Origin of the sequence: Robertmurraya sp. FSL R5-0851 (assembly GCF_038002965.1) — a bacterium.
Lineage (GTDB): Bacteria > Bacillota > Bacilli > Bacillales > Cytobacillaceae > Robertmurraya_A > Robertmurraya_A beringensis.
The window spans coordinates 473,872-531,354 of the sequence record NZ_JBBOOE010000001.1 but is presented as its reverse complement, the minus strand read 5'-3'; the positions used below and the strand labels follow the sequence as shown (position 1 = coordinate 531,354).

Annotated in this window: 60 protein-coding genes and 3 pseudogenes (2 of these 63 cut by a window edge); 18 read left to right on the top strand and 45 right to left on the bottom strand. The window is 36.5% G+C overall.

The window, feature by feature from the left end; all coding sequences use genetic code 11:
- Positions 1-849, bottom strand: the 5' portion of a protein-coding gene (locus MKX65_RS02765; RefSeq protein ID WP_340901828.1) for an IS4 family transposase. It extends 399 nt beyond the left edge of the window; 849 of the gene's 1,248 nt are visible here — the first part of the coding sequence; its start codon is at positions 847-849; its stop codon lies off the left edge, out of view.
- Positions 850-1,883: 1,034 nt separating this feature from the next.
- Positions 1,884-2,429, bottom strand: a complete 546-nt coding sequence (locus MKX65_RS02760; protein WP_340902190.1) for a GNAT family N-acetyltransferase — start codon at positions 2,427-2,429, stop codon at positions 1,884-1,886.
- Positions 2,430-2,920: 491 nt separating this feature from the next.
- On the opposite strand from MKX65_RS02760, the gene MKX65_RS02755 reads away from it, so the two are divergent.
- A complete protein-coding gene (locus MKX65_RS02755) occupies positions 2,921-3,157 on the top strand; it encodes a hypothetical protein (RefSeq protein WP_340902189.1) in 237 nt (78 codons plus the stop codon).
- Positions 3,158-3,347: 190 nt separating this feature from the next.
- Here the strand turns inward: MKX65_RS02755 and MKX65_RS02750 are convergent, their stop codons facing one another.
- From MKX65_RS02750 to MKX65_RS02730, 5 genes are all read right to left on the bottom strand, one after another.
- Positions 3,348-4,550, bottom strand: a complete 1,203-nt coding sequence (locus tag MKX65_RS02750) for an MFS transporter (protein ID WP_340902188.1) — start codon at positions 4,548-4,550, stop codon at positions 3,348-3,350.
- 146 nt (positions 4,551-4,696) lie between these two features.
- Positions 4,697-5,296 carry a cyclophilin-like fold protein gene (locus tag MKX65_RS02745; RefSeq protein ID WP_340902185.1) on the bottom strand — a complete coding sequence of 200 codons (600 nt, stop codon included), beginning with the start codon at positions 5,294-5,296 and terminating at the stop codon, positions 4,697-4,699.
- A 91-nt stretch (positions 5,297-5,387) separates the two neighbouring features.
- Positions 5,388-6,239: an aldo/keto reductase gene (locus MKX65_RS02740; protein ID WP_340902183.1), complete on the bottom strand. Its 852-nt coding sequence runs from the start codon at positions 6,237-6,239 to the stop codon at positions 5,388-5,390.
- 110 nt (positions 6,240-6,349) lie between these two features.
- The gene (locus MKX65_RS02735; protein ID WP_340902182.1) at positions 6,350-7,216 is read right to left on the bottom strand and encodes an aldo/keto reductase; all 867 of its coding nucleotides are present in this window, start codon (positions 7,214-7,216) and stop codon (positions 6,350-6,352) included.
- A 22-nt stretch (positions 7,217-7,238) separates the two neighbouring features.
- Positions 7,239-7,481: a hypothetical protein gene (locus MKX65_RS02730; RefSeq protein WP_340902180.1), complete on the bottom strand. Its 243-nt coding sequence runs from the start codon at positions 7,479-7,481 to the stop codon at positions 7,239-7,241.
- 126 nt (positions 7,482-7,607) lie between these two features.
- Here MKX65_RS02730 and MKX65_RS02725 point away from each other — a divergent pair, with 126 nt between their 5' ends.
- On the top strand, positions 7,608-8,486 hold the full coding sequence (locus MKX65_RS02725; RefSeq protein ID WP_340902178.1) for a LysR family transcriptional regulator: 879 nt from the start codon (positions 7,608-7,610) through the stop codon (positions 8,484-8,486).
- Positions 8,487-8,903: 417 nt separating this feature from the next.
- Here the strand turns inward: MKX65_RS02725 and MKX65_RS02720 are convergent, their stop codons facing one another.
- The 6 genes from MKX65_RS02720 to MKX65_RS02695 form a co-directional block, all read right to left on the bottom strand.
- Positions 8,904-9,422 (bottom strand): NUDIX hydrolase, encoded by a 519-nt coding sequence (locus MKX65_RS02720; protein ID WP_340902176.1) that lies wholly within the window; start codon positions 9,420-9,422, stop codon positions 8,904-8,906.
- Between the two features lie 40 nt (positions 9,423-9,462).
- Positions 9,463-9,927 carry an NUDIX domain-containing protein gene (locus MKX65_RS02715; RefSeq protein WP_340902175.1) on the bottom strand — a complete coding sequence of 155 codons (465 nt, stop codon included), beginning with the start codon at positions 9,925-9,927 and terminating at the stop codon, positions 9,463-9,465.
- 161 nt (positions 9,928-10,088) lie between these two features.
- Positions 10,089-10,829, bottom strand: a complete 741-nt coding sequence (nfsA, locus tag MKX65_RS02710; RefSeq protein ID WP_340902173.1) for an oxygen-insensitive NADPH nitroreductase — start codon at positions 10,827-10,829, stop codon at positions 10,089-10,091.
- A gap of 105 nt (positions 10,830-10,934) precedes the next feature.
- A complete protein-coding gene (locus tag MKX65_RS02705) occupies positions 10,935-11,522 on the bottom strand; it encodes a TetR/AcrR family transcriptional regulator (protein ID WP_340902171.1) in 588 nt (195 codons plus the stop codon).
- Between the two features lie 116 nt (positions 11,523-11,638).
- The gene (locus tag MKX65_RS02700; RefSeq protein WP_340902169.1) at positions 11,639-11,986 is read right to left on the bottom strand and encodes a hypothetical protein; all 348 of its coding nucleotides are present in this window, start codon (positions 11,984-11,986) and stop codon (positions 11,639-11,641) included.
- Positions 11,987-12,147: 161 nt separating this feature from the next.
- Positions 12,148-12,657, bottom strand: a complete 510-nt coding sequence (locus MKX65_RS02695; protein WP_340902167.1) for a hypothetical protein — start codon at positions 12,655-12,657, stop codon at positions 12,148-12,150.
- Between the two features lie 192 nt (positions 12,658-12,849).
- On the opposite strand from MKX65_RS02695, the gene MKX65_RS02690 reads away from it, so the two are divergent.
- A complete protein-coding gene (locus MKX65_RS02690) occupies positions 12,850-13,251 on the top strand; it encodes a hypothetical protein (RefSeq protein WP_340902165.1) in 402 nt (133 codons plus the stop codon).
- Between the two features lie 61 nt (positions 13,252-13,312).
- On the opposite strand, the gene MKX65_RS02685 is transcribed toward MKX65_RS02690, so the two are convergent.
- Complete coding sequence (locus MKX65_RS02685; RefSeq protein ID WP_340902163.1) at positions 13,313-13,858, bottom strand: helix-turn-helix domain-containing protein; 546 nt, start codon at positions 13,856-13,858, stop codon at positions 13,313-13,315.
- A 144-nt stretch (positions 13,859-14,002) separates the two neighbouring features.
- Between MKX65_RS02685 and MKX65_RS02680 the strand changes: the two genes are divergently transcribed.
- Entirely contained in the window at positions 14,003-14,611 is a 609-nt protein-coding gene (locus MKX65_RS02680) for a LysE family translocator (RefSeq protein WP_340902161.1), read from the top strand.
- Positions 14,612-14,666: 55 nt separating this feature from the next.
- Here the strand turns inward: MKX65_RS02680 and MKX65_RS02675 are convergent, their stop codons facing one another.
- The 3 genes from MKX65_RS02675 to MKX65_RS02665 all read right to left on the bottom strand — a co-directional run bounded on the left by MKX65_RS02675 (position 14,667) and on the right by MKX65_RS02665 (position 16,615).
- Positions 14,667-15,539: an AraC family transcriptional regulator gene (locus MKX65_RS02675; RefSeq protein WP_340902159.1), complete on the bottom strand. Its 873-nt coding sequence runs from the start codon at positions 15,537-15,539 to the stop codon at positions 14,667-14,669.
- A 479-nt stretch (positions 15,540-16,018) separates the two neighbouring features.
- A complete protein-coding gene (locus tag MKX65_RS02670) occupies positions 16,019-16,177 on the bottom strand; it encodes a hypothetical protein (RefSeq protein ID WP_340902158.1) in 159 nt (52 codons plus the stop codon).
- Positions 16,178-16,240: 63 nt separating this feature from the next.
- Positions 16,241-16,615, bottom strand: coding sequence for an SEC-C metal-binding domain-containing protein (locus tag MKX65_RS02665; RefSeq protein WP_340902157.1), 375 nt, complete (start codon positions 16,613-16,615; stop codon positions 16,241-16,243).
- A gap of 140 nt (positions 16,616-16,755) precedes the next feature.
- On the opposite strand from MKX65_RS02665, the gene MKX65_RS02660 reads away from it, so the two are divergent.
- A complete protein-coding gene (locus tag MKX65_RS02660) occupies positions 16,756-16,956 on the top strand; it encodes a hypothetical protein (RefSeq protein ID WP_340902155.1) in 201 nt (66 codons plus the stop codon).
- Positions 16,957-17,673: 717 nt separating this feature from the next.
- Here the strand turns inward: MKX65_RS02660 and deoC are convergent.
- From deoC to MKX65_RS02645, 3 genes are read right to left on the bottom strand one after another with little or no spacing between them, the layout of a single operon-like run.
- Entirely contained in the window at positions 17,674-18,345 is a 672-nt protein-coding gene (deoC, locus tag MKX65_RS02655) for a deoxyribose-phosphate aldolase (RefSeq protein ID WP_340902154.1), read from the bottom strand.
- A 32-nt stretch (positions 18,346-18,377) separates the two neighbouring features.
- Positions 18,378-18,773 carry a cytidine deaminase gene (cdd, locus tag MKX65_RS02650; protein WP_340902153.1) on the bottom strand — a complete coding sequence of 132 codons (396 nt, stop codon included), beginning with the start codon at positions 18,771-18,773 and terminating at the stop codon, positions 18,378-18,380.
- Positions 18,774-18,809: 36 nt separating this feature from the next.
- Positions 18,810-18,983: a XapX domain-containing protein gene (locus MKX65_RS02645; RefSeq protein ID WP_340902151.1), complete on the bottom strand. Its 174-nt coding sequence runs from the start codon at positions 18,981-18,983 to the stop codon at positions 18,810-18,812.
- 1,126 nt (positions 18,984-20,109) lie between these two features.
- On the opposite strand from MKX65_RS02645, the gene MKX65_RS02640 reads away from it, so the two are divergent.
- The 4 genes and pseudogenes from MKX65_RS02640 to MKX65_RS02625 all read left to right on the top strand — a co-directional run bounded on the left by MKX65_RS02640 (position 20,110) and on the right by MKX65_RS02625 (position 24,046).
- Positions 20,110-21,165: an iron-siderophore ABC transporter substrate-binding protein gene (locus tag MKX65_RS02640; RefSeq protein WP_340902148.1), complete on the top strand. Its 1,056-nt coding sequence runs from the start codon at positions 20,110-20,112 to the stop codon at positions 21,163-21,165.
- A gap of 1 nt (position 21,166) precedes the next feature.
- Positions 21,167-22,201 (top strand): FecCD family ABC transporter permease, encoded by a 1,035-nt coding sequence (locus tag MKX65_RS02635; RefSeq protein WP_340902146.1) that lies wholly within the window; start codon positions 21,167-21,169, stop codon positions 22,199-22,201.
- A pseudogene (locus MKX65_RS02630) lies at positions 22,198-23,228 on the top strand (FecCD family ABC transporter permease). The gene MKX65_RS02635 and the pseudogene MKX65_RS02630 overlap by 4 nt, the downstream one beginning before the upstream one ends.
- Positions 23,228-24,046: an ABC transporter ATP-binding protein gene (locus tag MKX65_RS02625; protein ID WP_340902144.1), complete on the top strand. Its 819-nt coding sequence runs from the start codon at positions 23,228-23,230 to the stop codon at positions 24,044-24,046. Before MKX65_RS02630 ends, MKX65_RS02625 begins: the two are co-directional and overlap by 1 nt.
- Before the next feature lie 429 nt (positions 24,047-24,475).
- On the opposite strand, the gene MKX65_RS02620 is transcribed toward MKX65_RS02625, so the two are convergent.
- Complete coding sequence (locus MKX65_RS02620; protein WP_160548268.1) at positions 24,476-25,147, bottom strand: GNAT family N-acetyltransferase; 672 nt, start codon at positions 25,145-25,147, stop codon at positions 24,476-24,478.
- An 18-nt stretch (positions 25,148-25,165) separates the two neighbouring features.
- Positions 25,166-25,837, bottom strand: coding sequence for a GNAT family N-acetyltransferase (locus MKX65_RS02615; protein ID WP_340902143.1), 672 nt, complete (start codon positions 25,835-25,837; stop codon positions 25,166-25,168).
- Between the two features lie 268 nt (positions 25,838-26,105).
- On the opposite strand from MKX65_RS02615, the gene MKX65_RS02610 reads away from it, so the two are divergent.
- From MKX65_RS02610 to MKX65_RS02600, 3 genes are read left to right on the top strand one after another with little or no spacing between them, the layout of a single operon-like run.
- Positions 26,106-27,587, top strand: a complete 1,482-nt coding sequence (locus MKX65_RS02610) for a spore germination protein (RefSeq protein WP_160548266.1) — start codon at positions 26,106-26,108, stop codon at positions 27,585-27,587.
- Positions 27,588-27,594: 7 nt separating this feature from the next.
- Positions 27,595-28,716, top strand: coding sequence for a GerAB/ArcD/ProY family transporter (locus MKX65_RS02605; RefSeq protein WP_340902140.1), 1,122 nt, complete (start codon positions 27,595-27,597; stop codon positions 28,714-28,716).
- Positions 28,713-29,804: a Ger(x)C family spore germination protein gene (locus tag MKX65_RS02600; protein WP_340902138.1), complete on the top strand. Its 1,092-nt coding sequence runs from the start codon at positions 28,713-28,715 to the stop codon at positions 29,802-29,804. The genes MKX65_RS02605 and MKX65_RS02600 overlap by 4 nt, the downstream gene beginning before the upstream one ends.
- Before the next feature lie 62 nt (positions 29,805-29,866).
- Here MKX65_RS02600 and MKX65_RS02595 read toward each other — a convergent pair whose 3' ends face one another.
- Complete coding sequence (locus tag MKX65_RS02595) at positions 29,867-30,232, bottom strand: winged helix-turn-helix transcriptional regulator (RefSeq protein WP_119706756.1); 366 nt, start codon at positions 30,230-30,232, stop codon at positions 29,867-29,869.
- Between the two features lie 148 nt (positions 30,233-30,380).
- Between MKX65_RS02595 and MKX65_RS02590 the strand changes: the two genes are divergently transcribed.
- Positions 30,381-31,373 (top strand): NADPH:quinone oxidoreductase family protein, encoded by a 993-nt coding sequence (locus tag MKX65_RS02590; protein WP_340902137.1) that lies wholly within the window; start codon positions 30,381-30,383, stop codon positions 31,371-31,373.
- A 112-nt stretch (positions 31,374-31,485) separates the two neighbouring features.
- Here the strand turns inward: MKX65_RS02590 and MKX65_RS02585 are convergent, their stop codons facing one another.
- The 3 genes from MKX65_RS02585 to zwf form a co-directional block, all read right to left on the bottom strand.
- Complete coding sequence (locus MKX65_RS02585; RefSeq protein ID WP_340902135.1) at positions 31,486-32,493, bottom strand: DUF3231 family protein; 1,008 nt, start codon at positions 32,491-32,493, stop codon at positions 31,486-31,488.
- Between the two features lie 424 nt (positions 32,494-32,917).
- Positions 32,918-33,811, bottom strand: a complete 894-nt coding sequence (gnd, locus tag MKX65_RS02580) for a phosphogluconate dehydrogenase (NAD(+)-dependent, decarboxylating) (RefSeq protein WP_340902133.1) — start codon at positions 33,809-33,811, stop codon at positions 32,918-32,920.
- A gap of 46 nt (positions 33,812-33,857) precedes the next feature.
- The gene (gene zwf, locus MKX65_RS02575; RefSeq protein ID WP_340902132.1) at positions 33,858-35,315 is read right to left on the bottom strand and encodes a glucose-6-phosphate dehydrogenase; all 1,458 of its coding nucleotides are present in this window, start codon (positions 35,313-35,315) and stop codon (positions 33,858-33,860) included.
- A gap of 830 nt (positions 35,316-36,145) precedes the next feature.
- Between zwf and hxlA the strand changes: the two genes are divergently transcribed.
- The 3 genes from hxlA (at position 36,146) to MKX65_RS02560 (ending at position 38,176) form a co-directional block, all read left to right on the top strand.
- Positions 36,146-36,778 carry a 3-hexulose-6-phosphate synthase gene (gene hxlA / locus MKX65_RS02570; RefSeq protein WP_119706753.1) on the top strand — a complete coding sequence of 211 codons (633 nt, stop codon included), beginning with the start codon at positions 36,146-36,148 and terminating at the stop codon, positions 36,776-36,778.
- Positions 36,779-36,786: 8 nt separating this feature from the next.
- Positions 36,787-37,344, top strand: a complete 558-nt coding sequence (gene hxlB / locus MKX65_RS02565) for a 6-phospho-3-hexuloisomerase (protein WP_340902126.1) — start codon at positions 36,787-36,789, stop codon at positions 37,342-37,344.
- Positions 37,345-37,456: 112 nt separating this feature from the next.
- On the top strand, positions 37,457-38,176 hold the full coding sequence (locus MKX65_RS02560) for a 3-ketoacyl-ACP reductase (RefSeq protein WP_340902124.1): 720 nt from the start codon (positions 37,457-37,459) through the stop codon (positions 38,174-38,176).
- Positions 38,177-38,407: 231 nt separating this feature from the next.
- Here the strand turns inward: MKX65_RS02560 and MKX65_RS02555 are convergent, their stop codons facing one another.
- Positions 38,408-39,388 (bottom strand): SDR family oxidoreductase, encoded by a 981-nt coding sequence (locus MKX65_RS02555; protein ID WP_445677940.1) that lies wholly within the window; start codon positions 39,386-39,388, stop codon positions 38,408-38,410.
- Between the two features lie 892 nt (positions 39,389-40,280).
- On the opposite strand from MKX65_RS02555, the gene MKX65_RS02550 reads away from it, so the two are divergent.
- Positions 40,281-40,745, top strand: a complete 465-nt coding sequence (locus MKX65_RS02550) for a GlcG/HbpS family heme-binding protein (protein ID WP_340902122.1) — start codon at positions 40,281-40,283, stop codon at positions 40,743-40,745.
- A 323-nt stretch (positions 40,746-41,068) separates the two neighbouring features.
- Positions 41,069-41,338 (top strand): DUF4368 domain-containing protein, encoded by a 270-nt coding sequence (locus MKX65_RS02545; protein WP_340902120.1) that lies wholly within the window; start codon positions 41,069-41,071, stop codon positions 41,336-41,338.
- Between the two features lie 48 nt (positions 41,339-41,386).
- Here the strand turns inward: MKX65_RS02545 and MKX65_RS02540 are convergent, their stop codons facing one another.
- The 18 genes and pseudogenes from MKX65_RS02540 to MKX65_RS02455 all read right to left on the bottom strand — a co-directional run.
- On the bottom strand, positions 41,387-41,596 hold the full coding sequence (locus MKX65_RS02540; protein ID WP_340902119.1) for a hypothetical protein: 210 nt from the start codon (positions 41,594-41,596) through the stop codon (positions 41,387-41,389).
- A gap of 147 nt (positions 41,597-41,743) precedes the next feature.
- Positions 41,744-43,006, bottom strand: a complete 1,263-nt coding sequence (locus MKX65_RS02535; RefSeq protein WP_340902117.1) for a DUF3854 domain-containing protein — start codon at positions 43,004-43,006, stop codon at positions 41,744-41,746.
- A 32-nt stretch (positions 43,007-43,038) separates the two neighbouring features.
- Entirely contained in the window at positions 43,039-43,332 is a 294-nt protein-coding gene (locus tag MKX65_RS02530) for a DUF4258 domain-containing protein (RefSeq protein ID WP_340902116.1), read from the bottom strand.
- Positions 43,333-43,528: 196 nt separating this feature from the next.
- Positions 43,529-43,951: a hypothetical protein gene (locus MKX65_RS02525; RefSeq protein WP_340902115.1), complete on the bottom strand. Its 423-nt coding sequence runs from the start codon at positions 43,949-43,951 to the stop codon at positions 43,529-43,531.
- A gap of 73 nt (positions 43,952-44,024) precedes the next feature.
- Positions 44,025-45,062, bottom strand: a complete 1,038-nt coding sequence (locus tag MKX65_RS02520; RefSeq protein WP_340902114.1) for a hypothetical protein — start codon at positions 45,060-45,062, stop codon at positions 44,025-44,027.
- Positions 45,034-45,279 (bottom strand): helix-turn-helix domain-containing protein, encoded by a 246-nt coding sequence (locus MKX65_RS02515; protein ID WP_340902112.1) that lies wholly within the window; start codon positions 45,277-45,279, stop codon positions 45,034-45,036. Before MKX65_RS02515 ends, MKX65_RS02520 begins: the two co-directional genes overlap by 29 nt.
- A gap of 579 nt (positions 45,280-45,858) precedes the next feature.
- Positions 45,859-45,993, bottom strand: a complete 135-nt coding sequence (locus tag MKX65_RS02510; RefSeq protein WP_340902110.1) for a hypothetical protein — start codon at positions 45,991-45,993, stop codon at positions 45,859-45,861.
- Positions 45,994-46,350: 357 nt separating this feature from the next.
- On the bottom strand, positions 46,351-47,478 hold the full coding sequence (locus MKX65_RS02505; RefSeq protein WP_445677939.1) for a reverse transcriptase domain-containing protein: 1,128 nt from the start codon (positions 47,476-47,478) through the stop codon (positions 46,351-46,353).
- Between the two features lie 96 nt (positions 47,479-47,574).
- Positions 47,575-48,588: a site-specific integrase gene (locus MKX65_RS02500; RefSeq protein WP_340902108.1), complete on the bottom strand. Its 1,014-nt coding sequence runs from the start codon at positions 48,586-48,588 to the stop codon at positions 47,575-47,577.
- Positions 48,575-49,561, bottom strand: a complete 987-nt coding sequence (locus MKX65_RS02495; RefSeq protein WP_340902106.1) for a tyrosine-type recombinase/integrase — start codon at positions 49,559-49,561, stop codon at positions 48,575-48,577. The genes MKX65_RS02500 and MKX65_RS02495 overlap by 14 nt, the downstream gene beginning before the upstream one ends.
- The gene (locus MKX65_RS02490) at positions 49,554-50,789 is read right to left on the bottom strand and encodes a site-specific integrase (protein WP_340902104.1); all 1,236 of its coding nucleotides are present in this window, start codon (positions 50,787-50,789) and stop codon (positions 49,554-49,556) included. The genes MKX65_RS02495 and MKX65_RS02490 overlap by 8 nt, the downstream gene beginning before the upstream one ends.
- Before the next feature lie 162 nt (positions 50,790-50,951).
- Positions 50,952-51,626: pseudogene (locus MKX65_RS02485) on the bottom strand (reverse transcriptase domain-containing protein); the annotation flags it as partial.
- A 1,123-nt stretch (positions 51,627-52,749) separates the two neighbouring features.
- Positions 52,750-53,385 (bottom strand): putative bacteriocin export ABC transporter, encoded by a 636-nt coding sequence (locus tag MKX65_RS02480; protein ID WP_340902102.1) that lies wholly within the window; start codon positions 53,383-53,385, stop codon positions 52,750-52,752.
- Between the two features lies 1 nt (position 53,386).
- Positions 53,387-55,384, bottom strand: coding sequence for a hypothetical protein (locus MKX65_RS02475; protein WP_340902100.1), 1,998 nt, complete (start codon positions 55,382-55,384; stop codon positions 53,387-53,389).
- A gap of 76 nt (positions 55,385-55,460) precedes the next feature.
- The gene (locus MKX65_RS02470) at positions 55,461-55,820 is read right to left on the bottom strand and encodes a hypothetical protein (protein ID WP_340902099.1); all 360 of its coding nucleotides are present in this window, start codon (positions 55,818-55,820) and stop codon (positions 55,461-55,463) included.
- A gap of 169 nt (positions 55,821-55,989) precedes the next feature.
- Complete coding sequence (locus MKX65_RS02465; RefSeq protein WP_340902097.1) at positions 55,990-56,442, bottom strand: AAA family ATPase; 453 nt, start codon at positions 56,440-56,442, stop codon at positions 55,990-55,992.
- Positions 56,439-56,696, bottom strand: a pseudogene (locus tag MKX65_RS02460) (hypothetical protein); the annotation flags it as partial. The gene MKX65_RS02465 and the pseudogene MKX65_RS02460, both read right to left, overlap by 4 nt.
- Before the next feature lie 71 nt (positions 56,697-56,767).
- Positions 56,768-57,483: the 3' portion of a hypothetical protein gene (locus MKX65_RS02455; RefSeq protein ID WP_340902096.1), read on the bottom strand. 715 nt of this gene lie beyond the right edge of the window; only the last 716 of its 1,431 coding nucleotides appear in the window; the start codon falls outside the window, past its right edge — the gene reads right to left on this strand; it ends in the stop codon at positions 56,768-56,770.

Below are 57,483 nucleotides of genomic sequence, written 5' to 3'. Positions count from 1 at the left end.
TACTTCTTCGGCTTTTAAATCCCAACGATTGGTTACGACACGGTACTCTTTCCCCTCTTCATCTGTGAATTCAACAAGACGAAGGGGCTGTTCCATGGATCTGAAGCTACTCCCCATGACGACTAAGGCATCTAGCTTAACCCTACTGTCATCAGGAACTTCATAGGATTTTATCATGTTCGCCTTATGCCCAGCTTGGATACGCATGGCGAATGGAATCCGGTTTTCCACCCAATGGTCCATTTTTTTGTAATCCACATAGCCACGGTCCATCACATGGGTCGCATGAGGATCTATCACGAGCTCAAGCATGACTTCACGATCATCCACATTACCTGTAGAAGGAATGACCATGTCTGGATAAGCTGTGCCGGGGTCCGTTACGACAATCCGAGTATGTAGCTTCACGCAATTACTATGTTTTGTAAAATACGTCCAGTTTCCTAGTGTGGGCCCAAGAAGCAGGGAAGAAGAATCTACGAGATGAAGACGACCCAAAGAAGGGATCCCTTTTCCTTTACTTGTTAGCTTATTCAATTGGGTAACAGCGGCAAGAAATAACTGCCGTGGTAGGATTGAAGGTAAAGCATTGACTCGACGACATAGTTGAGAAGCACTAATACTGGTAAGGCCAAACAGTTCCTCTGTACCTTCCATGGCACGAATACGCTCTTCTGTTTCCTCGTAGGATTTCCAATTTCCCAGTTGCATGGTGACACAAATCCTCATTAAATTAGCGGTGGTCAGTTTTTTTACGCCGTTGTCTAAGAACGAACCCTTAAATGTTTCAAAAGGCAAGAATGATAGGCATTTACTAAATACGGTCTGATTTGATATAATGTTATCCATGAAAGTCTCCTTTAGTAGCAGTCACGGATAACGTGGGTTCAACTTCTAGTTTAGGAGACTTTTTTGCTTTCGTCCATAAAAATAGCCCCCTATTAATCAATTAATAGGGGGTAATTTTTTGCCTGTGGATACATATGCAATGCTAGTGGAATCTCTCCGTCTATTTGAGCTATTTTCAGTGCAATTTCTTAATTAAGCGAATATTCTCCGCTTAATGATCAAACCCTGCCCGATACCCTCATCTGGGTTCTTTTTTCAAAGACCCATGACCATGAGCTAAAGAAATCTCCTAATGCGACTAATAATTCAAACATGACTCAAAACATCTCCCTTATTTATTTGTTTACGTCACAAGTGAAACAAAGGTTAGCATTCCTATTGAGGTAATTCAATTTCTTATACAAAATCCTTCGATTTTTCCATTAAGAGAATGCTGCCCCTCTAGTTCCAAAAGAAGGTTTCAACTAATTCCTCTACTAAACTGCTCTTTTTCTACCAATAAGGAAATCCAACAAAAAGAAGCATAAATCCTATGGAATTAATGCCTCCGAAGTTATATAAATCAACTCATCCCTATTGACTATTTTACAAGTCATCCAATGTTTTTTGGGCCTTTTTGAAGTAAGCTGCCATTATTGCTTAATAAGATAACAAAAAAGCGTTAATCCGTTATGGATTAACAGCCCTGTTTGCTTATGTGATGTATTTACAATACGCTCTTTTAATACCTCCTGTACAAACCATGCTTCCAACAACTCCAACAAGTATACTAGAAGTTATGATTTTTAACGCATAATATATACCTGTACCAGTAATACAATCAAGTATAATAAACTTTTTAATTGTCGAACCTCTAATTGTATAGAAAACTACATTATGATTCTTCATGGCTGATCACACCCTATTTTTTTCATAAAGATATGAGTGATCTGGTTTGTCTTATTCCACAAAACTGCTCATTTTGTACAGTAACTTCAACAAAAATGGCTTTAATCCTTCTTGGAACAAAGCATATTATCGGATGTGGAATGAGCTTACACATCCAAGCTGTTGATGATAGCTAATATTTGATGATCTGTCCATTTGCCGTTAATTCTTAGATTCTCTTTAGCTATACCTTCTTTTTTAAATCCTACTTTTTCTAATACTCGAATAGATGCTAGATTGTCAGGCATAGCTCCTGCTTCAATTCTATGTAGTTTTAATTCTCTAAAAGCAAAGTCTACAACAAGTTGAAGAGCTTCTGTTGTATAGCCCTTTCCGTTATATTCCTTATCTAAAGTAAATCCCGTATAACAGCTTTGGAGGTCTCCCCTTGCAATTTGAGTTAATGAAATGTCTCCGATCAGTTTATCGGTGGCCTTTAAAAAGATTCCAAAAGCATATAATTGCCCTTCATCTGTCTTTTTTAATACCCGTTCAATGCGTATTCTTTGATGATCTTCTGTATAAAAGGCTTCTGGGAGTAATGGGCTAACTCGTTGAAAAAATTCACGATTTCTAGTTTGTAAGTTTGCTAACTCGCTGGCATCAGAAGTTTTAAAAAATCGAAGATAAATTTGTTCCCCTACTAGCTTCATAAAACCCCTCCAAAATCTTTTACTACCATTTTATTCTGATTGGGCAAAAGTATGTTGTTCTTATTCAACAAGCTACCCCTTTTCTACAATAAGGAAATTCAACAAAAAGAGGCGTCAATCCTTCTTGGATAAATGCCCCCGTTTCTTTAAGTACATTTCTTCACAATTTAAATAACCCACCCTTACTGGTGTATTTTAATTCAGTGAAAATTTTTGAAACCCCTTCCGTTTTCATTCGTAAATAACTGAAAAGGAGCGAGAACAATGATTAAAAATAAAAATTGGACTGTGCTATTTATTTTACTCTCAACATCTTTCTTCTTAGGTGGGGTATCATTAAGACCGCTATTTGAATATTCACCAATCTTTGGTTCAACTCTAGGTTTTCTATTTTTAATAATAGCATTATGTTTTTCATTAAATAGGTACCAAAAATAGTAAGTTTAACTTGAACTATCCTGCCACGTTAATCTGGTAATGAGGTGATTATTATGAACAGAACATTCCAGTTAGTTCAAAAAGTTACAGGGTTTGTTTTACTAATACTAATTATCTTCTCTTTACTAATGGAGAAATTTAGTGTCAGTTTAATCTTTTGTTATATAGGTATCTCTATTTACAATGGGGTACGTGCATTTGAATACTTAAATGCAAACCAGTTAAAAAAAGCACTTCTTTACTCAATTCTTTCGATTGGATTCTTCTTAATTTTTATATTTAGTCTTTAAATAGTTCTAATAGCTTTGTGAACAATAAGCTTGAACACAATAAATGATGTATTTCATCTTGTACAAAACTGCCCCTTTAGTTCAAGTAAAAAAGACTACTAAAATTAGCAGCCTATCTTAAAGGAAAGCCCCACAATGTGGACAAACGGCTTAAGAACCCTGTGCACTATGGTGTTAGTTTGGATGGACCTTACATTGTTTCGGTTCTTTCAACTGTGAAATTTCCATTCCCCATTTGTTTTACAGGACTATACATGTAGTATCTTATTAAAATAAATGCCAAGCATAATAATAACGATAAAAAGCCTACTAATAAGAAATATTGTGTACCTAATTGCGATATAAATAATCCACCTGCTGCGGTACCCACTGCGATCCCCAAGTTTCCTGATGTTAGAAATAGTCCATTAGAAAACTCTGGAGCTTCGGGCGCTGATGACACAACCCAATATTGAAGAATATTACCTCCTGCTCCAGCTACAATTCCCCATAAGAAAGTAGAGATAAACATAGGTACCGTCAACTGTCCAAACAGGAATAACATGATGTAAACAGCTCCCAAGGCAAAAGGAAAAGCTAATACCGTTTTAATAGCATTATTAGTAAGCAACTTTCCTGCCACGATGTTTCCTATAATATTGGCTCCACCGTATATGAATAACATGATTGTAATGATACTCGGAGACAAATTCATTCCCGTTTTCAGATACTCAGAAAAATAACTGTACACCCCAGTTATGGCTGAATTAATGAAAATGGCTGCCAGAATGGAGTGCCAAACCATTGGTCTTTTTAATACGGATAGTTGTGCTCCGTAAGAAAGTCTTTCCTTAACGGGCATAGATGGTACAAATACTAATATTGCAATGAATGCTACAGCGTTTACAACAGCATTGAATACCATCGCCATTGGGAAAGAAATGGAACTAGCAATAAACGTAGCGATCGGTGTACCGATAACCATACCGGCAGATACTCCTATAAATACTTTAGCAATAGCTTTTGGAGATTCCTCATTGCTTACCGAGGCAGCAGCAACTGTGAAAGCTAAAGAAAAAAACGCCGGATGAAAAAAGGCTGGAACTGCGCGAGCAATTAATGCAATGGTAAAGTTGTCTGTAAATATGGAAACGATGTTCCCTAGAACAAATACGCCAAGTACGAGTAACATGATCTTCTTCCGATTAAACCCCGAAAGTAATAAAGGAATAATTGGGGCTGAAATGGCGACGACGAGGGCAAAAAGACTCACCAACCATCCTGCCTTTGATACACTGACATTAAAGTGTTCAGCAACGAATGGCAGGATTCCCATCATTCCCAGTTCAGTATTAATAAGTCCGAAAGCACCGATCGCTAATATAAATATTAGCAAGTTGTTTTGTTTAGCCACAAAATATACCTCCTTTGTACTCCCACAACAAAAAATCATCACCGAACGATTAATCAACAGCCGTTTGTGAGTCGGCAACGATTGGTAAAACCAGGCTAGAAATGTAGTGGATTTGGATTAACTTTTTATTGATATTTTTTGTCCCGTTAATCCTTTACTATTTCAATTGTCACCGATGCGTTGTCTGGGATTGCACGAAGCTCGTCTATACTCGCGTTAATTCGTCCCAGTGGAACTTTTCCAGGCCAGTAACCAATATAACCATAATAGAGCGCAATCCATTGACCAGGCTCGTAATAACCAACTTCAGGAATCTCTGGCTCGTCGCCACGAGGCGCACCTTTCATTGAAAGCGGGTTTGATAGTCTAACAACTTTTTCATCATATCCAGGATAATTATTAACTTCTAAGGTAAGCGGCAATCGAGACATAAGGTCATTTGCCGTTGGATTGTCGTATAAATCGACGGTAAACGCATTTTCACCGATACGTATCGTTATTTTATTGTCGGACGGCGTTCTCGAATTACTATTCATGGAGCTTTCTTCTTGTGTATTGCTCCTAGTTTCCGTTGGTTGGTTGTTCGTCGATGTGTTCGAATTACTATCCGTAGATCTTTCTTCTTGTGTATCACTCTTAGTTTCCCCTGATAGGCTAGCAGTTGAGTTTTCTGTACCACTACAAGCGACTAAACCAATTAAAAACAAACACATGCCTAACAATAGTATCGTTTTACTTAATTTCATGTTCATTTCTCCTAAAAAGTAACTTTTAATCGAATCTCAACAGATCGTATTACAAATGACTCAAAACATTTTTACCTATCAATAGTGCTGTTTACCACAAAGCCAACGATTCCTTTGACGTAGGTTTACGAAATACTGTATCAATCTTACCAAGTTCATCAGTGGTGAGATTGATTTGTGCAGATTTAATATTTTCCAGCATGTGTGCAGAATTACTTGATTTAGGGATCGAAATGGTATTGCCATCTCGAATACTCCATGCGATTAATATTTGTTGGATAGTTGCTTGATGATTGGAGGCTACTTCTTCTAGAATGTTTTGTTGTTGGAGATTAAATCGTCCAAATTTCCCTTTAACCACTGGGGAGTAAGCCATTAATGGCATGTGTTGCTGTTTCATGTAAGGAATCAAATCATATTCAATTCCACGATAAATTAGATTGTACTTAACTTGATTCGTCAAACAATTTGTTCCATGAGGTAAAGTGAATAATCGTTTTAAATCAGCTGTATCAAAATTCGATACGCCCCAGGCTTTGATTTTTCCAGCAGCTCTCATCTCTTCCATCGCTTCAACTGTTTCACGCAAAGGAATCGAGCTTTTCCAATGGAGTAAATACATATCTAGATAGTTAACTTGTAGCCTTTCTAGTGTATTCTCTAAGCTGATAGGTAGATATCTCCTGGAGGCATTTTCTGGTAAAACCTTAGACACTAAATATAGAGAATCTCTTTTATATCCTTGAATTGCTTTTCCAACAAGTGTTTCAGAAAGTCCATCTCCATATGTTTCTGCGGTATCAATCACTTGTGCACCTGCATCTAACCCAACTTTTAAAGCTTCTATTTCTCTAGCTTCATCCGCCAAGCGATTGCCAACTTTCCAAGTTCCTATACCGATAGGGAAAACCTTTCTATCGTTGATTCCTACTTTATTTACCATCGGATTCCCTCCTATTGGAATATTGATAGAATAATGATGTTCATTGTTATTATAAAAGTCCTTTATATGATATTTCTCATACAAAGGACTTCCATTCTACTAATGCAGCCTTATTTCAGCTTTCCACCAAACACCGGGTAAATGCTTGCCTCACCATAATCCTTGATACGCTCGGCATTTTTCAACACGTCCATATCTGCATCAGAAATCTCAAAATCCACGGCAGCATTGCTACGGATATGATCTGGGTTTGCTGATTTAGGTAGAGGTAACAGACCAAGTTGCAAGCAGTAGCGAATGCACAATTGTGGTATAGTTACTCCATACTTTTCAGCCATAGCCGCAATCTCCTGATTCTTCAGCAGCTCACCATGTGCCACAGGAGAATATGCCTCTACTAGAATCCCTTTGCTTTGGCAATAATCAATCAACTCAAATGGTGTGTTACTTACATGAGCAAGCACTTGATTAACGACAGGTTCGACGGTACCGTTTTCCAGAATATTATTTAAATCCACCTGTTCAAAGTTGGAGACGCCGATAGCACGCAGTTTGCCTTCCTTGTATGCTTCTTCAAGTGCACGCCATACTTCTAAGTTTCCCTCAAAGAAATGCTCGCCCTCACGGAACTCTTTCCACGGTTGAGGACTGTGGATAATCATCAGGTCGATATAATCAAGTTCCATCTTTTTCAGTGAATCATTGATAGCAGCAACTGCCTCGTTGTAGGACTTGATGTCAGCTTGGAGCTTGGTAGTCACAAAAATCTCTTCACGAGCGAAGCCGCACGTGCGGATCCCTTCTCCAACACCTCGCTCATTCATATAACCCTGTGCTGTATCAATGTGGCGATAGCCAATTTCAATTGCATCTCTAACTGCCTGCGCAGCCTTATCATCTTCAATATTCCAAGTTCCCAGACCCAACTTTGGGATTTTCACTCCGTTAGATAGTGTATAAGTTTCATTAAAAATCATGTTTTTTTTCTCCTTTCAACCTTTACCATTCAAGGGCTTTGTTTGATTTTAGTTTTCTGATTAAAAAATCCATACAGTACAACTTGTCTTGTTTCGCATGAACATCAGATAGAAGTTTGAAACGATAGGACGTCAGAATCCGCCTTCCTTTATCCCTCTGTCCCAAACGGAAGCTTTCAATGAATTGTTCAATCATCTCCGGTTCCATTCCTAACTCCTCAAAAGCAAGAAGTATCTCCTGCTCATCAACAATTGGACTATTCAACTTCACACCTCCTATACCTTAATTATGCTCGGAAAAGATAGAATTACAAATACTTATATCACATGAATTCCCATACTTTTTATTTATGGATTGTTATGGTTTAATAAAGATAACGGAGGTGGTCTGATGGATATCCGAATTTTGAAATATTTCCTTGCTGTTGCACAGGAAGAAAGCATAACAAGAGCTGCCGAGGTTTTGAACACTTCTCAACCAAATCTTTCAAGACAGCTAACCGAACTTGAGCAAGAAGTAGGTAAAAAGCTGTTTGAACGTGGAAGCCGAAAAATAAATCTGACAGAAGAAGGGATGTTCCTTCGCAAGAGGGCAAAAGAAATCATCGAATTGGTAGAAAGGACAGAAACAGAACTGTCCTCCTTTGATGAAGTGATCAGTGGAGTGGTTCACATAGGTGCAGCTGAGACCCATGCCATGCGGCTTATGGCTGATGCCATGCTGTCACTCAGAGAAACTCATCCACAGATCCAATATGATATTTTCAGTGGCAGTACCATAGAGGTAACAGATCAGCTTAATAAAGGATTACTTGATTTCGGAGTTCTGGTTGAGCCAGTAGATTTGCAAAAATATGATTATCTCAGGCTTCCGGTGAATGATATTTTTGGTGTCCTGATGCGAAAGGACAGCCCTTTGGCAAAGCTAAACTCCATTAGTCCAGAAGACATAAAGAATCAACCGGTACTTGTTGCCCATCAGCAACAGGGTGGAAATGTTCTGTCCGGATGGTTGGGAGATGATTCCCAAAATCTGAATATCGTTTCCACTTTCAATCTGATAACGACACCTGCCATGATGGTAGAAGCTGGGCTCGGTCATGCTTTTACCTTTGACAAGCTAGTTAATACAGAAGGGGACCGGAATCTCTGCTTCCGTCCATTGGAGCCGAAGCTGGAAACAGGACTTTATCTTGTCTGGAAAAAGTATCAGATGTTTACAAAAGCTGCAAAAGTGTTCTTAGAGCAAATTCAGCGTAGTATGTTCTAAGTTGAGTAGCTCTTTCATCAATAATCCTGTTTTAATATTATCCAAATTATTCCTATGAAGTAAAAGGTACTTTTAAAAGACCTACTAACCATGCTAGTTTATAAAATTTGCTCCATCATAAAAAAGCTGATATCCTTTGTCTCTCTTGGAAAAGGACATCAGCTTTTTTAGTCTGAAGAACTACACACAAACATCTCTATTTCTTTTAATTAAACCAACCCTTTTATCTTCCTATTTTTTACAACGGAATCCCTGTCTCGCATAAGATCCCCCTTATTCCATTCAATCTTATTAAAGAAATCAGCCCCTATAGCGACACAAGAGAAAGGCTTTACTTTTATAAAGGAAAGCCACTAACACTGATTTTACAGTGTTAGTGGCTTTTAGTTCGAGTCCAAACTTTCTTGCACGTTTCATTTAAAGACGAATAGAACCATAATGATGTCGACCCTCAAAAAGAAACGCAATGATACTCTCATAATATGGTATAAATTGTTTTAGTTCGATTAGCTCTAAGATTTCCTCTTTAGAAGCCCATTTAACTGCTTGCACCTCTTCAGTCTGTAAAGTCAAATCATTCAAATCAAAGTCATATTCAATTAAATAATAATCATCAAAGCCACGTTCAAAGTTAATAGTAAATTGTGGACGAACCTTTTCAAAGTTATAATGAATTCCCAACTCCTCGAATAACTCTCTTGAAGCAGCCTGCTGACTTGTATCGCCTGCAACTGCACTACCACCACAGGTGATATCCCAAAGGTTCGACCATCCTTGCTTAAAGGGCTGACGCTGCTGAATAAGCATTTCTCCTTTTGAATTAAATATACATACGTGTACTACTAAATGAAACTCATCTGGTGTCATTTCATCTCCACGAGTTATTTGTTTCTCTATTTTATTACGATGCTTATCAAATAAATCCCACTTTTCCATTGCTAAACTCCTTATTTAATTATGAAGAATCGCCCTTTATCTAGTTTATATCTCCCAAATAAACAGGAGATTTTTCATTCTTAGAATATCTTACTATGTATTTTCTTAACTCCTTCGGATATATTCTATAATCTAGTAAATCGTTAATTTGAACCCATTCAACTCCCACTTGGTGACTGTCAGGATTAGTTGGTGATCCATAATTATTTAGTCCATTAATAAGGTTACAAATGAAGTAATATTCAACTTGATGAACATTAAAATCGAAAGAAGAATGTTCGTGGTTTTTACCTATATACTCTCTAATATGAAGGAGCTCTTTAATTTCTACTAGTTCCCCAATCTCTTCAATACACTCTCTAGTTAAAGTACTATGAATCGTTTCTCCGTGCTCTTGCCCTCCACCAGGAAAAAGATAAAAATAACCTTCTTCATCCTTATTTTTTGTTAGTAAGAGTTTATTGTCTTTAAGTATTATTGCTTTTGCTGAGTTTCTAATATTCATATATGCCCCCTCCTCTACCCTAATTTTACCATATGTTTGATTGACACTTATTTCATAAAACTGCCTCTTTTCTACAATAAGAAAAAAGAAAAATACAGCTGCCTATGGCAACTGTATCGACTGAAGGAAAGCTCCTTTAGTTTAAAAACCAGTTTACTACTTTAACGTTTTGCCCATCCTCTACCATTTAAGAAATCTTTCATAAAGGATCTAGGAAGACGCGCAAAACTTCCAATTGCTGATTCAGACCATGTACGATTCGATTTTCTTCCAGTACGATTTGCATAATACAATTTAGTAGTCTCGTCATATTGTTTAATTATCTCTTTTGTATGGCTGTTATAACGATTTGTGTGATAAATACCTTCAAATGGAATTCTAGGCTTACTGTCATTACGTTCAGCTGGATAACCAACGACGAGTCCAAAGACAGGGAAAACATACTCAGGAATATCAAGCAACTCAGATATTTTTATTATTCCATCTCTAACTCCACCAATATAACATACACCTAATCCCATGGATTCTGCAGCAATGACCAAGTTTTGGGCTGCCAATGTAGCATCTATAGCACCTACGAGAGCAGCATCTATTCCCTCAATTGTCTCTGTGATATCCATGTCTAATTCTTCTGCCATTTGTTTATGACGATTTACATCCGCACAAAACACGAAAAAGTGTCCGCCCTCTGCTATAAATGGTTGATTCCCTGCGAGTTCTGCTATTTTCTGTTTTAGTTCTTGATCAGTTACACCGATAATGGAATATGCTTGCTGAAAACTTGCAGATGATGCTGCTTGTGCTGCAGTAACTAGCTGCCTAATTTGCTCCTCTGTTAAAGCTTGATTAGTAAAAGAACGAACAGAAACATGGTTTAAGATGGTTTCAATAGTTTGGTTCATTTTTATTTCTCCTTCTACTTTAAAATATTTTTTGCTTTTGATTGTAGCCTAATTAATTTTTGAATAAACAGTACAAAATTATTGCAAAAAAAACAGCAAACTCAACTAATAGATGTTTGCCATAGTACCCTCGACGATTTGTTCCGCCATATCACGATTTTGTGTAGTGACGTTGAGAGTTCGTAGACCATAGTAACTACATATAAATGTCCTTGACAACTCTAGTGCCGATCTATCCGATGTGATTTCTCCGGATTCTATTCCTTTCTCTATCACACGATTGAGAACACTTTCCAGACATTCTACATGACGATTAGACCAAACCTCTACAATGGAGTCAGTTCGACCACGCTCCATAGTGGCATTAATTAAAAAACAGCCTTTACTCGAGTCCTCAAAATCCTTTTCCACTGCCCATTCCAACAGACCACGCAGTCTTTCTTTTACAGGACCAGGCTGTTCCAAAATGGCGGTTTGCACCTGAATCCAGTGCTCATGATAACGTTGGAGGGTTTGCTCATACAATTCATGTTTACTTCCAAACGTATTATATAAGCTTCCACGACCAAGCCCTGTACTGCTGCATAAATCCTCAGTAGAGCATGCTTCATACCCTTTTAACCAAAAAACATTCATTGCTGCATCAAGCACTTCAGGCTTATTAAATTCACGAGGTCTTCCACTTTTACTCATGTTGTCTCCTTTCTTAAAAAGTAATGTTAAACACAGTATATATATTTTGTAACGTTCAGTCAATAATTGAAATCACGTCCTCCATTTGAACGATACGCCTACCATTTACCCTAGAGTTAAAGACTTTTATTATTTGCATACCTTCTTCCCATTAACGAAGGTGAAAACTTTATTTTATATTTACCTCTGAGCTCTAACTTAACTTTTTCTGTTAAATAAGCACCTTGTCTGTTATGTTCCTCTTCTATTTCAACACCATTTTCAATTATTTGATCTAAGTCCCAATCAACCCATTCACCATACTTTGTTGCCCACTCGCTCAATTCTCTTTTTAGTTCATTTGAAATTGGAATATCATCTAAATCAAAATTACAGCCACATTGATTGCACCAAATAGGATCAGCTCCAACATCGCCTTCGACCTTTAACTTGTATGTTTCTTGTTGTTCACAAAAACACTTCATTTTCGGCTCCTCTGAGGAAAACTTTTTATTATTATTAGTATATATTCAACTCGATTAGTTTGCATATCCTTCTTCCACTAACCTGCTCTTAGTCGAATAAGAAAAGGCGATTTCCCTTTATAGAAGAATCCTGTCTCCATTGCTTATTTTTATAACAATCCTCATTTAATGTTTTTAACGACTTCATAATCAGGTGGAAGTTCTTTAATATCCCTTTCGTCGAAAGCTGCTTTCAGTTTCTTGGAGTCTTTCATAAAATGATATTCAATTTTCAGCTCCTTAGGAATAGTGGTAGAGGTGATTCCAGCTTTCAGGAATATATAAAAATAAACAGAGTTGCTACTCTGGCTTGGCCTTCGACAAATCATATAGGATTCTATATCACCCCATCCAATTTCAACGTTTCTTTTATCTTTCTCGACAATTACACCTGTTTCCGTCACAGTTATAAGTAATGTTGGATTTATTAATTGTTTAAACGAATAAACAACCATATATAAAAAAAGCATCGCAAATAATGAACTAAAAATCAGAACTGCCCAATAACGCCAATTCATTTCATTACCTAAATTAGAATAAATACCCGTTGCCATCATAATGAACAAAGGACCAGAAACAATTAATATGACAAACATATAAATTCTTGAATTATAAAACTTTTTCTCTTCCAACTAATCACTTCCCTTCTATTAAATTACGGCTCACTATGTAAGGAAGTTTCAAAATTTACTTCTAAGCTTAACTTGCCCATTAGTCAAAAAACCCCTTCATTACAGGAATTATTAACAAACGATATAATAAAAGCCTTTAATTTATGGGAATTATTACAAATATTTGGTAATGTATATAAAGAGGTGATTAATATGGGGCAATACACAGGACTATACGTGCTTTTGGGAATAATCTTCATAATAGTAACTCTTAATAGAAACTTGTTTTGGTGGGTTAAAGTTACTATCGTCGTTTATTACTCTATTATTTCTTATATCTTTATCACCATTAAAAATAAAATCGATAAAGAATATGAGAATATCACTCCTGTGCCAGATTCTTACTGGGATGAAAATTCCGGTTGGGTATATACGATGGTTGATTATTATTTCTGGCCTCTATCGCTCCTTCTCCTTTTTATCTATTACAAATGGTTTAAAAGCGTGCAAGGTAAGACAACAAGGCTATTAGTGTTATTAAGTATGGTTCCATCAGCTGCGATCTTTTTATTTTTTATGTTTATTTTTGGTTTTTCTTACGGGTACAGGCCATAAGGTTTGTACTTTTTATTTACATAATTGTTCATATCCTTATTAAATAAACCTGCTTATTTAGTTAAAACGCTGGTGGAGTTACCGAAAATAGAATGACGGCATTTTCAGTGAAATTATTTTCCCATTTATGTTTCATATAAGCTGGTATTTTGACACTATCACCGGTTTCTAATATATATTCTTCATTATCTAAAAACACTTTAATTTTCCCTTGTAGAACAAATGCAACTTCTTCCCCTTTATGTTCCAAAAGTTTCTCAGACGAAGATGTATTTGGAGGTACATTCATAATCGCGCTAGCCAGTGTTCCTGTAAATTCAGGCGACACTAACTCATATGAAAGGTTTTCAACAACCATTTTCTTACGATCAGTTGATCTAACAACTAAATCTTCGGTATTAGATTCTTCAAGTAAAAAACTAAAGGTGGGAACATCAAGGGCTTTGGCTAAAACCTTTAAAGTCTGAATGGAGGGATTTGCTAACCCCCGTTCAATCTGACTTAACATGGAAGGTGTTATTTCTGCTATTTTTGCTAATTCTCTACTGCTCCACCCTTTGGCTTTTCTAAATTTCTCAACTTTTCTACCAATATCTATATTTTCCATTCATTTACCCCTTAATATTAAACGTAATTTAATTTTATTAAATTATAGTTAACATAAATTCAAATCTCTGTTAAACTATACTTAACAAGTGTTAAATATTATTTTATCAAATGATGTTTTACAAGTCAGTAAGGAGTGAGGAGAATGAATGAGTTTTTTACGTTCCTAGTCCTTTCGTTATTTGTTGTTATGAGTCCAGGGATTGATACAGCACTTATTACAAAAAGGACCATTACGGACGGAAGAAAAGATGGTTACAAAATGGCTCTAGGTATTACAACTGGCTCATTAGTCCATACATTCGCTGCTGCTTTTGGACTTTCAGCTATTTTGATGCAGTCTGCTGTTGCATTCGAAACGGTTAAATACATTGGTGCCATTTACTTAATATACCTAGGATTGTCTTCCTTTATCTCAAGGAAAAAGAAGGCATCTGCAAGTGTTGATAAACAAAATAAATCCGCTTTTAAACAAGGTTTATTTTCGAATGTACTGAATCCAAAAGTTGCGATGTTCTTCTTAACATTTTTACCCCAATTTGTGAAAACAGGAGAACATGCAACCCAGCACCTGATAATAATGGGTGTGATATACACACTTCTGTCTATTTCTTGGTTTTTTATTTATGTCTTTTTTATCAACTATTTACGTGAATGGCTACTGGCTCCAAAAGTACAAAAGATCATGGATAAAGCTACGGGGCTTGTCTTAATTGGATTTGGATTAAAGTTAGCTTTAGATAAACCGAATTAAGATAGAAAAATAAAAAAAGAGCTGCAGAAACAGCTCAACGATCTAAAATTTGATTTTACTTTTTCAAAACTGGAATCCAAATTTCGCTTTTTACTGATGGTGAAGTTAAATCCTTACTTTTGATCGACAAAATTTCGGGTCCTTCTGTTACATGATAATTGGAAGATGGAAACCACTCAGAATAAATCCTTCCCCAAGTTTCCTGTAGGGTATCAGGAAAAGGACCAGTAGTTTCAAATATTGCCCATGTTAAAGCAGGAACTTCAAGTTTTGAAAAATTTTGAGGGTAGTCTTGTGTTGTTGCCACCCCAATATACTGATCAAGCTCGCCTTTTTCTTCCATACGACCATCCGAAAAGTTTGTTGAGGCTTGAATCATCCCTAGAGGTTCAACATTAGACAATTTTTTTAGTTGATCTATTTTTTCCATAGTCAAAGATTTCCACATCCGTGTAATTTCCGGGTTTTCCCCTTCAAAAATAATTGGAACTCTTTTCATAATACCCACTATGTTAAATGCGTCTTTTTGTTCGATACGGTAATTCATTTCGTTTCCTCCTCTAATTGATAATTGGAAGGTCATTGGAGGAAAAGCTTTTAATGGCTGTCCATCATTTCTTGCTTCTGATGGGGTTACCCCATGTAAATTTTGAAAAGCTCTAGTAAAGGAATCCGGTGAATTGTATCCATATTTAAGCGCAATATCAATTATTTTCAATTGACTATTTGTAAGTTCAAATGCTGCCAAGCTCAATCGTCTACGGCGAATGTATTCTGATAATGTTATACCTGCAAGAAAAGAAAACATTCGTTTAAAATGATATTCAGAACAATGAGCGACCCTAGCCACCACTTCGAAGTCTATTTCGTTAGTGAGGTTATCCTCGATATACTTCATTGAATCATTCATGCTCTTAAGCAAATCCATTATATGACCTCCTTTCATCAATAGAATAACAGGAGTTGAATGGTTCCGTCCGACATTCTGTGCACCATTTTGTCGGTTTCATCTCATCTTTTAGGTTTGTGGTAACTTGAGTAGGAATATATTAGGATTTATATAATTCTAACAATTTAAATTTTATAGAACTTTAATCTTACAGAAAGTTTGTAAATAAACGGAGATTTTCCGGTTAGACTGCAGAGTAGAGCGCTTTTCAGGGTATATAAGCGGAGGTTTTCCGGTTAAGCACAATAATATTACCCTTTTTCACGTTTTTCGAGCCAATAGCCGGAATCTCTCCGTCTATTTGGGCTATTTTCAGTGAAATTTTTTAATTAAGGGAAAATTCTCCGCTTAATGTTCAAATCTTGTGATACCCTCATCTGGGTGCTTGAGGGTCCGCTCTTATAGGGTGCTTTTCTAACTATACCCTAAAATATATTTGTCTTAAAATAGCCTAATTACTAGATACATTCCCTTATTTTTTGATTAGGTTGATATCCAGCAATCAAAAGAAGAATTGATTGTTTATAGGAGTCTACTACACGTCCTTCCATGTAATAGTTGTACCCTCTATCTAAAATAGTCTTGTTTATATAACTCTTAAAATCATTAATGTGCATATCTGTTCCCTCTTAAAGAATTTTTTTCATCTTCTTTGGTAGATTGATGCATTATTAGGGATATCAGCTACTTAAACAGCACTTTTTATACTTTTTCCCACTGCCACAGGGACATGGTTCATTTCTACCTATAGCAGGCGCAGCTTCTACAGGCTGAAGGTTAACCGTGGAGTCAGAACTGCCCTCACTCTCCTCGACATAGTCTGGAAGTAATGCTAGCTTTTTCGCATATCGTTTTTCATTAAATGGCTCATTATTTTTCATGATATAATACATTTCTTCTATAAGAATACTACCAATCATCTCTTTGGATTCACCCGCCTCGTAACCTAAATTCAATAAACGGTTGAAGGTTTTCTTTGTACATTTAGGATCATTTGCTTTTAATTGATTATCAACTGTATCGAGAATCTGAGATTTCAATCTATAGTTAACCATTACCTTATACTCCTATCATTTGTTAATTTATATGTATCTATCATTATGACACTTCCAGTATTTTTCTAACCCTTTAATTTCATGCATTCTTAAGAATGCTATACTTAACATAGTAACATGTGAAGAAGAGGGATGTATCCTTGGGGAAAAAGAAGAGTGAAAAGAAAAGAGAAAAAAGAAGAATGAAAGACCTAGAATTAGAAGCGTATATAGAATCCGATGAAACCTTCGCCTTCATTGCAGGGTATACCGAAGGCGGCGCTCCTTATGGGATTACACATGAGGAAATGGACGAATATTCTTCATTAAACAACAAGAAAAAAATTCAATCAAACGTTTGATTGAATTTTTTTTACTATTATCCTCTTTCATCTTCTACTATAGAAGCAACATCTCTGTTACATCTGTGCATTTCCCGCACCAAGCATTGCCTAGTAGGCTTTTTCACATCTCATTCGGAATAGAAAGGCACTAATCACCATACCTTGTCTAATTCTGTGAAACTCTGTTTACTGATTTAATGTTACTTTTTTGTTCAATCACATAAACTAATTCCTCGATAATATCGTTTAACCTCATTTGGCTAGTATCTTTACCTAATATAATGGTAGTTTTATTACATAATTTTTTCTCCTGTTCAGTCATTCCTATCCCTCATCTCTAACATGGTCTTACACTCATTATTCCCTCTTTTTTAAATTATATTCATAGTTTCGAAGTTTTTATTGAACAATAAAACGATTTTCTCCATGTTTCGCCTCCCAACCCCTTTAATACAATAAGTAAAACTTATTAAAGAGAGTATGATAGGTAGTCTCTTTTAGGATTAATATTGAAATAACCTATGGAAATCCAATTGACGTCGCCGGTCCTGGTGGAGATAAAGGTCCATTATACGATAGCTTATATCGGAAAGATCCAAAAGGCCACTGAGAGGATCTCGGTGGCCTTTGAACTGTCTATTAGCAATACTTACTCATTTTTTTGCCTATAAAAATAAAAGGATTCTAGGATGTGCCACAATGTTACATGAGTTCCTGAACCTGTAATTAAATGCACTAATATGCACTGTTTCCTGTTTCACCTTGGACAATCGCCACACTAGAACTTGCTCCAATACGTGTCGCACCTGCTTCTACCATTGAATCTACACCCTCTCGGTTACGAACACCACCTGAGGCCTTCACTCCGATTTCCGGACCAACGGTTTCACGCATGAGTTTTATATCCTCAACCGTTGCTCCACCAGTCGAGAAGCCCGTTGATGTTTTCACATAATCAGCTCCTGCTTTTACAGCAAGCTTACAAGCTCGGACCTTTTCCTCTTCACTCAGTAAACTTGTTTCAATAATTACTTTAACTAGTGCTTTCCCATCTGCTGCTTCCACTACTCCACGGATATCCTGTTCAACAGCATGATCATCACCGTCTTTTAATTTACCAATATTGATGACCATATCCACTTCATGAGCACCTTTTTTAATTGCGTCTTTCGTTTCAAAACTTTTTGTCTCTGTAGTCGTTGCCCCTAATGGAAAGCCAATGACTGTACATACTTTTACATCAGAACCCTTTAATAATTCGATTGCCGTTTCTATCCAAGTAGGATTTACACAAACGGAGAAAAATCCATGTATTTTCGCCACTTGACAGAGAACTTCCACCTGATCCTTTGTAGCATCGGCTTTTAATAGTGTATGGTCAATCATGTTTGCAATATTTTTCGTCATTCGTTTCACCTTTCCTTTTGGAACTTATTTGTTTATGTTAAATCCTCTGGAGAAAATGCTCCTGGTATTAGTTCTTTAACCGTCATTTCCTCTACGTCGCCCTTTAAGTTCGTTAAAATCACTGCCATATCTGGATCACATAGCTCTGAAATCACTTGGCGACATGCACCACAGGGTGGAATTGGACGATTGGTATCTGCCACAACAACAAGCAGATCAAATTCCTTGTCTCCTTTTGCATAAGCACTAAAAAGCGCTGTACGCTCAGCACAATTACACATCGAATAGGCTGCATTTTCAATATTACAGCCATGGTATACCTTCCCATCTTTTGTTCGTAGTGCCGCCCCCACCTTAAACTTTGAATACGGAGCATAGGCCTTCTCTCTTGCTTTTTTTGCTTCTTCAAACATGAATGGATGATTCATCCTTCCTCCCCCTTTCTCTTCGAGTTAGTTCTTCAATTATGAGTTTGTAAAAGTTTTAAAAATAAAATCGACTAGTACACCACCGAGGTATACACCGAAAACTCCTAATACACCTGCAAGCACAGGTGGAGCTGGTAATGGTAGACGCAAGAACTTAAAGACAACCCCTATTACAATTCCTGCAAAAATACTTAAAAGTAACTCCTTCATCTTCATTCTCCTTCTTTTCGTAAAAATAAAAGTCTTGACGTTGTAGGATGTCCGACATCTAATGGTAAAAGTCAGGCCACTCATTGGGCCCTGTTTTCTATTGATAAATAATGTCATAGTGTAAAACTTTAAAATCATATATTTATAATTTTGTAGAAAGCGCTTACTAATTCTTCTAAAAAAATTTCATTGTCTCCTTTATTAACGGGACATTCGTTATCAGACGTCTGATAACTATAAAACAAAAAAATTTTGATGAAAAAGTATTTGGTTACTTTTCATCTTTGTATCCCCTTTCATTTTGTTGGATGACTTTTCTCTCACATTATAAAGGTAAGAGGTCTAACAACTCAACACTTTTTTTTTTGTAAATAATAACCGGTTTGGAAACAAAGACAGCCTAAATACACCTTACCACTAGAAAAAATTCAATCAAACGTTTGATTGAATTACCTCCAAATGCTCTAAATCAAGCTTTCTCATCACCAGTCAAGGATACTTATATACAAAAAGAGAACAAATCATAGTTTGTCCTCTTCTTATACTTCACTTATATGAATAATCCGTGAATCGCCCCAAGCAGTGTGAATATAAGAATATGGCCACTGCCTCCCCCTCTTGAAATAAGCGGAGAAATTTCTCTTATATAGGAAATTGCACGGAAAAAAGCTAAAATAGGCGGAAGGATTCCGACTATTGACTCGAAAAACGTGAAAAAGAGGAATTTTTCTTTGCTTAATCGGAAAATCTCCGCTTATATACCCCGTACCGAGCTCTATTCTTGAGTCTAACCGGAAAACCTCCGCTTATATACCCCGTACCGAGCTCTATTCTTGAGTCTAACCGGAAAACCTCCGCTTATTTCTTACCTATGGCTGGTTTATGTTTCCTCCCCTTTTAAACTCTAAGAAAACTTAACAAACAAGCTATCAATCCTTCTTGAATCAATGCCTCGTTTGTTAATTTTCTTGACGGCAATATCCTGTAATGTGGTTATATCCCAACCAATATAGTTGTAGCTTGCGTTCCTCTAAAAATATTTTATTGACAACCTATTAATGAGCAATTACACTGATGATAGTGATAATCATTATCAACTAAACTTATTATAGGAAGGATACATACAATGATTGCAAAACAAAAATTCTCATTATTCTTAACATTACTACTTGTTACGCTTATGACGGCACTAGTTGGTTGTTCAGCTGAGGAAACAAATTCAACTGAAGAATCTAGTACGGAAACAGCTGGTTCCGAGGAAGCATCAACCGAATATCCAATCGTAATTAAGCATGCACTTGGAGAAACGACCATTGAAGAAAAACCTGAAAGAGTGGTTACCATTGCATGGTCAAATCATGACGTTGCTCTTGCTCTTGGTGTTGTACCTGTAGGTTTCTCAGCTGCAAACTATGGTGTTCAAGATGATAGCGGAATGTTACCTTGGACGGCAGACAAATTAAAAGATCTTGGTGCAGAAACACCAACTATTTTCCAAGATACGGACGGTTTAGATTTCGAAGCCATTGCTGACGCTAGCCCAGATGTGATTCTTGCCGCATACTCAGGTATTACTCAAGAAGAATATGATACATTAAGTGAAATTGCACCCGTTGTTGCCTATCAAACTAGCCCTTGGGTAGCTTCATGGCGTGAGCAAGTGACATTCAATGCAATGGGTATGGGAATGGAAAAAGAAGGCGAACAACTGATTGCTGATACAGAAAAATTAATTGAAGAGAAAGTAAATGAATACCCTGAAATTAAAGGGAAAAAGGCTGCATTCGTAAGTATTAGTGCCGCTGATTTATCTAAGTTCTACATCTACTCACCTGGAGATCCACGTGGTGCATTCCTTTCTGAGTTAGGGATGGAATACCCTGAAAGTATTACAAGTCAAATGACTGATCCAAATAGTTTCTATATAGAAGTAAGTGCAGAAAATGCAGATATGCTTAACGATGCTGAAATTTTAGTATCCTATGGTGATGATAATACACTTGCCGCTCTACAAGCTGATCCAATCCTTGGGAAAGTTCCAGCAATAGAGAGAGGTTCTGTGGTCATTATTGGAGATAACACTCCACTTGCAGCAGCAGGAACGCCAAATCCACTGGCCATTGAATTCTCCATTGATGAGTACTTAACTTTACTCTCAGAAGCAGTTAGCAAAGTTCAATAAAATGAATCATACATCCGTTTTAGAAAATAAGCAGTTACTTTTACCGAAACATTTCATAAAAGTACTTGTACTTTCTATTGTCTTACTCGGTATATGTGTATTGGCTTCTCTTGCTTTTGGATCTCGTATAGTTGGATGGAATGAGCTTATAGATGGCTTATTCCATCCTGAAGTACAGAGTCATGGGGCCAATGTTGTCCGCCAAAGAATAGCTAGAACCGTATTTAGTATTATGTGTGGGGCTGCATTGGGTGTTTCTGGCGCTCTCATGCAATCAGTCACTCGTAATCCTATTGCAGACCCTAGTATATTAGGAGTTAACACAGGTGCAGCACTATTCGTTGTTTGTGGAATTTCCTTTTTTAATATTGGTACTGCTGGTCAATACATTTGGCTTGCCTTAGCAGGAGCAATCATAACTGCCATTTTTGTATTCGGAATTGGTTCGATGGGGAGTGGCGGTGCCACGCCCCTTAAACTAGTTTTAGCGGGCGCTGCTACAAGTGCGGCGTTGTCATCTCTTGTCATGGCCATTATGATTCCCCGCTCAAACGTGATGGATCAATTTAGATTTTGGCAGGTTGGTAGTGTTGGAGCAGGAAATTGGAACTCTATCTCTCTTTTTATTCCTTTTCTTATTATCGGAATACTCATAGCCCTGTTCTCTGCTCCAGCACTCAATGCAATAGCATTAGGTGATGAAGTAGCTACAGGATTAGGGGTACGTACTGGAACACTTAGACTGGTTGCTGCTTTTGGAGGCGTGCTACTATGTGGTGTAGCAACCGCACTAGCAGGTCCTATTGGTTTTATCGGTTTAATTGCCACACATGTGATTCGACTCCTCATCGGTCCTGATCTACGATACATTATTCCGATGTCAGCGTTATCAGGTGCCATTATATTAACCATCTCCGATGTATGTGGTCGAATTCTAGGAAGTCCTGGTGAGCTTGAAGTGGGTGTCGTGACCGCATTTATTGGGGCTCCTATATTAATCTTAATAACTATGAAAGCGAAAATGCGTGCCTTATGATGAATGAAACGATCAACCTTATTATGGTAGGTAGAACGAAGAGACGTCGTCGTTTTTCCTCGTCACATCCATACTTGCAATCATTGCCTTTGCCCTTTGCTGCACGATGCTGATGCTAGGAAATACGATTTACCCTGTTTCCGATGTGATCAGTGTTTTACTAGGTGAAAAAGTAAAAGGTGCCTCCTTTTCAGTGGGAACCATACGCTTTCCAAGAATGGTAGCAGGTGTTTTTGCCGGATTTGCTTTTGGTGTAGCTGGAACGGTATTTCAAACGATGCTTCGTAATCCCCTTGCCAATCCAAATGTTATCGGAATCACAGCTGGTTCAAGCGCTGCTGCGGTTTTTTGTATTATCGTTCTTCAGGCAAGTACTACCTTTGTTTCCATTGCTTCTATTATTGGTGGACTTGCAACAGTAATTGTTATTTTTCTATTATCAAAAGGTACTTCTTTTTCCATTGGCAGATTAATATTAATAGGCATTGGCATTCAAGCCATGCTAAATGCCATCATCTCTTACTTATTAATGATTGGCCAGCAACATGATATTCCTACTGCCATGAGGTGGTTAAGCGGTAGTCTAAACGGGGCTAAAATGGAGACTCTTTATCCTCTTATGATAACGGTTCTTATCTTCGCCCCCATTATTATCTTGCTTGGTAAACGATTAGATATGTTAGAGCTTGGAGAACAAGCAGCAACTTCACTTGGGGTTGATACGAATCAGACACGGCTTATTCTTGTGATCAGTTCCGTACTTATTATTGCGTTAGCTACCGCTACAACAGGACCCATTGCCTTTGTCGCCTTCCTATCCGGACCTATCGCAAAAAGACTCGTTGGTGTTGGATTTTCAACTATTGTCCCAGCAGGTCTTGTTGGCATCATTTTAGTTTTAGCATCAGATCTTATCGGACAATTCGCATTCGTTGCTAGATACCCTGTAGGTGTCATCACGGGCATACTGGGAGCGCCATACTTGATCTACTTGCTAATCCGAATGAATCGAAAGGGAGATTTATAATGAAACCTATACATGCTTTTCAAGCTGAAGGAATCACTGCTGGATACGAGAATAAAACCATTTTACATGATGTAAGTATTTCCATACCTAGTAACAAAATAAGTATTATTATTGGCGCCAATGGTTGTGGTAAATCTACATTACTTAAGACAATGGCTAGGCTTATTAAACCGATCTCTGGGCAAGTGACCCTGGGAGGAAAATCCATTCAAAAAATACCACCCAAACAGCTGGCCCGTGTATTAGGCCTTTTACCACAATCACCGATTGTACCTGAGGGAATTACCGTTGCAGATTTAGTTGGACGAGGAAGATTTCCACACCAAACCTTCCTAAAAGGCTGGTCAAATAAGGACTATGAAGCCGTTGGTGAGGCAATGGAAACCATGAAAATCACCGAATTCGCCGATCGACATATTGATGAGCTTTCAGGTGGTCAAAGACAGCGCGTGTGGATCGCCATGGCTCTAGCACAACAAACAGACATCCTGTTTCTTGATGAACCCACCACTTTTTTAGATATTACCTATCAAGTTGAAATTCTCGACCTGCTAACTGACCTTAACCGAAAATACGGAACAACGATTGTCATGGTTCTTCATGATATCAACCTGTCCGCACGTTATGCAGACCATATTTTCGCCCTACATAACGGAAAGCTAGTCGCTGAGGGACAGCCATCAGAGGTTATTACAAGCACATTAATTGAAAATATTTTTGGTCTTCATTGTACGGTCATAGATGATCCTATTTCCGGTTCTCCTTCTGTGGTACCGATTGGGCGGCATCATGTGAAAAGGGAAGTTGCTATTAGTTAACCTGAGGTTGCGCACGGACTGTGCGTAACCATTTTTGTTGTTATGAGTTAGTGGTTAGGGCGGTTTACCGCAATGAGGAACTCAACCCAGCAAAAGTAGAATAAGCGGAGACTTTCCGGTTAAATACAGAATGAAGCTCGTTTCGGGGCATATAAGGGGAGATTTTCCGGTTATGCAAAGCAAAACACCAAATTTTCACCTTTTTTGACTCAATAGGCGGAATATCTCCGTCTATTAGGACTGTTTTTTAGTTTATTTTTTACTTAAGCGGAATTTATCCGTCTATTTAACAAATAGGCGCTTAACCCGATTTCCCACCGATAAAAGCACCCACCATTTTATAAAAAAATGATATTTTCTCTCTCTTTACAAAAAAGCTTGCCGACTACTAGTCAACTCTTTGACTTAATCAGCAAGCTTTTTAATTCATTAAAAATATACTAATGCCACTTTTTCTTTTGCTTCTAAGTTTTCAATCATTGAATACCAAGTCTCTGGTTTATTTGATAAGACGGTATAATAGCGTTTCAAAAATTTCACTATTAAGTCTGTTTGCAGTTCATTCATTTCTCCATCCATTGGGAGGAAACATAGGTCTAGACCTGTGACAGCTTCTCCATCATTGTTCCAGGACGGGTGAACATATGGAAAATCCAGACGTTTGTATCCAAGGTGTGCCAGCACTTCACGACGAACATAAGGATCCATCGGCTTAACACCGCCAAATTCATAATGCTCTACACGATATGGATCATAGATTTCAGCAAACATCCCCCTCAGTTTCTTCCCATTCGCTGCTGCTAATTCATTCAGGTCTTCTAGTCTTTTATTCGCTAAAAATGGACCGATTCCCATGCCTGCTTGGCCAATAATTGTAAAATCCGTCATTGCTACATTAAAATCTTCATAATAACGGTACTCAGTTGCGCCCACTACTTTACCTTCATGAACAGCGACAAAGACACGGATACCTGGATCTTCTAACGGTTCTTTCCAAAGATCAAATTCTAGTACTTCTTCTGGGGGGAACACATCTTGCATTAATTGATGCATTTGTTTAAATAACGGATCGTTGATATTGGTAATTCTACTATATTCCATTGGATCATCTCCTTTTCATTATTTTGAATAGGAAAACGGATTTTTCCATTCCATTAGCGTGCCATAATTATTCGATTCTTCATCCTCTAAATAATTTGCTACTACTTTTACTGGTGTACGGCCGCAACGGAGGAGAAAAGTGATAACTGGATCCTTCAGCTCCCCTTTGACCACAGCATCTATATATTGTTCAGGTGACTTTTCATTCGCATGTTTGTGATAACCTGGCATCCTACCCCCACCAAGCAGTCTTTCCAACCCCAAATGAACAACAACATCATACATGGAAAACATCAGCCACTTGCCTAACCCCAATTTACGAAAAGCAGGACGGACACCTATATCGACAACGTATAGAGTATTTCCATTTGGTTTGTGGTTACGTATATAGCCATTGTCGGTTATCGCTTCCCAGGAATGTTCAGGATGTTGAGGATCAAAGTCAACGAGTAATCCCGTCATAGACCCAGCGATTTCACCATTCACCTCAATACATAAAGCGCCTTGCGGAAAAAGTGTTACATGGTTTTTTAGTTGCACATCGTTCCACCATAATTCAGATGGAAATGGAGGAGGAAAACTTTCCTGTTGAATACGAATTAAATCAGGAAAGTCCTTTTCTTCATAATTTCGGATGACAACTGGAACTGGTTTGTCTTGGTCGAAAACGAAAAATTCTTTTCGATACATGATGATCCCCCATTTCTATTTGTTCAAGCTTCTATTTTGTTTCCATAATCATTTAACCTTATTATTAGCTAGATAAATAAATTGAAAAAGTACGCACTTTTTTATTACATAGTGTAAAGAACTATACTGTAATATTTATATATTTTCCCCTACTTATTTTTTAGTATAAAATAATCTTTTCTTTTTCATAATAAAAGGAAGAATTACCATTACCATTACACTTTTTCTACAGTGAACAAATGGCAACTTATATCAGTGAGGGATGTTTATGTTTTGGAAAAAGGGTAAAAGCATTGCTAATGATAGCAGTGACACACAACAACCTGTGCAAAGAAAGATATCACTAGACTCTCTAAAACAGGTTTTAAACAATATGGACGATGTAGAGATAATCGAACGCACTACACTTAACGATCAAAAAATTGTCTTTATCTATTTAAGAACCTTAATTGACCAGGAACGTTTGAATGAATCGATAATAGAACCTGTTATCCAATGTCCACATGCCATGATTTACGAAAGCATAGCCACACCTAAAGTAATGAAGGTCCAATGGCTTGAAGAGGCACAGAAATTACTCCTCACCGGTGCTGTGCTTCTGAATGATTGTATCCAAGAACAATGGTTGGTCATTCCTCTTCCTAACGAATTAAGTAGGGGGATTGAAACCTCTGATACAGAAACCATTTTATACGGTGCAAAAGATAGTTTCACTGAACAATTAGAACCAAATATCACCCTCATACGCAGAAGACTACCTATTACTGAATTAAAAACAGAGAAATATAAAGTAGGTTCATTAAGTGAAACAACGGTTGTCCTAATGTACATTGACGGGTTAACCAATCCTGAATATATCTCAATAGCAAGACAGAAAATCTCTGAAATTAACTTTGATTTATTTTTCGACTCATCCCAGGTAGCAGCATTTATGGAGGAACATCATCACAGTATTTTTCCACAATTCCAACAAACTGACCGCCCAGATGTTTGTGCTTATTCCTTAGGGCTCGGTAAATTAACGATCATGGTAGAGAACACACCGTTTGTATTAATTGCACCAATCACCTTTTTTCACCTTTTCCAATCACCTGAGGATTATATTAATCGTTGGCCAGTTGCAAGTTTTTTAAGAGTTATTCGATATTTAAGTTTTTTTCTGTCTGTCACACTGATACCATTTTATGTTGCACTAACAACCCACCATTATCAAATGATTCCCTTACAAATACTAATTGTTTTAGAGGAATCTAGAAGTAAACTACCTTTTACACCATTTTGGGAAGCAATACTGATGTTAACTATTCTTGAAATTATAAAAGAAGCGAGTTTACGGATGCCGACCAAATCAAGTCAAACCTTAGGGATGATTGGTGGTATAGTTATCGGTCAAGCAGCGGTTGAAGCGGGTTTTGCGAGCAAAGTATTAATTGTATTAGTTTGTATTTCAACCATCTCCTCATTTTTAGTACCAAACTATTTGATGACGAAGGCAAATACACTCATTCAATTTGGTTTCCTAGTCCTTTCATCCATTTTTGGTGTTTTTGGCATTGCCATAGGAGCTGTTGCCATTTTGGCACATCTAAATGGTCTTACTTCCTTAAAACAACCCTATTTTTCACCAATCGCTCCATTTTACTGGAAGGACTGGATCGATCTCTTTATTAGAGGGCCTTTAATAAGCATGAAATCCCGTCCGGATCACTTACACCCTTTACAGAAATGGAGATACAAACGAAGGATGTGATTCATAGTTGACCACATTTTCCTTATTTGATAAACCATCTAAATTTGACGGAATCTATGCCTTTTTTATCGTCAACCGTTTACAAATGCTTTCCCTGTTTTTATTAATGCCTAACTACTTATTACACCCGTTTATGATTTGGGGTATTGTTGCAATGGCATTCTTTTCCCACCTCAATATAAGGCTGTTATGCAAATGGCTAGAATCCAATTATGCTAAAAAGGGATATCAAGGTTTTGTAGAACTTTTTGGTGTTCGAATGGTAAGGCTTTTGACTTTTATAGGCCTTATATTGATACTAATAAAAATAACGGTGATCACACTCGGATACTTAGAAGTCATTCATGATTTTATTTTCCCATCAATGAATTCAAATTGGATTATTTTTTTCATTCTTCTTACCAGCTCCTATGTCGCTTCACTAGGAATGAAGAATACCATACGGTTTGTAGTAATTGTTTTTTTATATGTTTTTTGGATGATTTTTTTACATTTTCCCTTTTTTATTCCACCAATCGCTGCATTACATGATTTGTATCCTTTGATACCAACAAGTTGGACAACTGCTTCATGGAAAGGATTGTTACTCATTTGGGCATCATTTTCAGGACCAGAGTATTTAATCTGTTTAATTCCTTGGATCAAACCACAACAAAAAATGCGTAAATATTTATCCTATGCGAATGCTCTTTCTACTTTAGAGTATTTGCTATTGTTTATTGCGAGTTTATTCTTTTTCGGTTCAAATTATTTAAGTAAAACTAAATACCCTATTATTCATATGATTCGATACTTACAATCTCCCCTGTTTGAACGGCCGGATATTATCCTGATTTCACTACATATGTTTGTATTGGTGTTTGCTATCTCCATTTTTTTGTTATGTATATATGGGGCTATAAGAATCATCCTAAAAAAAACAAGTACCCAACCTTCACGTATGGGTTTTGCTGTCACTTGTATTATGTTATTTCTCTGCGTTGTAATTGTGAATAATTGGGTTTGGTCCATTGAAACGCAACAGAATATTCTCCTGAATATTCAAATTTGGTTAAGTGGAATAACTTACTTTATCGTCCCAACATTCTTGCTACTATTAACAAAGCTAAAAGGGCGTGTAAAAGCATGAGACGAAAGAAAATGCTTTTAGTTTGGGGAATCTTTGTTTCATTAGTCCTGATTCCAGGATGTGCCCCATTTGTTGAGAACAACACAATTGAAGATATTGCCCCTGTCACTTTTTGGTCAATTAGTAAAGGCGAAGAAGGAAAAATAAAAATGAGTACATTAGTCCCTCCATTAGTAAATGAGCCAAAAAGCTTATTAACACTAGAAGTTGATCTCCTTAAACAGGGAGGAAAAGACTTTAATTTAAGATATTATCGTGAATTGAAGGTTGGACAACTACGTTATTTTTTAATTCATGAGGAATTAGCGAAACAAGGGATTATTCAGTTGATTAACACGCTATTGACTGACTATGATGTTTCGCAACGAATGTATTTAGTAATCGTTAAAGGAAATTTTGACGATTATATTAACAGACAAGCAAAGAAGCAAGAAAACCTTGATTATTACCTGTATCGGATGCTAAGACACTATGAGAGGAAAAACCAAGGTGAAATGACCATTGTCAATTTGCATGAATATAAAAATAAGCTGTTTTCACCATATTCAGATCCCGTTCTTCCTGTTTTCAAAGTAGCGAATGATAACTTTACTTACGAGGGGACTGCTTTTTTTAGCAATGACAAACTATTAGAGACGGTCACAAGTACCGAAGATCAAATATTTCAACTTCTTGACAATGATCACTATTTAAAGTTTTTTCCAATACCCGAATTGGATGTGGTGATTGGAGATCTACGCTCAAGAGTAACTGTTGATTTAGATAAAACTCTTTCCCAAGTTACAATAAACGTGAAACTAAATGGATTAATTGAGGAATATCAAGGTGATAAAAATTTATACAACGGAAATGAACTGATGCAACTTCATCAGGAAATTGAAACTGAATTAGAAATGAAAACAACGGACCTCATAAAAAAAATGCAAGAGCTGAAGGTGGATCCTCTTCAAATCGGTACACACACCCTTAGCCCCTTTACCAAACCCATCAGCGAAAAGGTATGGTTAGCCGCTTGGGAAAAAGCGGAAATAAAAGTTAATTATCAGCTTTATTTTGAAGCATTACAAAACACTGAAAATAATTATTAAATTATCATGAAATGAGGTTGATCCCCTTGGGCGGAGTCAACCTTAGATTCAACAGTTAAAATTCACCTAATCGACTCTTGTCTTACTAAAGGATTCAATCCAGCCGTTTCCATATAATCTTTCCCCCAGTTGTACATAGCATCGAGAATCGGCATCAAGGTTCTTCCTTGTTCAGTAAGGGAGTATTCTACTTTTGGAGGAACCACGGGATAGACTTCGCGTTTTACAATCAAGTCTTCTTCCAGTTCTCGCAATTGATTAACTAGCATTCTCTGCGTGATCCCTGGCATAAGAGCTTTCAGTTCACCAAATCGCTTCGTTCCCTCTTTTCCTAAATGCCATAGTATAAGCATCTTCCATTTACCACCGATAACGGAAAGAGTTAATTCTTTTTCACAGTTAAACATCTTATCCTGCATTCGTGACATTTCACTTCACCTCCATATTTATTATAACCCATAGTATACTTTTTTCACTATATATAATATAAGTATGTACTTGTAATATACTTCCATACATTATATATTAGCAATGAAGATATAATTCTATTCTGCTGTTCAAGAAAGGAGTTAAAGAATGATGGAACAATTTAAAGCATTAGTGGTAGATAAAAAGGAAAACGATTTTTCTGTTCAAGTCAAAAATATTTCCTTAAATGAGTTACCTCAAGGTGATGTTTTAATCAAGGTTTCTTATTCTGCGATTAACTATAAAGACGGTTTAGCTAGTATTCCGAATGGAAAAATCGTCACAACCTATCCCTTTATTCCAGGTATTGATTTAGCAGGTGTAGTCGTATCGTCTCAAGATCCACGCTTCCGGGAAGGAGATAAGATCATAGCAACAAGCTATGAAATTGGGGTATCCCATTATGGTGGTTATAGTGAATATGCCCGCGTTCCTGGTGATTGGATTGTCCCTTTACCTGAAAATTTATCGTTGATGGAATCAATGATTTTGGGGACAGCAGGTATTACTGCAGCCCTCTCCATTCAAAGGTTAGAAGATAACGGTTTATCGCCAGAAAAGGGTAAAGTCCTTGTCACTGGAGCTACTGGTGGGGTAGGAAGTTTAGCTGTTTCCATGCTTTCAAAAAGAGGATACGAAGTTGTCGCTAGTACGGGTAAAATGTATGAGTATAGCTTTCTACATAAACTTGGTGCAAAAGAGATTATCTCTCGAGAAGATGTCTTTAACGGGAAAATTAAACCCCTTGATAAACAAATTTGGGCCGCAGCGGTTGATCCAGTAGGGGGAGAGTCCCTTGCATCTATCTTAAGTAAAATCCAATACAATGGTTCTGTTGCGGTGAGTGGCTTAACTGGTGGAGGAAACGTTCCAACCACTGTATTTCCCTTTATTTTACGTGGCATAAACCTTCTCGGAATCGATTCTGTTTATTGTCCAATGCATGTTAGAAAAGACCTTTGGAATCGAATGGCAACCGATTTAAAACCTTTTACTCTTTCTGAAACAGTAAATAAAGAAATTACACTAGAAGAATTACCTGAAACCTTACCTACTATTTTAAAGGGACAAGCAAAAGGTAGAATCATAGTAAAGATTTAAAAAACAATAGAGAGGGACCCAAAGTCTCCCTCTAAAGGAAATTTCTTAACATGTATTTTGACACCAATCATAACTTAGTCCTCTCTTTTTCATTAAGCATACTTATCTTGATCTAATTCTTTGCCAAACTTTCGTGATCAGTGGCAGAGGGAGGTTGTTCCATCCATCCCTTTTCTATTAATAGATTTATACCATCTTCAGCAAGTAAGGCAATTTCGGTATTCATTCGTGCGTAATCTGCCGTTAAGTCTCTTCTTTGTCCCATTGATAATGCCTCACTATAATAAGCAATTGCTGCAGAAAGCAGTGTCGCTATATGAAATAGCATAAGTTTATCTGAAAAGGGTGGAACGGTTGAATCTGTTACTTCTGTTTCAAATAACTTTGGAACATGAAGATTCTCCTCTTTTAACATTGAACTTAGAATATCAAAGTGTTTAACACAAAGCTTACGAGCACGTTCCATATAATCTCGTACCTCTTTAGATTGACAAACTTGACTGAATCCTAACTCCAATACCATTTTCACCATTGTTTTCTGCATATTAAGATGCACACCACTGATTTCAATTGCGTTAATAGGTCTACGTTTCCCGAACCAACCAGTTAAATAATTTTGTTTCCTAACAAAATCAATCTTTTGTTGATTGTTTAAAGTAGGAGGTTTGTTAACAATTCCCTTATTTAAGGAAACACTTGTTACCCTATCATATAGTTCCAATGTTTGGGAAGTACATTCAATAAAGTATTTTCTGACATCCTCTCGTAAACAGACACTAGTGGCACCAGCATATCTCGTCAATCCGTGAATGGTCATAATATGTAAATAAACAATCTTAAATGTATCAGTAAATAAACTAGGAGCGTCTACTGTGACATCTTCGTCTGTAAAGCCTATTGGAATTGGAAGATTTTCTAAGGATAAGAATTGCTTCGTTTTTTCTAAATGAGTTTCTGATAATTCTAAGGCAAATTTCAGTAAATCGCGAATATCTTCATCCTTTACATCATGTAACATATAGCGAAGAATACATCGTGACAAACTGTCATTAACATATTGTGACCAAATAACAGCATTTTCTGATGCATTAATTTTAGTATGGTGATTAACTTGTTCCATTTTATCGTCCCTCCTAGCTATTACAGATTAGGATAACCATTTACATTAATTTTAATTGTTAAAAGTTCCTGGCAAGATAAATATATTATCGTTTTCAGAATTAGAAGAAGAAGTTAAATAGGGAATTCATACCGTTTAGAATCCCTATTTAACTTTTCTAAAAAACATTCTTCAAAAAAATTCCCTATCATTATTAAAGGTTATTTCGGAAACTAGTCTTTCACTTCAACATTTTTCAATAGATCTAGATAAGTCTCTATACCATATTGGGTATTTATTATTTTTGCATCCAATACATTCATGAACTTCACATCCTTTTCTACATAATATTCATTGTTTTCATTACCTTTTCACAAATAATGAGCTATTTTTCTTCACCGTTTTTATTGACCCATATCTATTAAATGTGAAAGATGTATTTCTGTTATTTTTTTTCAACAACATGTCCACCAAATTCATTTCTTAATGCAGCTACCACTTTACCTGTAAAAGTATCGCTGTCTAATGAACGGTAACGCATCAAAAGAGACATTGCGATAACAGGAGTGGCTGCTTGTAAATCTAAAGCTGTTTCAACTGTCCATTTCCCTTCACCAGAAGAGTGCATAATCCCTTTAATTTCATCTAGCTTTGCATCTTTTGAAAATGCACGTTCAGTCAACTCCATGAGCCATGAACGAATAACTGAACCATTATTCCACACTCTAGCCACTTTTTCGTAGTCAAAATCGAACTCGCTTTTTTCTAATACCTCGAATCCTTCACCAATCGCTGCCATCATACCGTATTCAATTCCATTGTGAACCATTTTTAAGAAATGACCACTCCCTGCTTTACCAGCATAGATAAATCCGTTTTCGACAGCTGTATCCTTGAAAATAGGTTCCACGATGCTCCAGGCTTCAGGGTCTCCACCAACCATATAACATGCTCCATTACGAGCACCTTCCATTCCACCAGAAGTACCGACATCCATAAAGTGAATTCCTACTTCCTTTAGCTGATTATATCGGCGAATGGATTCCTTATAGTGAGAATTTCCAGCTTCAATAACGATATCTCCAGTGCCTAATAATGGTGTTATTACATCAATTACTGAATCTACCACAGCATGCGGAACCATAATCCATACAACTCTTGGTTTTTCTAATGATTCAACAAGTTCTTTTAAATCAGATGTACCTTGAGCACCGTATTTCTTTATTTCTTCAACGGCACTTCCATTTACATCGAAAGCTACTACTTCGTGCTTGTTATCAATTAAATTTTGACCTAAGTTTAATCCCATTTTTCCTAAACCAATTAATCCAACTTTCATGTTCATTTCCTCCTTAATAATCTAAAAAATTCTTCATCTTTTATTACTACCACCATTTATATCCTTCCTCTGCCAATAATTGATGGGAAGCATCTGGTCCCATTGACCCGGATGGATATAATTGAAGGGGAATTGTATTTTCCTCAAATGCCTCTAAGATAGGCTGTACCCATTTCCAAGACAACTCCACTTCTTTCCAATGTGCAAAGAATGTTGAGTCGCCACGCATTGCATCGTAAATTAAAAGCTCATACGCTTCAGGAACATCTGCTTGCTTAGCAGAAAAATCAACATTGACTGGTTCGATCTTTCCATTATTTAATGGGTTTTTTCTATTTAATTGTAATGAAACACTTTCGTTTGGATTGATTTCAATCACTAAAAGATTTGGCGCAGTTTCTACTTCTTGAGTCCTATACAAATCCTTTAAAGTATTTTTGAATTCAATCACAATTCGGGTCGATTTCTCTTTCATTCTTTTTCCTGTACGGATATAGAAAGGAACCCCTCTCCAAAAATCATCATCCACATATAGACGGGTAGCCACAAATGTGTCATTTAAAGAAGAAGGAGCAACTGCAGGTTCTCCTGTATACCCAACAACTGGTTTACCTTGGATTTCACCAGGACCATATTGACCTCGAACCACATGATTCACCACATCCTCTTTCTTTAATGGACGAAGTGATTCTATTACTTTTCTCTTTTCATTGCGGATCTCTTCTGCACTAATTTGTTTTGGCAGCTGCATGGCTGTCATCATCAACATTTGCAGCATATGATTTTGAAACATGTCACGAATAGCCCCAGCTTGATCATAATAACCAGCTCTCTCTTCAACCCCAACTGTTTCGCTTGCAGTAATTTGCACATTTGCAATGTATTGGTTGTTCCATAATGCTTGAAGCACTGGATTTGCAAATCCTAACGCTTCCAGGTTTTGTACCATCGGCTTTCCAAGATAGTGGTCGATGCGAAAAATTTCTTCTTCATCAAAAGCTTTACTTAGTTTATCGTTTAATTCTTGAGCTGATTTTAAGTCATGTCCAAACGGTTTTTCGATAATTAGACGTTTCCAACCTTTAGTAGAACCTAGACCACTCTCTTTAATGTTGAAAGCAATCACATTAAAAAACTCTGGAGCAACAGATAGGTAGAACATACGATTTTCTGGAATATTCAATTCTTCTTCACGTTGTTTAACGAGTTCAAGTAATCCTTTATATCCTTCAGCCTTGGTTGCATCTACATGGCTATACCGAAAGGCACGGATAAACACTTCAAGGTTTGAATCATCATTTAGTGATCGTCTAGAAAATGTTTTTAAGGAATCTTCCACATGGTTTTGGAAATCTGTATCTGATAAATCTCCTCTGCCCACCCCAATAATTGAGATGGGCAGAGGTAATTTTTGATCCAAAAACAAATTATATAGAGCCGGGAAGATTTTTCTTTTTGCTAAGTCCCCTGTCGCCCCAAATAAGACAAATGTCATTGCCTCCATTTTACATACCTCCTAAATTAAAAATTTCACTTATGCCTTTCAATGTATTAAACGGAATGCGGAAGATCAGATGACTGATCAATTACCACAGTATTTCGTGAATCCAATGTTGCAACAGATGTAAGTATAATACCTACATTTATCAAATGTAAGTACGCACTTTTTATTTAAATAGTGATAAAAAAAGAATATACTAACAAAAAGTATACTAAAGGAATAGACTCATCTCAGTTTGTGTTAAATAAATTAAAAAGCCAGGGTGAGCATCCTCTCCCTGGCCACAAATAAATTTGTTGAGAACAGTATTCTTTTTGTGTTGAAGCTATTGGCGTAATAAGCGAGCTATCTAAACCGGATATCTCACAAACATAAGAAGCCTCTATAATTGCATTAGGATCAACTGACAATAAACCCTTTTTAATTTCAAATAAATAAATTGATTATACAATAGACTATTTTTTCTTTTTACTTAAAAATCCACCTTCACCATATAAATAGGTAATACAATGACCATTTGGGCAATTATCAAGCAACTTATTCAGAAAATAGACCATGCGGAATGGTGCATTGTTTCTTTTAAAGTTAATAGAAAGATTTTATGCGGTTTGTCTCATAGTATACTTTTTAACACTATGTAAAATAAAAGTGCGTACTTTCAATGTTAAATCATACGTTGTATACTTGCATTGTTCAGTGAGAGGACATGATATTCCTTATTGCTGGCAGGTACAGATAATGCACTATAAGGATAATATTACTGTAGAAGTATTTTTACCCTTTGGAGATATTATCACTGTACAACAATAAAAAAATTATAGGAGTGAATATAGATGGAATTACAATTAGCATTAGATTTAGTAAATATTCCAGAAGCAATTGAGCTGGTAAAAGAAGTAGAGGAACATATTGATATCGTTGAAATCGGTACACCGGTTGTAATCAATGAAGGTCTTCATGCTGTAAAAGCAGTTAAAGAAGCATTCCCTAACTTAAAGGTATTAGCAGACCTAAAAATTATGGATGCCGCTGGTTATGAAGTAATGAAAGCTTCTGAAGCAGGTGCAGATATCGTTACCATTCTTGGAACTGCTGAAGATATGTCAATCAAAGGTGCTGTTGAAGAAGCCAAAAAACAAGGTAAAAAAATCCTTGTTGATATGATTGCTGTAAAAGATCTTGCAGGACGCGCAAAAGAAGTGGACGCTATGGGTGTTGATTATATTTGTGTGCACACTGGCTACGATCTTCAAGCTGTTGGAAAGAACTCATTTGAAGATTTACAAACCATCAAAAGTGTTGTAAAAAATGCTAAAACTGCAATCGCAGGTGGTATTAAATTAGACACACTTCCAGAAGTCATCAAAGTACAACCAGACCTTGTCATTGTAGGTGGCGGGATTACTGGACAAGCTGATAAAAAAGCTGCTGCTGCCAAAATGCAACAAATGATTAATCAAGGGTAATTCAGATTATGAATACAACTCAATACCTAGCTGAAATCATAAGAGAGTTAAATCGGTCCGTAGATTTAATTTCGAATGATGAAGCTGAAAAATTAGTTAATGGGATTCTTGAATCAAAAAAAATCTTTGTTGCAGGCGCAGGTAGATCTGGATTTATGGCCAAATCATTCGCCATGCGAATGATGCACATGGGGATAGATGCCTATGTGATTGGTGAAACAGTAACCCCTAACTATGAAAAAGATGACATCTTAATCATTGGATCTGGTTCAGGAGAAACGAAAGGTTTAGTTTCCATGGCTGAGAAGGCAAAAAGTATCGGTGGGACGATTGCAGCTGTAACCATTTTCCCTGAGTCCACTATTGGACAATTAGCTGATATCACAATTAAGTTGCCTGGCTCGCCTAAAGATCAGTCGGAGAGTGATTTTAAGACGATTCAACCAATGGGCTCATTATATGAGCAAACACTTTTACTATTTTACGACGCTGTGATTCTTCGCTTTATGGAAAAAAAAGGTTTGGATACCAATAAAATGTATGGTAGACACGCCAACTTAGAATAAATTTATTCCTCGAGTTCTAAATAGGAAAGACCGCAAGCTGTTTCCATGCAAGATTGCGGTCTTTCTGTTAAAATGAACTACTTCAATTTGTAATTATTTTAGGAGTGATAAAATGATTTCTTTAAATGGAAAAACTGCAATAATTACTGGCGCAGGAAGAGGCATTGGACGTGCTACTGCTATCGCCTTAGCAAAAGAAGGCGTTCATTTAGGCCTAATCGGCTTAAATATGTCTAATCTAGAAAAGGTAGCGGCTGAACTAGCACAATTTGAAGTAACGGTATCTGCAGCAACAGCAGATGTTACCGATCTTGAATCCGTTACTCATGCTGTTGAACATATCAAATCAGACTTAGGTCCAATTGATATCCTAATCAACAATGCAGGTGTTGCTAAATTTGGTGGATTCCTTGATTTAACACCAGAAGAATGGGAAAAAATCATCCAAGTCAATTTAATGGGTGTGTATAATGTAACACGAGCAGTATTACCAGGAATGATCGAAAGAAAATCAGGAGATATCATCAATATCTCTTCATCTGCTGGCCAAAAAGGTGCTCCTGTTACAAGTGCTTACAGTGCTTCTAAATTCGCTGTATTAGGACTAACAGAATCACTTATGCTAGAAGTAAGAAAACATAATGTCCGTGTTACTGCTTTAACGCCAAGTACGGTCGTTACAGATTTAGCCATTGATACAAATCTTGTTAAAGGCAATGAAGAAAACGTGATGCACCCAGAAGACCTTGCAGAATTAGTCGTGGCTAGTTTAAAATTTAATCCAAGAGTATTCGTTAAAACAGCTGGATTATGGTCAACTAATCCATCATAAAATGAAGCAGATCCAGTTGGGTCTGTTTCTTTTGTTCGTATATAATACTCTTATATGTATCAGTGATAGAGAAGGACACTTTTTGAGAAATTATTTATAAAGATTAATAAACATACTGCCATAATATACATCAATAAAATACCAGACACTTTGTAAGAGGCTGCTCCAAAAGGTTTTCATCAACCTTTTAAGTGCGGCCTCTTTTTCAGTTCATCCCATTTAACCTGCTGATTATGAATGAGTAGATTCCCCGCCGTCTACATGAAGCACTTGGCCTGTAACGAAGCGAGAATCATCAGAAGCTAAATAAACATATGTTGGGGCAAGCTCAAATGGATGGGCTACCCGTTGCATCGGGTTAAAGGCACCATATACAGCAATCTGGTCTGATGAGAAGCTAGCTGCGATAAGAGGTGTCCAAATCCGCCCAGGTGCTACAGCATTAACCCGGATCCCTCTATTTACCACATTATTCGCCAAAGCGCGCGTGAATCCCACGTTAGCCCCCTTTGTTGCAGTGTAATCAATCATTTGTTTTTCTCCAACATAAGTCACTACAGAAGAAGTTTGAATGATTGAACTTCCCGGTTTCATGTATGGAAGTGCTGCTCTGGTTGTATAGAAGTGGGAATAGATATTCACCTTAAATGTATCATCGAATTGCTGGTCCGTAATGTCCGTTAGGCTCTTTTGCTGGAACTGGATCCCTACATGGTTGCAGAGGACATCCAGACGGCCAAACGTCCTTATGGTTTGCTCTACGATTGCGACACACTGCCGTTTATCCCGCAAGTCACCCGGCATTAACAAACAACGCTGACCGAGTTGTTCGATCCTCGTTCTGGTTCGGTTTGCATCCTCATGTTCATTTAAATAAGCGATGGCTACGTCCGCGCCTTCTTTGGCAAATGCAATTGCGACCGCCGCCCCAATTCCGCTGTCACCACCTGTAATAAGCGCGACCTTTCCTTTTAATTTTCCGCTGCCTTTGTAATTTGGGTTTTCAATGATCGGCCGGGGCACCATTAACCCTTCTACACCTGGATGAAAGAGCTGGCGCTGTTCCGGTAAATTCAACGGAATTTCCTCATACTTGGTTATTTTCCCATAGTTAGGGTACATCGGGTATGGGTGTTCCACTTTGTTTGCATCAAACGCTTGTTGCAGCTGTTGGATCTGCTGCAGCTTCATTTGATTCTTCGGACCCATCATATGATTTTTTTGATATTGGCTCATCACGTTGCCCCCTGGATACTGATCCATTTGTGACATGTGATATTGAGGCATTTGAGGCATCTGGTAATACGGCATCTGATTCGCTTGTTGCATATAATTCATTTGCGGTTGGTGCATTTCCGACATTTGGTCCATGGAATCCATTTGATCCGCAGAATCCATATCTTGCATTTGATCCATCTGTGGCATTTGGCGATCTTTCTTTTCTTGACTCATGGCAAACCTCCTGATAGTAAACGTTCTGTTTACTGTATGATGGGCAGAAAAGTGAAGTGCCTGTTTCCATTCCACAAATTATTTTAAGGGCACCTAGGAAATAAAGACTTGCTCCTCATTGATGGGCTTTGAATAAGGTAAAACGTAAGATAAAATATCAAGGAGGCTGCTATTTTGCGATTCGAATTTAATCCGGAAGTAAAATTATTGCTGGTAAACTATTCCGATGAAAAAGTAAGGATGGATTATATCAATCATTCCTGGCCAATGTCGGAAATAGGATGGAGACCGCCATTCTATACAAACCCTCGTTATGGTTTTAATTACCCTATCATTTAGCAAGTTTTTATATTTTTGGACAGTTAAGGGATATTCAAAAGTCAATCTGGGTATACTCCTATTTTCAGAAGTTCAAAAGATTCACAAGCTAACGTCGAAGAGCCTGTATTATGGAGTAATCTCTAATACAGGTATTTTTGATTTCAGATGAATTAATGGCGCTTTGTTTGCAAGTGGTCCGGATGAGTTATTGCAATTAGGAACTCTTTCATGTGTGAAGGATATTTCGAACTAAACTATCGTGTTAGCACATAGGCTGACCGCAATAATAAAATCAAAATTCATGGAAATAGTCTTAAAGGAGAGTAATGAATTGAGGGAAATAACGCTGGATGTTGCCAAAAAACTGATTAAAGGTGCAGAACGGAAAGCAAGAGAACTTGGTATATCAGAGGTTATAGCTATTACAGATGAAGGCGGGAATTTAATCGCCTGTCATAGAATGGATGAAGGCCCAATCGCAAGTATTGATATCGCCCAAAATAAGGCATGGACCGCCGTAGCCATGAAGATGTCTACGGAAAAGTTAGCCAGATTAAGTGTCCCTAACGAGGAATTGTATGGCATAAACACGACTAACCAAGGACGTCTGGTTATCATTGGTGGCGGAATCCCATTTGTGATCGATGGGAGAATTGTTGGAGCAGTAGGTGTAAGTGGCAGTACGGTTTCGAATGATATAATCGTTGCCTCCGCCGCTATTCAAGTGTTTGAGAGATTATTTGGATTTGGATTTTCATTCATTCCTTATACGAACATTCCACTTCGGTCTCAATAGACAAAAAGACCCTGCAGAAAAACACGGTAAAGTACACTAAACCAATTTTTGAATGAATAAAGCCGATTCGCCTCTCGTAAGAATTCGGTTTTAGTTTTATTTTCAAAAAACTGAATGGACCTTTAGAGAGCATCGGAGGCTCCTAGAACTCGGCTGTTTCCGGATTCACTTGATACATTAAGCTTCTTTCCATGCCTTTTCGGGGCGAATAGGTTCTAAGTACATTCCCTAATACCGGTCTTTATTATATTGAAAATATAATAAAGGATTATAAGGATCTCCATTCAATTATTGCAGAAGTGCCAGAGGAACTCGCTCAACTTGTGGAAAAGAAGAATGAAATGCTCTCGATGCTGGAAAGTGAGCAAGTCATGGATAATATCGACAAGCTAAAACAAGAGCTTCTTCAATTTCTTAACTTTGATGAATTAACGCCCGAAATTTTACATCGACTTATCAATCGGGTTGATGAAAAAGAAAGACGGCACACCGGTTATTCACTACCGATCTTAATCGCTTCCCACTTTATTTCTTCTGGGCAATGTACTCACGTGCTCATAGAAAAACACCCTTCTAAGAATCATATTCTATAAATACGATTCAGGGGGTGTTTTATCCTTGTCTCATTTATCTGGGTCTCTTCAACCATCTCCATCAGGGTTTTGCAATACATGGTACTTGGGTACTTCATCACCTAAATAAACCATTGTGAGATGATAACTAAAATAACTATCATCACTTTGCATCCAACTTGCATCTAAAACACAAGTGGTACAAATCCAATTACCTAATGTATCTAACTCCATATCGATGTTTTCACCACATACTGAACAAACTGGTATGATATTCATTCAAATTCCTCCTATAACTTTGAATAGTCTCAATAAAGAAAAATAGTCCTTTACCAAAAAGCGTAAAAGACTTTAATTACCCCAATGTATTTACTTATTAAAAAAGAAAGTCTACCTCTTAAGGGAAGACTTTCGAATTTTACATTTTTAGAACATTTTCTTCATATGTGGAATTTTATCGCCAGCAAGAAGAAAATCATCTATTCCTTTCCCTTCATTCTCATTCCATAAGATTAAGTTACCTTTGAAACCTTGAAGTTTTAATTCCTTGGCACATTCCATTAAATGTTTCTTAACCTGTGGATTTGAAACAGCGTCAGCATCGAAACATAGGTTTACTTGCTCTACTCCCATTTCTTTTAATACAGGAATAGCCAAGCGCCATGCTCCAACACCCGGTAGTGCTAAGAAGGTATCTCCAATATCTTCGATTTCAAGCGGATCATAGAGCTTTTCGATACAATCAGCTGCTATGTCACACTTTAAAGGACCTTCAGATAACCAAGCGGTACGTGCCTTAAGTAATTCTCCCTCTTTCCAGTTCTTTAGCTTTTTGGTCGGAACAGCTACATGTATCGGTGCAGGATTCCCTGAACCTGTTCCATGAGGCTTATTAGCTGATGAAAGCCAAAAGTATCTGTTGCCTTTCACCACACGAACCCAGCCTTTCATTTCACCATCATGATAGATGGTTGTCCATTTCTTACCTAGTTCAACAATCTGTTCTGAAATGACTTCTCCATCGAAAAGTACTTGAACCTTATTTGGTTGCTCAAGAATACGTGCCTTTAATCCTGGACCATTTAATTTTACTTCAACGACATTAGGTGGGTTATCAATACGGTATTGAAACCCGACAATCTCGTTGTATTGGTTACGAAACGGAATTAAAATCCCTTTTGTACCTGCTATGGTCCAGTATTTATCATCCTTTAGATAGAAACCAGGAACACCTTTGAAGTGATCAATTTCTAACCCTTCTTGAAGCATACGAGCAATTTCCCACGGTCTTTCTGGAAAGCTACGATACTGTCTTATAGTGACTTGTGTATCTGATAATTGTCTTTCCGGAGACACTAAATGTTTATAGTGATCTTCCTCTAACTCTAGACAATCCAATAAAGAGCGAAACACTCCATTAAGTACATTGTTCTTTTGTTTTGGATGGCCTTCATTAATAGGTTCTACCTCATTTTTATCAATTTGTTTTCTTTTTTCTTCCTTAAGAAAATGAAGGTAACTTGGTAAAGCAGAGTTCTTTGAAAAGTAAGTTTTACTTTCTATACGGATGCAAGCAACCGCTGAACCATCTACATTCACCATGCAACCACCGGTTTTACCACATATCACACACGGAGTGCGATAGTATTCATACCAGTCATCAACTCTTGTTTTTCTAAATAGTTTCATAAATACCTCAGCCCTTATTAAAGTTTTTTAGTTTAAATACAGTCCTTGAAACGGAAATGATCAATAGGCGGCATGACCGTTACTAATTTGTAGGAGAGAGATGATTCCTTTGCTACAACTATAACAATCGGATTGTTATCTTTGTCTCTACCTGCTATGACCACTTTGTTTACTCCTTGTCGTTCTACAATTTCACCTGTGAAGATCGCAGAAACAATATCCCCTTTGGAATACCCACGTTTGTGTAAACGTTCTTTGGTGTGATTTCCAATACTAATTGTACCTTTGCCTGTCATTAAGACTTTTTTAAGCTCTTTCAAGTTCATTCCATTCACCTCCAGTGGATTAAATAAAAAAAGCGACCCCTGGGAAGAAGTAAAATGAGAGCACCTCAAAGAAAGCTCTGTTTACCCCGACCCAAAGATCGCTAGTTTAATAGTAACCGCTAACCCAAGCAAAAAAAGTGGGTTGCAAAAAAATTAAAAAAGAAAAAATAGATTACTATCATTCTAGCACCATCATTTAGTTTGAATCAATACTACCCATTAACTTTCTTTTTATCTTTAACCAGAAGCTAGGTTTGTACTTCACTTCTAATTCTTCTCCAATTAACTCTTTAGCTAGTTGATGAAAGGCAGGTTCCATTTTCCTAAATGCTACTAAATTATCAATGAGGGGCTTTTTTTCATGTTTATTGGCCAGAACTAAATCCCACATAGCGGGAAGAACACCAATGAGCGGTAAGTTAAATTTTTCAGCAACATCTTTTGGACGGCTTTTGGTTGGATGTGAACGGCTATGGATAAGCTTTATAGGTAATTGATATTTACCAATAAGTGTGTTGGTAATAAAATCACTCCACTCCAACTGTCTGTCAAAATCATCGTCCACAAAGACCCATAATTCGTCTAAATGGGGAAGAGAATCAAGTGTTGCTGCGTCCATTTTTCCTGTAGGAAGGTCAACCATAACAAATTTGGTGCGTTTAACAGCTAGAAAGAAATTGTTTGTAAACTCTTTATTTTCTTTTATAGGTTAAATCCTTCACTCCTAAAGGGAACCATCTAACCCCTCGGTACATCCATAATGAGCGATTGTTTGGTTCTGTTGTTGTATGAAAGTTTTCTATGAATGACAACCAGTTATCTGGCTTTGAGCCAAATCTTTCTAGTATTTTTAAATGGTGCTGATTCTCTTTAGGGACTTCTACTACAGCCACCGGAGCATCATATTGTTGAAGATATATAGCGAAATCAAAAAGAAAAGTGGTAACACCAGCTGATAAAGGAGCCCATAAGCCGACTGTTTTTTTATTTTTAAATGTGACAAGATCCATCGCTTCGCCCATTTTAAGAGCCTTTTCAATCAGGGATGGACCTTTTACTTTAGTTTCTGTTGGGCCTTCGACTTTGGGGTCAATCGATTCTTGCTTAGTCTTTGTTATATCTTTATTGGACTGAACTTCTTCTATCGATAATTCAACTTTATTATTCTCATTATCAACTTCTATATTGGATTCTTTTGTTAAGTGGTCATCACTGTTAGTGGTGGTATCAACTGGCTGTATTTCTTCTGGAGTATTCTCAATCGCTGAATGTGTATTAGTTGACTCGTCCGGTTCATTTTTTTCCTGCATTGGAACTTCGTTCTTATCCGATTCTTCTTTTTCCACATCGACTTTTGGTTGAGAGGCTTCTTTTTGATTATTAGGAAGGGAACCTTGTTTATCAAATTGAAGTCCAGAGAAGAGAGAGAGTCGAAATTCAACCACTAAATCATCGACACTTTTACACGTAAAGACTTTAGGGTTATTTACTTTTAATTGCCCAGAGGAATCCAATAAGTACAATTTCCCCTTTAATTCGATTTCCTCTAATTTCTTCATATCTACGTAGTTATTAGTTGTTATAAATATAAAAAACGGGGATTGTAGCGTACTCATTACTTCATTTTTGGATTCTAAGTAGTTGAATTCCATACCAGGATAGTTTTTTGTTATGACCCTATTTACTTCTTCCTTTTCTCTATCAGAAATTGCTAAAAATATCTTTTTCATACATTTCTTTCTCCCGCTTCAAAAAATCATTGATTCGAGCTCTAAATTTATTGGTTATATGGATTTTCCCTCTCTCTACTTGACCTATGTAACTCGAACTTACTCCAACGGCTTGTGCAAATTGATATTGGGAAAGGTTTAGTCGTTTTCGGAGGATGATTAACCTTTCTACATCATCTTCTATTTCAATTTCATTTAGTTTATCTACGGTTATCATAGGGGACTCCTTTCTATGTAAATAAATAAAAAAAGACCGCAAAATCCCCCCTAAAATAAAAGGAGGAATTGAGCGGTCATCGCTTTAATTAATTTAGTTATATTTTATTATAGCACAATTACGTTAAAACTAAAGAGTCAATTAAAACTCTAGCCATTATCATGGAATTTATTTTCACCCGAGCAAATTCCCTGAAATGATAATAAAACCACATACTATAGCAAGCACTAGACTTAAAACTAATGAAATGATAACTCTTAAAGCTGAGAGACTACTTTTAATATCTTTAAATCCTATTAGAGATAATATAAAGTTACTACCAGCAATAACTAAACAGATAATAAATAGTAACGAACGTGTAGATTCTGTTGCTCCGATGTTACTGAAGGAAATTAGTGTAAAAAAAGCCCAAGAAAGCAAGCATAGAATTAGTGCCCACTGATTTATCGTTACTTTCATGCTTAGTCTCCTCTTAGTTTTAATAGATTGTATATTCAATATATTAACAAAAAAACTCTTCAATGAAGAGCTTTTTCGCTAATATAGTAAAAATGGTTTATATTTGTTTTTATTTTACTACTATCTTCCTGTAGCTAATGTCTCAACAATTTCAGCATTTTGTGCTGCTCTTCTTTCAATCTCTGCCTTTTCAAACTCAGTTAACTCATTGAAGTCCTCTTCTGTAAATATAATTTCTTGTTCGCTTTTATACATTACGCTTGTATTATCATTAGAACTCGCCATATATGCTGAAACGGAAGCCTTAGTTGGGATATTTCCATTATCCCAATAACCAATCCCTTTTAATATAGAATATAATTTGAAGCTGAGGTAAAAAGTGCTTTACCATAGAACAAAAAGGATAGATGACCAGGATTAAAACCTGTATTCATCTATCCTTTTTTTATAACCAATAACCTGATTTAGTAAACCAAAATATTGATTGTTGTTCAACTAAAGCCCCCTATAGCTTAATAGCAATAGGTAAGACTTTGATGTTATCTCCATCTTTTCCCCTGCTCCACACCCAACGTGCGACTTTCACCGCATTAGGCGTTCCATCTTATTCTTTTAGACTAAAGCAACTAAATTACAAACTTTACGAAATTGGTTGAGCTTCTTCAATTGTTTTCCATCTAATTGAAGAATGTTCCTATATCGTTCAATCGTCTTTTCACTTGTAGCATGGATTAATCTATGGACATCTTTATGTACGATTACAAGATTATTAAACTCATCTGTACCTCCCATATGTCGGGGTAACCTATGATGACAGTGTACCTGATTAGATGTTAAAAATTCCCCTGTTACTGCACATTTGCCTAATTGCATTGAGTACCTTGAAATTCTGTTATCTGCAATTTCTAAATTGTCCTTGCCGAAAGGTATTTGTAACATTTTGTTAATTTCTATGGCAACGTCGGCTCTAAGATTTTGATAAAGTTTAAGCCTTCCTTTTTTCGTATAATTACATATATCTTGACTGAAGTTCATGGCATTACTTGTTTGAATATCTCCTAATGGAAATAAATATACACCAGCAATTTTATATGTTCTGAAATTATTCTTATGAAGTCTCTTGTATGTTTCTGTCGGTTTAATAGGTTTTCCATATTTGCCAATTGGTTTCAGACGATTATACATGGTTTTCAATAGACGATAGGCTATTATTCCAAAATCTTTATTGATATGAGTCGCAACCTTGAAGTAATTTTTTATTCCGAGAATATAAGCGTTATAATCCATGACAGTATGTGGTGTTGGCTTACTTTGGATTTCGCGAATTAAATATCTAAGTTTTCCTAGTATATTTTTCATCTTATTATCCATAACGTGTGTATTGGCTACGTATTTATTACGCTTGGTTACTGCTTTAAGAGAAAAGCCCAGAAAATCAGACTTTCTCTTTCTAAGATTTGTAATCGCTGATTTCTCGGTTGAAATATCAAGGTTTAGCTGATTTTTTAAGTATTCCTTGGTAGCGTGAAATATTTTGATAGCTGATTGATGAGAATTTGTGAAAATCTTAAAATCATCTGCATATCTAACGATATACATTTGTTTGAGATTCGTTTTCCTTAACACTCTTGTCTTACTATTGGTCGCGTAAGCATGTTTTGTTTTTAGGCATTCCCATTGGTTAGCTATCCACCAATCTAAGTCATTTAAAACTATGTTTGATAATAGAGGAGATAGGATTCCTCCTTATGCAAAGTAAAATATTATGCAAAGTAAACTTTCTAAACCCATAAATAATAAGGGGTTATATCCCATTTACTTTGCATAATTTCTGGCCTACTTTAATTCGGAAAGCCAAGTAAGCAATGCCTGATCCTTATTCCAGTCGGGAAGAGTGCTATCAATCAAATCAGGGTAAACATTTTCAATTGCCTTTCTTTTCGTCTCAGTATCTATTCTGGCGTAAATTTCTGTCGTCTTTATATCTACATGTCCAAGAAAATCACGTATGTATATGAGATTTACTCCTGCTTGTAGTAAATGCATTGCCTTCGAGTGACGAAACATATGGGGTTTCACTTTCGAAGGAACTAGGGTTGATGTTCTCCTAGCTAATTCAACATATTTTGTTATTATATAGGCAATCCCTTCCTTAGTAAGCTTGTTTTGCTGATTATTTGTAAAGAGAGGATATTCATTTTTCCATGGTTTATCCAGATTATTTTCGATAATATAGCGTTCCAATAATGATACGGAATTTTTCAAAAGAGGAACTCGCCTTGTCTTATTTCCTTTTCCTGTTAATACAATCACTGCCGGATTTTCTAAGATTACATCCCTTACTTTTATATCAATTAGTTCCTGCACCCTTGCGCCAGTATCATACAGAACACTCATCAATGTAAGGTCACGTCGACCCTTAATGCAGCCCCTTTCGGGCTGTTCTAGAAGTAGTTTCATAGCCTCTGGTGACAGATGCTCCACCACAGTTTTCTCTGCCTTTTTGGAGGGGATTGCGATTACTTTTTGAAAATGGAAAAGACCGGAAGGTTCTTCGGCCTGAACATAACGAAAAAAGGAATGAATCGCTGAAAGCCTCTGATTTCTAGTAGAGATGCTACATTTTCTAACCTTTTCTAGCCAGCCCAGAAAGCCAATAAGCGTTTCACTTGAAAGAATATCTAAAGTAATCCTTTCTGCTCGAATGTTTTTCTTTTCTTGGCAATACTTTATCAAAAGTTTAAATGTATCACGATATGATTGAATGGTATTCCTACTGACATTTTTCTGTGACGGAAGGTACACCGAAAGAAATTCCGTAAGGTGCTTCGCAAAATCAGTTGGTTTCATCGTTATCACCATCTAATTGAGGAATCATTCCCGGATACCGCGTTTCAAGCCTTAATGTAATAGATGGAAACACATCCGCAGTCAAGCGCAGATAATAAGCAGTTTCTTTAAAGGAATCGTGACCCAAATACGTTTTAAGTACTGGAAGATATACCGTTAAATCCTTTTCTTCATCAACCCATTTTTTCAGACAATGAACTGAATAAGAGTGGCGAAAGTCGTGGATACGAGGACCATTTCCTCTTCCACCATGTGAAATTCCAGCACTCCATAAAAACCTACGGAAATTTTTATAGACATTTCCGGTCGTCATCGGTCTGTTATCAAGCGCAGGAAAGTAATAATCTTCGGCACTTGGATAAGGATGTACCATTTTCGAATAAATCCGACAACGTTCCGTAAGGGACACCGACATTGGTACCAACCTGCTGTTATCTTTTTTAGATTGATTTATAGTCAGAATACCATTTTCAAGGTCAACGTCAGCTACTTTGAGAAGCCTTGCCTCGGATACCCTTAAACCGCACATATAAATCATACGAAAGAACACGGGCATAATCAGATGTCTGTGTGGACATTCGGAACAGTACTTGCATTTTTCCGTTTCAGCAAAAAACCTTTCTAGTTCATCAAAAGAATAAATATACGGTACATATTGTTCCTCCGTAGGAAAGTATCCCTTGGGGATGATATATGCTTTAACTCCAATGGAATCCAGATATTTCCCAAACTGGCGGATGACTGATGCGCGTGAACATAAATTTGCTTGTGCCTCGTAAGTTTTTTTACTACACCAGTCTAATACGATTTCTTTAGTAAGTTCAGTGGCTTGGGGATACTTTTCCATTGTAAAACTGTCAAATCGATTTAAATCACGTGAATCCCTATCATATTTATATCCAATAGCCTTTTTCAGTCCCACATGAGCTTGGATATGACTTTTAAAAGGGCCTTTATATATGATTTCACTCATCACTCAATCCCTCCTTAAAATCAAGGGAACATTCTTTCAACCTTTTGATGTCAACCTTTAAGTAAACTGCTGTTGAGTTTGTATCTACATGACCAAGGATATCTGAAATGGTGGAAAGTGGTGTATCTTTTTCGAGAAGTATACTGGCCATGGTATGCCTAAGGGAATGCATTCCTCTTCTTTTTTTTAATGTAGGAATGTGTGCTAATTCCATGTACCTTTTAATTAACTGATTTAAATGATCTCCTTCAGAAAAGGGCCCAAATGGTGCCATGTGCTTTACAAATACATAGGGGCTGTTTATTTTAGGACGACCGTACTTAAGATACTCAATAACTGCCCATCCCACCTCCGGTGTTAATGGAAGAGTTAAAGGCTGCCTAGTTTTTGATTGAGTAAATACAAGCCTTTTCTCAGCCCAGAGAAAGTGCTCCATTTTCAAATTTTTAATATCTGTACACCTTAAGCCGAGGCAACATGCTATTAATATAATTGCATAATCTCTTTTGCCCTTTGGACTCCCTCTATCAATGGCAGAGATTAACCTTTTCAATTCATCTTCTGTCCATACAGATGGAATACGGGTCTGTTTTCTTGCCTGAATCATAGGCGTTTTTGAAGCAAAATCAATCTTTATTTCTTCTGTAACTAGGAGAAAGCGGAAAAAGGCACGCAAGGAACAGATATTTTGTTCTACTGTTTTGTATGTATATCCCGCCAAGGTTTTAATGTAATCGTTAATCAATGTAAGATTGATTTCTTTACAATCTTTAACTTTCTGCGAAGAAAGATAATCCATGAATCTAGCAGATTGTTTTACATAATGGTCTATTGTGGCTTTGGAATAATCTTTATTTACACAGTATTGCTTAAAACGGTTACTAATTTCGATAAAGTAAAAATCCGTAAGGATTTCCTTATGCTTATAGTAGCGACGTAAAATAGTTGAGTGTAGTTGAAAATCACCAATCATTCGAATAATTCGAAGTTCTTGAGTCTCTGACTGTGTAAGAGATTTATCAAAATCTTTTTCGAGGATATGAAAGTATTTTTCAACAAACTTAATTCCCAACCCTTCCGAATAGTATGTTTCACCTTGTTCATGTGCAAATTGGAGCAGTTTCTGCCATCTACTTCGGTAAAACCTCATAGATCCCTCGGTATAGCCAAGCCGAATCATTTCTTGTTCTAGGTCCTGAATTAATGCATCCAACGGTTTCTTTTGCATATGTATTTCCTCCCAAAATGATAATTTGAGCATCAAGCTCATAATTCATTTTCGGTTATTATGCAAAGTAAATAGACTAGAATCGTTGAATTAATAACTTTTTTATTGGTTACTTTGCATAATCACTTTCTTTGCATAAGGTGGTTTATGCTAAGCTTTGCATAATCCCCCTTGCGGAGTTCCTTTAGTTGGAACACCAATGCCTTTTATTGGTGCTTTTAGCATTCTCGAGACAATCGTTAAAACTCTTTTGTCGCGTATGCCTAAACTGTACATTTGTTTAATTAACTTTGAATGGCTCACGTTGTCAAAGAAACCTTGTATATCAATGTCTACTACATGATGCAACTTCACATTATTGACTAAGAACTGACATCTAGCCATTACATGATGAGTTGACCTATTTGGTCGAAAACCGTATGAATGGTGATAAAATTCAGCTTCACATATTGGCTCTAATACTTGTTTGAACATCTGTTGAATTAGTCTATCTCTCATAGTCGGAATTCCTAATGGACGTTTCTTTCCATTTGGTTTGGGTATCTCCACTCTTCGTACCGTTTGAGGTTTATAGTTCTGTAATACTTTTCGAATTTCCTCAATAAATTCATCAGTGTTTTCAATCTTGTATTGGTCAATCGTGATGCCGTCAGTTCCAGCTGTTTTTGAACCCGTATTCGCTTTAATGTTCCGAAAGGCTAATAAGATATTGTCTTTCGATATGATATATTCATATAGCCTTAAGCCCTTTGTAGCATTGTTTTTACTTCGCTCATAAAGGTCATCAAATATGTCTTGCATACCGTAATATTCTGCATGTCGTAAAACTGTACTCACCGATGGATTGTTTCTCCTTCCTTGCGGAAAATCCCATCATCTTACTCGACCCTGTGAGTTTCATTTAGTTATGTTAGTTTTCAAAGAGAAGACTTGGGACTATCCCTCCACGTTCGTTACACGCTTCAACGGTACTGTGTCCCTACTTTCGCAAGAATAAAGTTACTTCGATAAATAATTATCTTATAAACACCATCCCGATAGTAGTCGTTTAATAGAAGATGTTTCTTACTTACAACGTTCCGATTAACCTAGCTTTACATATATCCGTAGGTGCTCACTTTAAGCCTGCCAACCTATATCCTCATTTGTTAGATATCCCGAGGTTCCTATACACTACTCGTACTTTCCGGTGTTTAACACTGCGTTCGCAGCATACGTCTTTCGAGCGTATTAAAATCTAGACCCGTACATTCGCAAGTTCGTCAGTCCAGTTGGACATTCTCACCATAGATATTTTGTAGCATCCCGACCTATCACAAACCATATTCTAGATAAGCAACTTAGGTTCATTTCAGCCGACTTTACCTAGCTTCATACACATTCTGACTACTATCATTATGTGCATGTAGGAGTATCAGATAACTCGTTTCAGCTCAACATGACGGCTTTCATTCCGAGTTTCAATTAATCAGTTGTAATTGCTTAATAGCAATTCTCCTATTTCATGCTTTGGCACTTATAAGGAAACGTTTCGCACAGTGTAACTTTTCACAAACTTGTATATTTAAAAAAGGCATTTACTTTGAGTCGTAATGGCCATCACAGCTTGAGTCGGACCAAGATATGTGACGTTTTCTATGCTAAGTATCGCTTCTAACTAGACACCAGAAGCTGGCTCCATAACCGGTATTTTCATTATGAGTCCACCCTTTAGCATTTAATCCCCCATTCTCTACGTCTTTTACACCGATTGATAAGCAAACCGTTATTTTAATCGTTCTGTTCTTAGTACATTTCGAGTGTAATTCTCAATAGCGTGCACTAGCACAACTCGTTAATAATCATTAATTATTACTTACTTATATAGAGGAGGTCTATTCCCTTCTACTATAGGCGATATTATCTCTCAGGCACTTTTGTCTTTACTGCATATAAAAAAGGAAGTCGAATGACTCCCTTTTTATATATTAATAACTCTACTACAAATTTGAGCAATATGATCATCATGGGTAACAATAACAATTGTTTTACCCTGGCTATTAGCATCCTTTAACATTTGTATAATGACATCCCGATTTTCTTTATCTAAGGAACCTGTAGGCTCATCTGCTAGTATGAGTTGGCTTTCCTGTAAATATAGCTTTAGCATTGCTACTCTCTGTTGTTCCCCGCCACTTAGCTTATAAACATGCTTATCCATAAGGTGCTCTAATTGGAGCATTTCTAATGCTTCTTTAATTTTTTGTTCTCTGTCCTTTTTAGATAACTTTTTATACTCTAATGCAATATTCAAATTCCACTTTACAGTCTCGTCTTCTACTAAACCATAATTCTGAAATAAATATCCAATTTTATTACGCCTTAACAACATGGCCTCTTTCGAGTTAATATCAACATTTTTCTTATTAAATAAATACAAATCTCCATCAGATGGTTTTGAGATTAATCCCATGATATTTAAAAGGGTAGTTTTCCCCTTACCGCTCTTCCCAATGATAGCTACCATTTCACCATAATTTATAGAAAAGCTAATGTTTTCAATCACCGCGTTATCATTAAACTCCTGACAAATGTTCTCTAATTTAACAATTTCCAAGTTAATTCCCACCATTCAACACTTTATATACGTCTTTTACTATTAGCTTCCTATATAGATAAAGCATAGATAACAAATCATATAAGATATATAATAAATATATGATTATATTTATTTTCATAACAAACAATGCAATTGAAACACTGAACATAAGAAAAATCATTACTAAATTCGCTCTTAAATTCTTTAATAAACCAAATCCTTGCATGTATCTAGCAGCGTAAATTTTACCATTCACAATCATATCTATGTAATTTGAAATATAAATGATAAAAACCAATAAAATGATAAATAAGAATACAAAAAGCTTAGCCTGGTCCAGTAAAAATGTATAACCACTGAATAAAGATTCAAATGGTGTCAACAAATTATGAGGCATATATAGTTGATCTAAATCGTATTGGAACAACATACTTTTGAATTCTTCCCTATCATTTAACTCAAATGCCAGCTGAGAAGAACCTAACATATCGAAATAAAAACCACTTCCAAAGCTTCCATTATCAAGTATGATCACGGAATCAGTAAGTTCGATATTTATCTCATCTTCATAAGGTAATGAACTTAATATTTTATATTTAAATCCATTACTAATATAAATAATTTGTATATCATTAATTAGAACTTCCTTACCTTCAACATTATATCTTGTATTATAGTTTAATAAGGTATTATACCTTTCTATAAAATATCCCCGTAGTTCCTCTTCCTTATTTCTATATTTTTCAGGCGCAAGAATTGTGGGAGCCTTTTCGTTGAAATCCCAGTCCACTTTAATATCCGTATAGTTCTCAATATAATTTTTATTTAAAATTATATTGTTTCTCTGGAAAGTATTCATTACCTCTTCTCGCGAAATTCCATACCCTGATTGGAATTCCGGACTCAAACTTTCACGAACTGGATCAAACATAACATACGCTTGATCTATATTTTTGACGTACATCTCCTTTACATTGTCTGCCACTTTTTCTAACTGGTTAGGATTATTCAGTAATTTATCAAGTTCATCTGAATTTCTTCCATGCGAAGAGTACAAGGAACTTAATGCTTTATATTCATCATACTTTTTATATACTTCATCTAACTCATGGTAATAATTAATAATAAGATTCATTAGAATCGTTACAGAAATAATTAACACAATCTTAATTAAATTTATAATCGTGTATAATCGGTTAGAGAAAATCTTATTTTTCAATGCTGCAACTACATTTGTCTTCCTTACAAAGTGTTGTAATAGCAACAATAATAAAACCATTATCATACTTATAAATGATAAAAATAAAAATAAGAAAATAGAATAAGTCCAAGAAAATTTATCAGTTATCACAAAATATACTGAATGCCCCAAAACCAAGAGTGATATGAGGACTCCTTGGATTCGTAGTGTTTCTTTTATGTTCGTTATCACTATTTTGGTAGGAGAAAAACCATTTAACTTTTTCACTGCATTTGTTTTAAATCTAAACATTGTATATATGTATAGGATGGTAAAGGTAGTGATACCTAATATTAAAAATTGCAACATATTGTTTTTTATAATTTCACTGTAAGATAATTCGCCGCTCTTACTTACTGTTTTAATATCTACTTCAACCCTTTGCGAGAGCTCTTCTATTTGGTGATTGGATAAATCGGCACTAAAGAAACCAGAACTATCTACAAACTCTTCTTCTGTCATTTTATAATAACGAAAAACATTATCAGAGATCCCAACAAATTGTTTTACCGAGTTTATATCTGTATGGTAAACATCATAATAGGTGTTTCCGTCTTCAGACATTGGGTTTTTCACTATCTGAAATTGTGCATTCTCTTCTCTAAGTCCTTCATAGACTTTTAATAAGTCTTGACCTGATTCATAATCTACTTGATATTCATTTAATGAGGAATTTCCGATATTATTAAGCCCATAGATTTCGTATATGGAATTAGTGTAGATATAGGAGAATATAATCATTAAACCAGTCAAATAGATTATATATATTTTTTTCATAGGTATATTCCTTCCATCTTCTTTTTCGATCATAGTTGTATAAAAATAGTTGGATAATATACAAATTTAAATTCTATTAATATGATGTACCCCAATTACTATACGTATATGCGTTTCTTATTACTTGTGCATTATAATGAGCAGTTTCATTAGCATACCATACTCTATTTTGACTTTTAAAGGCGTACCCATATTTCCAACCAGAACTATATGTAGTACCACCAACTTTAACGGAAGCAGATACTGCATAGTTTACACCGTCATCGTCATTTTCGTACAGTTCATTCTTATGGTCCAGTATTTCACTATAAACCTTTGTATCACTTTGTCCACCATTAAAAGTGAGCGCTCCATTTAACACTGTACCAGCTTGTGCCGCAAGCGGTACACTTAAACAAATAATGGCTAAACAGATAATCATTTTTACTTTTTTCATTTTCAAAATTCCCCCTTATTTGGAAATAATTATTATGTAGCTCTGAAGCTATAATACTATTAATTGGAAGCTACATCAATATTTCACCAGAATATTAGACAAAATTTCCCTTTTTCAATTACACAAACCAATACCCTCATCTATATATGTATGTAGTTAAAACTAAACATCAACCGGCTCCTGATGGTTTCATGATATCTACCTTATAGGCGGAAAAATTAAATTGACGATCTCCAGATGTAAATTTAATGGTATTCTCCCATTGATCAATCTCCTCACCGGTTGAGATAGTGAATTCTTTTTTTATCGGTTGCCCTGGTTCTTGAACCATTCTTAAGGAGAATTGAATGAAAGTAGCTGCATCAATTTTTATTTGGCCATCATTTTTAAATACAAGAGAAATTTGAGCTTTCCAGGTTTGTTCAGGTAATAGATTTCGAGATTTCAAACCTTCCACATCAACTTTTGAGGAATAGAGTACTGCCCCCATGCAATAAGTTATCGTTGATTTCCCTGAGCCGTTTGGACCTGTAATCATAATATGCTGATCGCTTCCTGACAAATCAATCTGCTCCGGCCGATAATCACGAATCCCCGATAATGACATTCTCCAAGGAATCATTCGCTTTCTCCTTTCTGATATAAGTTATACCGTTTGAAAAATTTCAATACTTCCTCTTTGTTTAACTGATTCGACTGACTAAACTCTGCCGTTCTCCTTAAAAACGAATCAGAAAACAGGTTGACCCCAATCGCTGTAAGTTGAAAAGCTCTTTCGGGAGAATTGGTTTCATACTCTTCAATAGCACCGATTTTTTTTAAAGGATCTATATTTACAAGTACTCTCTGGTTTGCCTTTTTTGTTTCGTGTCCTAAGGTCCTGGGTTAAGATTCCTCTAATTGACTGCATGACGTTTAAAGGATTTAAATTACTTTCCTTTATGGAATCATTCGGATTCTTTTTCTCTTTGGAAAGAGTTCCTTCGTTTAATAATGTCTGATCCATCTCCATCCTTCATCCACTCCCATTTTTTTTCGAATACCTGAAATTTTCTGTTTTGTTCCCCAGTAGTTACTGTCACTTTTTTATTACTAACCAATGCCGATATTGCGGTCAAAGCATTTATCGCATCACTCCACTGGTCGGTGGTTGCTTCAATAATCACTTGTTCTAAAGGAGCTTCCTCCTGTCTTTCAAAATAGGATTCAATTGCTTTAGTATCTATCATGTTCTTCGTTAGTAGCCAGTTTGACTCGCCCATTAGACTTTCCAGTTCTTCCTCTAATACTTCCTCGGTTGTGTATTCAATCTCTTCATCTTCCTCCAAAATGGGTTCCACGACCGGTTCATATGCCTCTAAATATTCAATCGCCTCCGCTACGGCAAACCCAGACAGAGGTGCAGCGAACTTAACTGGTATCCATATCCCATCGATGGCTTCATCCTCGTATTGATTTTGCTCCATAAAACTTAACAACTGGTGAGCATTAGGTATATCAGAATCAAGCGAGGGATCAAACATTTTTGAAATGAAGGCTCTAACTTTTTCAGGCTGAATGGCTAAAGTCAACGGTGTCTTTTGCATATTAGTGAACTTAACATACTTATTAATCATTCCTAAACTAAGGTTCGTTCCCTCAGCTAAAACAGCTGTCCCTCTTT

What these genes read in the sequence shown, in the direction of transcription:
- cdd (WP_340902153.1), bottom strand. Translation starts at nt 18,773, where the DNA reads ATGAATCATCCATTCATGTTTGAAGAAGCAAAAAAAGCAAGAGAGAAG.
- MKX65_RS02510 (WP_340902110.1), bottom strand. Translation starts at nt 45,993, where the DNA reads ATGTATAAAAGCGAACAAGAAATTATATTTACAGAAGAGGACTTCAAT.
- MKX65_RS02600 (WP_340902138.1), top strand. Translation starts at nt 28,713, where the DNA reads ATGAGACGAAAGAAAATGCTTTTAGTTTGGGGAATCTTTGTTTCATTA.
- MKX65_RS02475 (WP_340902100.1), bottom strand. Translation starts at nt 55,384, where the DNA reads ATGAAAAAAATATATATAATCTATTTGACTGGTTTAATGATTATATTC.
- MKX65_RS02740 (WP_340902183.1), bottom strand. Translation starts at nt 6,239, where the DNA reads ATGGTAAATAAAGTAGGAATCAACGATAGAAAGGTTTTCCCTATCGGT.
- MKX65_RS02525 (WP_340902115.1), bottom strand. Translation starts at nt 43,951, where the DNA reads ATGGACGCAGCAACACTTGATTCTCTTCCCCATTTAGACGAATTATGG.
- MKX65_RS02725 (WP_340902178.1), top strand. Translation starts at nt 7,608, where the DNA reads ATGGATATCCGAATTTTGAAATATTTCCTTGCTGTTGCACAGGAAGAA.
- MKX65_RS02690 (WP_340902165.1), top strand. Translation starts at nt 12,850, where the DNA reads ATGGGGCAATACACAGGACTATACGTGCTTTTGGGAATAATCTTCATA.
- MKX65_RS02705 (WP_340902171.1), bottom strand. Translation starts at nt 11,522, where the DNA reads ATGAGTAAAAGTGGAAGACCTCGTGAATTTAATAAGCCTGAAGTGCTT.
- MKX65_RS02735 (WP_340902182.1), bottom strand. Translation starts at nt 7,216, where the DNA reads ATGATTTTTAATGAAACTTATACACTATCTAACGGAGTGAAAATCCCA.
- MKX65_RS02675 (WP_340902159.1), bottom strand. Translation starts at nt 15,539, where the DNA reads ATGGATTTGCTTAAGAGCATGAATGATTCAATGAAGTATATCGAGGAT.
- MKX65_RS02715 (WP_340902175.1), bottom strand. Translation starts at nt 9,927, where the DNA reads ATGAATATTAGAAACTCAGCAAAAGCAATAATACTTAAAGACAATAAA.
- MKX65_RS02590 (WP_340902137.1), top strand. Translation starts at nt 30,381, where the DNA reads ATGATGGAACAATTTAAAGCATTAGTGGTAGATAAAAAGGAAAACGAT.
- MKX65_RS02745 (WP_340902185.1), bottom strand. Translation starts at nt 5,296, where the DNA reads ATGAAATTAAGTAAAACGATACTATTGTTAGGCATGTGTTTGTTTTTA.
- MKX65_RS02700 (WP_340902169.1), bottom strand. Translation starts at nt 11,986, where the DNA reads ATGAAGTGTTTTTGTGAACAACAAGAAACATACAAGTTAAAGGTCGAA.
- MKX65_RS02635 (WP_340902146.1), top strand. Translation starts at nt 21,167, where the DNA reads ATGAATCATACATCCGTTTTAGAAAATAAGCAGTTACTTTTACCGAAA.
- hxlB (WP_340902126.1), top strand. Translation starts at nt 36,787, where the DNA reads ATGAATACAACTCAATACCTAGCTGAAATCATAAGAGAGTTAAATCGG.
- MKX65_RS02640 (WP_340902148.1), top strand. Translation starts at nt 20,110, where the DNA reads ATGATTGCAAAACAAAAATTCTCATTATTCTTAACATTACTACTTGTT.
- MKX65_RS02560 (WP_340902124.1), top strand. Translation starts at nt 37,457, where the DNA reads ATGATTTCTTTAAATGGAAAAACTGCAATAATTACTGGCGCAGGAAGA.
- MKX65_RS02490 (WP_340902104.1), bottom strand. Translation starts at nt 50,789, where the DNA reads ATGCAAAAGAAACCGTTGGATGCATTAATTCAGGACCTAGAACAAGAA.
- MKX65_RS02495 (WP_340902106.1), bottom strand. Translation starts at nt 49,561, where the DNA reads ATGAGTGAAATCATATATAAAGGCCCTTTTAAAAGTCATATCCAAGCT.
- MKX65_RS02755 (WP_340902189.1), top strand. Translation starts at nt 2,921, where the DNA reads ATGAACAGAACATTCCAGTTAGTTCAAAAAGTTACAGGGTTTGTTTTA.
- MKX65_RS02610 (WP_160548266.1), top strand. Translation starts at nt 26,106, where the DNA reads ATGTTTTGGAAAAAGGGTAAAAGCATTGCTAATGATAGCAGTGACACA.
- gnd (WP_340902133.1), bottom strand. Translation starts at nt 33,811, where the DNA reads ATGAAAGTTGGATTAATTGGTTTAGGAAAAATGGGATTAAACTTAGGT.
- MKX65_RS02680 (WP_340902161.1), top strand. Translation starts at nt 14,003, where the DNA reads ATGAATGAGTTTTTTACGTTCCTAGTCCTTTCGTTATTTGTTGTTATG.
- MKX65_RS02555 (WP_445677940.1), bottom strand. Translation starts at nt 39,388, where the DNA reads ATGATGGGTCCGAAGAATCAAATGAAGCTGCAGCAGATCCAACAGCTG.
- MKX65_RS02540 (WP_340902119.1), bottom strand. Translation starts at nt 41,596, where the DNA reads ATGAATATCATACCAGTTTGTTCAGTATGTGGTGAAAACATCGATATG.
- MKX65_RS02465 (WP_340902097.1), bottom strand. Translation starts at nt 56,442, where the DNA reads ATGATTCCTTGGAGAATGTCATTATCGGGGATTCGTGATTATCGGCCG.
- MKX65_RS02720 (WP_340902176.1), bottom strand. Translation starts at nt 9,422, where the DNA reads ATGGAAAAGTGGGATTTATTTGATAAGCATCGTAATAAAATAGAGAAA.
- deoC (WP_340902154.1), bottom strand. Translation starts at nt 18,345, where the DNA reads ATGACGAAAAATATTGCAAACATGATTGACCATACACTATTAAAAGCC.
- MKX65_RS02645 (WP_340902151.1), bottom strand. Translation starts at nt 18,983, where the DNA reads ATGAAGGAGTTACTTTTAAGTATTTTTGCAGGAATTGTAATAGGGGTT.
- zwf (WP_340902132.1), bottom strand. Translation starts at nt 35,315, where the DNA reads ATGGAGGCAATGACATTTGTCTTATTTGGGGCGACAGGGGACTTAGCA.
- MKX65_RS02520 (WP_340902114.1), bottom strand. Translation starts at nt 45,062, where the DNA reads ATGAAAAAGATATTTTTAGCAATTTCTGATAGAGAAAAGGAAGAAGTA.
- MKX65_RS02620 (WP_160548268.1), bottom strand. Translation starts at nt 25,147, where the DNA reads ATGGAATATAGTAGAATTACCAATATCAACGATCCGTTATTTAAACAA.
- MKX65_RS02670 (WP_340902158.1), bottom strand. Translation starts at nt 16,177, where the DNA reads ATGCACATTAATGATTTTAAGAGTTATATAAACAAGACTATTTTAGAT.
- MKX65_RS02500 (WP_340902108.1), bottom strand. Translation starts at nt 48,588, where the DNA reads ATGAAACCAACTGATTTTGCGAAGCACCTTACGGAATTTCTTTCGGTG.
- MKX65_RS02515 (WP_340902112.1), bottom strand. Translation starts at nt 45,279, where the DNA reads ATGATAACCGTAGATAAACTAAATGAAATTGAAATAGAAGATGATGTA.
- MKX65_RS02535 (WP_340902117.1), bottom strand. Translation starts at nt 43,006, where the DNA reads ATGAAACTATTTAGAAAAACAAGAGTTGATGACTGGTATGAATACTAT.
- MKX65_RS02470 (WP_340902099.1), bottom strand. Translation starts at nt 55,820, where the DNA reads ATGAAAAAAGTAAAAATGATTATCTGTTTAGCCATTATTTGTTTAAGT.
- MKX65_RS02615 (WP_340902143.1), bottom strand. Translation starts at nt 25,837, where the DNA reads ATGTATCGAAAAGAATTTTTCGTTTTCGACCAAGACAAACCAGTTCCA.
- hxlA (WP_119706753.1), top strand. Translation starts at nt 36,146, where the DNA reads ATGGAATTACAATTAGCATTAGATTTAGTAAATATTCCAGAAGCAATT.
- nfsA (WP_340902173.1), bottom strand. Translation starts at nt 10,829, where the DNA reads ATGAACCAAACTATTGAAACCATCTTAAACCATGTTTCTGTTCGTTCT.
- MKX65_RS02760 (WP_340902190.1), bottom strand. Translation starts at nt 2,429, where the DNA reads ATGAAGCTAGTAGGGGAACAAATTTATCTTCGATTTTTTAAAACTTCT.
- MKX65_RS02625 (WP_340902144.1), top strand. Translation starts at nt 23,228, where the DNA reads ATGAAACCTATACATGCTTTTCAAGCTGAAGGAATCACTGCTGGATAC.
- MKX65_RS02585 (WP_340902135.1), bottom strand. Translation starts at nt 32,493, where the DNA reads ATGGAACAAGTTAATCACCATACTAAAATTAATGCATCAGAAAATGCT.
- MKX65_RS02665 (WP_340902157.1), bottom strand. Translation starts at nt 16,615, where the DNA reads ATGGTTAACTATAGATTGAAATCTCAGATTCTCGATACAGTTGATAAT.
- MKX65_RS02685 (WP_340902163.1), bottom strand. Translation starts at nt 13,858, where the DNA reads ATGGAAAATATAGATATTGGTAGAAAAGTTGAGAAATTTAGAAAAGCC.
- MKX65_RS02530 (WP_340902116.1), bottom strand. Translation starts at nt 43,332, where the DNA reads ATGAACTTGAAAGAGCTTAAAAAAGTCTTAATGACAGGCAAAGGTACA.
- MKX65_RS02595 (WP_119706756.1), bottom strand. Translation starts at nt 30,232, where the DNA reads ATGTCACGAATGCAGGATAAGATGTTTAACTGTGAAAAAGAATTAACT.